The 57,671-nt window shown below is 35.3% G+C and carries 52 protein-coding genes (1 of these 52 only partly in view); 19 read left to right on the top strand and 33 right to left on the bottom strand.

Annotated elements, in window-relative coordinates:
• Window positions 1-309 precede the first annotated feature (309 nt).
• Together MYP_RS20445 and MYP_RS20440 are read left to right on the top strand one after the other, a co-directional pair.
• Window positions 310-834 carry an NADPH-dependent FMN reductase gene (locus tag MYP_RS20445; RefSeq protein WP_045467782.1) on the top strand — a complete coding sequence of 175 codons (525 nt, stop codon included), beginning with the start codon at window positions 310-312 and terminating at the stop codon, window positions 832-834.
• 211 nt (window positions 835-1,045) lie between these two features.
• The gene (locus MYP_RS20440; protein ID WP_045467615.1) at window positions 1,046-3,196 is read left to right on the top strand and encodes a SulP family inorganic anion transporter; all 2,151 of its coding nucleotides are present in this window, start codon (window positions 1,046-1,048) and stop codon (window positions 3,194-3,196) included.
• A gap of 182 nt (window positions 3,197-3,378) precedes the next feature.
• Here the strand turns inward: MYP_RS20440 and ftsZ are convergent, their stop codons facing one another.
• The 14 genes from ftsZ to mraZ form a co-directional block, all read right to left on the bottom strand.
• The gene (gene ftsZ, locus MYP_RS20435; RefSeq protein WP_045467613.1) at window positions 3,379-4,956 is read right to left on the bottom strand and encodes a cell division protein FtsZ; all 1,578 of its coding nucleotides are present in this window, start codon (window positions 4,954-4,956) and stop codon (window positions 3,379-3,381) included.
• Between the two features lie 96 nt (window positions 4,957-5,052).
• The gene (gene ftsA, locus MYP_RS20430; protein WP_045467611.1) at window positions 5,053-6,363 is read right to left on the bottom strand and encodes a cell division protein FtsA; all 1,311 of its coding nucleotides are present in this window, start codon (window positions 6,361-6,363) and stop codon (window positions 5,053-5,055) included.
• Window positions 6,364-6,384: 21 nt separating this feature from the next.
• Window positions 6,385-7,164, bottom strand: coding sequence for a cell division protein FtsQ/DivIB (locus tag MYP_RS20425; RefSeq protein WP_045467609.1), 780 nt, complete (start codon window positions 7,162-7,164; stop codon window positions 6,385-6,387).
• Window positions 7,142-8,518: a UDP-N-acetylmuramate--L-alanine ligase gene (gene murC, locus MYP_RS20420; RefSeq protein WP_370568890.1), complete on the bottom strand. Its 1,377-nt coding sequence runs from the start codon at window positions 8,516-8,518 to the stop codon at window positions 7,142-7,144. Before murC ends, MYP_RS20425 begins: the two co-directional genes overlap by 23 nt.
• Window positions 8,519-8,699: 181 nt before the next feature.
• Window positions 8,700-9,821 carry an undecaprenyldiphospho-muramoylpentapeptide beta-N-acetylglucosaminyltransferase gene (gene murG / locus MYP_RS20415; RefSeq protein WP_045467605.1) on the bottom strand — a complete coding sequence of 374 codons (1,122 nt, stop codon included), beginning with the start codon at window positions 9,819-9,821 and terminating at the stop codon, window positions 8,700-8,702.
• On the bottom strand, window positions 9,796-10,947 hold the full coding sequence (locus MYP_RS20410; protein WP_045467603.1) for an FtsW/RodA/SpoVE family cell cycle protein: 1,152 nt from the start codon (window positions 10,945-10,947) through the stop codon (window positions 9,796-9,798). Before MYP_RS20410 ends, murG begins: the two co-directional genes overlap by 26 nt.
• 6 nt (window positions 10,948-10,953) lie before the next feature.
• Window positions 10,954-12,312, bottom strand: coding sequence for a UDP-N-acetylmuramoyl-L-alanine--D-glutamate ligase (gene murD / locus MYP_RS20405; RefSeq protein ID WP_045467601.1), 1,359 nt, complete (start codon window positions 12,310-12,312; stop codon window positions 10,954-10,956).
• Window positions 12,313-12,317: 5 nt separating this feature from the next.
• Window positions 12,318-13,529, bottom strand: coding sequence for a phospho-N-acetylmuramoyl-pentapeptide-transferase (mraY, locus tag MYP_RS20400; protein ID WP_045467599.1), 1,212 nt, complete (start codon window positions 13,527-13,529; stop codon window positions 12,318-12,320).
• A 2-nt stretch (window positions 13,530-13,531) separates the two neighbouring features.
• A complete protein-coding gene (locus MYP_RS20395) occupies window positions 13,532-13,924 on the bottom strand; it encodes a four helix bundle protein (RefSeq protein ID WP_045467597.1) in 393 nt (130 codons plus the stop codon).
• A gap of 3 nt (window positions 13,925-13,927) precedes the next feature.
• Window positions 13,928-15,391, bottom strand: coding sequence for a UDP-N-acetylmuramoyl-L-alanyl-D-glutamate--2,6-diaminopimelate ligase (locus tag MYP_RS20390; RefSeq protein WP_045467595.1), 1,464 nt, complete (start codon window positions 15,389-15,391; stop codon window positions 13,928-13,930).
• Window positions 15,391-17,496, bottom strand: coding sequence for a penicillin-binding protein (locus MYP_RS20385; protein WP_045467593.1), 2,106 nt, complete (start codon window positions 17,494-17,496; stop codon window positions 15,391-15,393). Before MYP_RS20385 ends, MYP_RS20390 begins: the two co-directional genes overlap by 1 nt.
• Window positions 17,486-17,857, bottom strand: a complete 372-nt coding sequence (locus MYP_RS20380) for an FtsL-like putative cell division protein (protein WP_045467591.1) — start codon at window positions 17,855-17,857, stop codon at window positions 17,486-17,488. Before MYP_RS20380 ends, MYP_RS20385 begins: the two co-directional genes overlap by 11 nt.
• A gap of 1 nt (window position 17,858) precedes the next feature.
• The gene (rsmH, locus tag MYP_RS20375; protein ID WP_045467590.1) at window positions 17,859-18,761 is read right to left on the bottom strand and encodes a 16S rRNA (cytosine(1402)-N(4))-methyltransferase RsmH; all 903 of its coding nucleotides are present in this window, start codon (window positions 18,759-18,761) and stop codon (window positions 17,859-17,861) included.
• Window positions 18,762-18,770: 9 nt separating this feature from the next.
• A complete protein-coding gene (gene mraZ / locus MYP_RS20370; protein WP_028979615.1) occupies window positions 18,771-19,238 on the bottom strand; it encodes a division/cell wall cluster transcriptional repressor MraZ in 468 nt (155 codons plus the stop codon).
• Window positions 19,239-19,704: 466 nt separating this feature from the next.
• Between mraZ and MYP_RS20360 the strand changes: the two genes are divergently transcribed.
• From MYP_RS20360 to MYP_RS20325, 8 genes are all read left to right on the top strand, one after another.
• Window positions 19,705-20,226 (top strand): hypothetical protein, encoded by a 522-nt coding sequence (locus MYP_RS20360; protein WP_156140757.1) that lies wholly within the window; start codon window positions 19,705-19,707, stop codon window positions 20,224-20,226.
• Between the two features lie 53 nt (window positions 20,227-20,279).
• Window positions 20,280-20,915, top strand: a complete 636-nt coding sequence (locus tag MYP_RS20355; RefSeq protein WP_045467586.1) for a hypothetical protein — start codon at window positions 20,280-20,282, stop codon at window positions 20,913-20,915.
• Between the two features lie 73 nt (window positions 20,916-20,988).
• Window positions 20,989-21,633 carry a hypothetical protein gene (locus tag MYP_RS20350; RefSeq protein WP_045467585.1) on the top strand — a complete coding sequence of 215 codons (645 nt, stop codon included), beginning with the start codon at window positions 20,989-20,991 and terminating at the stop codon, window positions 21,631-21,633.
• Between the two features lie 32 nt (window positions 21,634-21,665).
• Window positions 21,666-22,631, top strand: coding sequence for an alpha/beta hydrolase (locus MYP_RS20345; RefSeq protein ID WP_045467584.1), 966 nt, complete (start codon window positions 21,666-21,668; stop codon window positions 22,629-22,631).
• A gap of 429 nt (window positions 22,632-23,060) precedes the next feature.
• Window positions 23,061-23,516 carry a DUF2750 domain-containing protein gene (locus MYP_RS20340; RefSeq protein WP_045467583.1) on the top strand — a complete coding sequence of 152 codons (456 nt, stop codon included), beginning with the start codon at window positions 23,061-23,063 and terminating at the stop codon, window positions 23,514-23,516.
• Window positions 23,517-23,715: 199 nt separating this feature from the next.
• A complete protein-coding gene (locus tag MYP_RS20335; RefSeq protein WP_045467582.1) occupies window positions 23,716-25,065 on the top strand; it encodes a glutamine synthetase family protein in 1,350 nt (449 codons plus the stop codon).
• Between the two features lie 35 nt (window positions 25,066-25,100).
• Window positions 25,101-26,144: a hypothetical protein gene (locus tag MYP_RS20330; protein ID WP_045467580.1), complete on the top strand. Its 1,044-nt coding sequence runs from the start codon at window positions 25,101-25,103 to the stop codon at window positions 26,142-26,144.
• 64 nt (window positions 26,145-26,208) lie between these two features.
• Entirely contained in the window at window positions 26,209-27,057 is an 849-nt protein-coding gene (locus tag MYP_RS20325; protein ID WP_045467779.1) for a TIGR01459 family HAD-type hydrolase, read from the top strand.
• Between the two features lie 60 nt (window positions 27,058-27,117).
• Here the strand turns inward: MYP_RS20325 and MYP_RS20320 are convergent, their stop codons facing one another.
• Window positions 27,118-28,446: a tetratricopeptide repeat protein gene (locus tag MYP_RS20320; protein WP_045467578.1), complete on the bottom strand. Its 1,329-nt coding sequence runs from the start codon at window positions 28,444-28,446 to the stop codon at window positions 27,118-27,120.
• 100 nt (window positions 28,447-28,546) lie between these two features.
• On the bottom strand, window positions 28,547-29,974 hold the full coding sequence (dnaA, locus tag MYP_RS20315) for a chromosomal replication initiator protein DnaA (protein ID WP_045467576.1): 1,428 nt from the start codon (window positions 29,972-29,974) through the stop codon (window positions 28,547-28,549).
• A 290-nt stretch (window positions 29,975-30,264) separates the two neighbouring features.
• On the opposite strand from dnaA, the gene MYP_RS20305 reads away from it, so the two are divergent.
• Together MYP_RS20305 and scpA are read left to right on the top strand one after the other, a co-directional pair.
• On the top strand, window positions 30,265-31,392 hold the full coding sequence (locus MYP_RS20305) for a methylmalonyl-CoA mutase family protein (protein WP_197060147.1): 1,128 nt from the start codon (window positions 30,265-30,267) through the stop codon (window positions 31,390-31,392).
• A 4-nt stretch (window positions 31,393-31,396) separates the two neighbouring features.
• Window positions 31,397-33,532: a methylmalonyl-CoA mutase gene (gene scpA, locus MYP_RS20300; protein WP_045467573.1), complete on the top strand. Its 2,136-nt coding sequence runs from the start codon at window positions 31,397-31,399 to the stop codon at window positions 33,530-33,532.
• Window positions 33,533-33,595: 63 nt separating this feature from the next.
• Here scpA and MYP_RS20295 read toward each other — a convergent pair whose 3' ends face one another.
• From MYP_RS20295 to MYP_RS20245, 11 genes are all read right to left on the bottom strand, one after another.
• Window positions 33,596-34,381, bottom strand: a complete 786-nt coding sequence (locus MYP_RS20295) for a sugar-binding protein (RefSeq protein WP_052430388.1) — start codon at window positions 34,379-34,381, stop codon at window positions 33,596-33,598.
• A gap of 334 nt (window positions 34,382-34,715) precedes the next feature.
• Window positions 34,716-35,369 (bottom strand): DNRLRE domain-containing protein, encoded by a 654-nt coding sequence (locus MYP_RS20290; RefSeq protein ID WP_045467572.1) that lies wholly within the window; start codon window positions 35,367-35,369, stop codon window positions 34,716-34,718.
• 224 nt (window positions 35,370-35,593) lie between these two features.
• Window positions 35,594-36,241, bottom strand: coding sequence for a DNRLRE domain-containing protein (locus MYP_RS20285; RefSeq protein ID WP_045467571.1), 648 nt, complete (start codon window positions 36,239-36,241; stop codon window positions 35,594-35,596).
• A 192-nt stretch (window positions 36,242-36,433) separates the two neighbouring features.
• Entirely contained in the window at window positions 36,434-37,249 is an 816-nt protein-coding gene (locus tag MYP_RS20280) for an enoyl-ACP reductase FabI (protein ID WP_045467570.1), read from the bottom strand.
• A gap of 94 nt (window positions 37,250-37,343) precedes the next feature.
• The gene (gene recN, locus MYP_RS20275; protein ID WP_045467569.1) at window positions 37,344-39,002 is read right to left on the bottom strand and encodes a DNA repair protein RecN; all 1,659 of its coding nucleotides are present in this window, start codon (window positions 39,000-39,002) and stop codon (window positions 37,344-37,346) included.
• 2 nt (window positions 39,003-39,004) lie between these two features.
• Window positions 39,005-39,232: a hypothetical protein gene (locus tag MYP_RS20270; RefSeq protein WP_045467568.1), complete on the bottom strand. Its 228-nt coding sequence runs from the start codon at window positions 39,230-39,232 to the stop codon at window positions 39,005-39,007.
• Between the two features lie 51 nt (window positions 39,233-39,283).
• The gene (locus MYP_RS20265; protein WP_045467567.1) at window positions 39,284-40,186 is read right to left on the bottom strand and encodes a DUF4835 family protein; all 903 of its coding nucleotides are present in this window, start codon (window positions 40,184-40,186) and stop codon (window positions 39,284-39,286) included.
• A gap of 72 nt (window positions 40,187-40,258) precedes the next feature.
• Window positions 40,259-41,473 carry a bifunctional phosphopantothenoylcysteine decarboxylase/phosphopantothenate--cysteine ligase CoaBC gene (coaBC, locus tag MYP_RS20260; RefSeq protein WP_370568889.1) on the bottom strand — a complete coding sequence of 405 codons (1,215 nt, stop codon included), beginning with the start codon at window positions 41,471-41,473 and terminating at the stop codon, window positions 40,259-40,261.
• Window positions 41,474-41,482: 9 nt separating this feature from the next.
• Window positions 41,483-41,812, bottom strand: a complete 330-nt coding sequence (locus MYP_RS20255) for a DNA-directed RNA polymerase subunit omega (protein ID WP_045467564.1) — start codon at window positions 41,810-41,812, stop codon at window positions 41,483-41,485.
• Complete coding sequence (locus MYP_RS20250) at window positions 41,812-42,615, bottom strand: outer membrane protein assembly factor BamD (protein WP_045467562.1); 804 nt, start codon at window positions 42,613-42,615, stop codon at window positions 41,812-41,814. The genes MYP_RS20255 and MYP_RS20250 overlap by 1 nt, the downstream gene beginning before the upstream one ends.
• Before the next feature lie 126 nt (window positions 42,616-42,741).
• Window positions 42,742-44,253, bottom strand: a complete 1,512-nt coding sequence (locus MYP_RS20245; RefSeq protein WP_045467770.1) for an OstA-like protein — start codon at window positions 44,251-44,253, stop codon at window positions 42,742-42,744.
• A 48-nt stretch (window positions 44,254-44,301) separates the two neighbouring features.
• Between MYP_RS20245 and tilS the strand changes: the two genes are divergently transcribed.
• Window positions 44,302-45,630 (top strand): tRNA lysidine(34) synthetase TilS, encoded by a 1,329-nt coding sequence (tilS, locus tag MYP_RS20240; RefSeq protein ID WP_045467560.1) that lies wholly within the window; start codon window positions 44,302-44,304, stop codon window positions 45,628-45,630.
• A gap of 95 nt (window positions 45,631-45,725) precedes the next feature.
• Complete coding sequence (gene mdh, locus MYP_RS20235) at window positions 45,726-46,664, top strand: malate dehydrogenase (protein ID WP_045467558.1); 939 nt, start codon at window positions 45,726-45,728, stop codon at window positions 46,662-46,664.
• Window positions 46,665-46,714: 50 nt separating this feature from the next.
• On the opposite strand, the gene MYP_RS20230 is transcribed toward mdh, so the two are convergent.
• Window positions 46,715-47,389: a class I SAM-dependent methyltransferase gene (locus MYP_RS20230; RefSeq protein ID WP_081990620.1), complete on the bottom strand. Its 675-nt coding sequence runs from the start codon at window positions 47,387-47,389 to the stop codon at window positions 46,715-46,717.
• Window positions 47,390-47,462: 73 nt separating this feature from the next.
• On the opposite strand from MYP_RS20230, the gene MYP_RS20225 reads away from it, so the two are divergent.
• The 3 genes from MYP_RS20225 (at window position 47,463) to MYP_RS25455 (ending at window position 52,518) form a co-directional block, all read left to right on the top strand.
• Window positions 47,463-49,460, top strand: a complete 1,998-nt coding sequence (locus tag MYP_RS20225) for a Na+/H+ antiporter NhaC family protein (RefSeq protein WP_052430386.1) — start codon at window positions 47,463-47,465, stop codon at window positions 49,458-49,460.
• Between the two features lie 33 nt (window positions 49,461-49,493).
• Window positions 49,494-50,072 carry a DUF4230 domain-containing protein gene (locus tag MYP_RS20220; protein ID WP_052430385.1) on the top strand — a complete coding sequence of 193 codons (579 nt, stop codon included), beginning with the start codon at window positions 49,494-49,496 and terminating at the stop codon, window positions 50,070-50,072.
• Between the two features lie 133 nt (window positions 50,073-50,205).
• Window positions 50,206-52,518 carry a PAS domain-containing sensor histidine kinase gene (locus MYP_RS25455; protein WP_052430384.1) on the top strand — a complete coding sequence of 771 codons (2,313 nt, stop codon included), beginning with the start codon at window positions 50,206-50,208 and terminating at the stop codon, window positions 52,516-52,518.
• A gap of 30 nt (window positions 52,519-52,548) precedes the next feature.
• Here the strand turns inward: MYP_RS25455 and MYP_RS20210 are convergent, their stop codons facing one another.
• The 4 genes from MYP_RS20210 to meaB are packed head-to-tail and all read right to left on the bottom strand — an operon-like array spanning window position 52,549 to window position 55,103.
• The gene (locus MYP_RS20210) at window positions 52,549-52,758 is read right to left on the bottom strand and encodes a TM2 domain-containing protein (protein WP_052430383.1); all 210 of its coding nucleotides are present in this window, start codon (window positions 52,756-52,758) and stop codon (window positions 52,549-52,551) included.
• Window positions 52,755-53,333 (bottom strand): acyl-CoA thioesterase, encoded by a 579-nt coding sequence (locus MYP_RS20205; protein WP_045467554.1) that lies wholly within the window; start codon window positions 53,331-53,333, stop codon window positions 52,755-52,757. The genes MYP_RS20210 and MYP_RS20205 overlap by 4 nt, the downstream gene beginning before the upstream one ends.
• Window positions 53,334-53,341: 8 nt before the next feature.
• The gene (locus MYP_RS20200; RefSeq protein ID WP_045467552.1) at window positions 53,342-54,058 is read right to left on the bottom strand and encodes a phenylalanine 4-monooxygenase; all 717 of its coding nucleotides are present in this window, start codon (window positions 54,056-54,058) and stop codon (window positions 53,342-53,344) included.
• Between the two features lie 55 nt (window positions 54,059-54,113).
• Window positions 54,114-55,103, bottom strand: a complete 990-nt coding sequence (gene meaB, locus MYP_RS20195) for a methylmalonyl Co-A mutase-associated GTPase MeaB (RefSeq protein WP_045467550.1) — start codon at window positions 55,101-55,103, stop codon at window positions 54,114-54,116.
• A gap of 96 nt (window positions 55,104-55,199) precedes the next feature.
• Here meaB and MYP_RS20190 point away from each other — a divergent pair, with 96 nt between their 5' ends.
• Window positions 55,200-56,501 (top strand): CHASE2 domain-containing protein, encoded by a 1,302-nt coding sequence (locus MYP_RS20190; RefSeq protein ID WP_052430382.1) that lies wholly within the window; start codon window positions 55,200-55,202, stop codon window positions 56,499-56,501.
• Window positions 56,491-57,414, top strand: coding sequence for a hypothetical protein (locus MYP_RS20185; RefSeq protein ID WP_045467548.1), 924 nt, complete (start codon window positions 56,491-56,493; stop codon window positions 57,412-57,414). The genes MYP_RS20190 and MYP_RS20185 overlap by 11 nt, the downstream gene beginning before the upstream one ends.
• Before the next feature lie 57 nt (window positions 57,415-57,471).
• Here MYP_RS20185 and MYP_RS20180 read toward each other — a convergent pair whose 3' ends face one another.
• Window positions 57,472-57,671, bottom strand: partial view of a PRC-barrel domain-containing protein gene (locus MYP_RS20180; RefSeq protein WP_045467546.1) — the 3' portion only. 304 nt of this gene lie beyond the right edge of the window; the window shows 200 of its 504 coding nt (coding positions 305-504); the start codon falls outside the window, past its right edge — the gene reads right to left on this strand; its stop codon occupies window positions 57,472-57,474.

The raw sequence follows: 57,671 nt of genomic DNA, 5'->3' as shown, positions 1-57,671 counted from the left end.
CTCTAAATAAACGCGCTGCAATATATTACCACATTTACGCAGGTAAATAAAAGCCTAAATAAGATTTACCAGTTCTTTATTTTCATATTTCCCATTATCCGAATAACATGATTAAGAATAGGCTATTCTAAAAATATAGTAAATTGTTTAGATGAAGCAAAAACACAATTCACTAGAAACGAACCTTTTATTTCAAATATTTAAATTTCTGAAAATTTTATACTTTCTTTAATATTAAAATAACAAAAGAGCCTTTCTGAAAACCAATTCAACAGGCCAATGGAGGAGAGGTATCGGCAAATTCATTATATGATTACAATAATATCAGGCACTAACAGGGTCCCATCCAATTCGATAAAAATCGCAGAATACTACCAGAAGCTTTTGAAGAAACACGGAGTCGAGAGTCAGATTCTTGATCTTAGTAAGCTACCTGAAAAGTTTATCTTCTCTGCTCTGTATGAAAATACTGGTAAAGATCCAGATTTCAATGTATTATCTGATTTTATTAAAAAGTCCGACAAATTTGTATTTATCGTTCCTGAATATAATAACTCATTTCCCGGAGTATTAAAGGGCTTCATAGATGGACTAAGTTATCCCAATACATTCAAAAACAAAAAAGGGGCGCTTGTGGGCATATCATCAGGAGTTATGGGAGGAGCCCTGGCCTTGAGCCATCTGACAGATATTTTAAACTACCTAGGCATGAATGTACTGGCAATAAAACCCAGAATTTCAAGGGTAGAAAATAACTTTAAGGAAGGTGTAATTCTTGACCCTTTTGTTTCAAGTCTGATAGAATCTCAGGTCAACGCGCTTATAGAATTTTAAAGCGTTTTTAAAAACTCTCATAAAATATAACTAAGCGCTCTAATATCCTTAATAGGCGTAATTAGTGGGCTTAAGAGACATTCTTATTCATTCGTTTTAGGACTTAAATTATTTAACTTATACATGTTGAAAGTTTAAAAGACAAAGATTATATAAAGACCTAGGATTTATTTTTATAAACTTTTTATTCAACAGAGGGATTTAAAATTTTATGATTAATTACAAATTATCGGATCTAAAGCATGATCTGCCATCCGGGCTAGTTGTCTTTTTTATAGCTCTGCCGCTATGTCTCGGGTTAAGTCTCGCTTCCAATGCTCCTTTATTCTCTGGTATTATTGCTGGGATAGTCGGTGGAATAGTAGTGTCACTATTCAGCAAATCACAACTAAGTGTAAGCGGTCCTGCAGCAGGGCTGTCTATAATTGTTGCAGGCGCAGTTAAAGACCTGGGAAGCTTTGAAGCCTTTACTGTAGCAATTGTTCTCGCAGGTGTATTACAAATATTATTCGGTATGATAAGGGCAGGTATTATTGCATACTTTTTTCCATCCTCTGTCATAAAGGGAATGCTTGCTGCAATAGGACTTATTCTTATCATAAAGCAGATTCCATATGCATTAGGATACCACTCTAAAATATTTGAAGTAGATGAATTTATGGACTCAGGAGAGAATGGTAAATTTTCAATGATTACTAATGCATTAGAACATATTAATCCTTATGTACTTTTGCTAACTCTTATAAGTTTAGGAGTGTATATCTTCTGGGACCTGGTTCTTAAAAGAAAATATTCATGGTTTCCATCCGCTCTTGTAGCAATGCTTACAGGTACATTGCTCTATGCCATTCTTGAGTTATACTTTAATATACAGCTACCAGATAGCGAACTTGTTTCTATTCCAGACACCAATCTGTTTAAAGGATTTAAGTTTCCTGATTTTTCATTACTTCTTAATGGAAAAATTATCTATTTGGCTTTTACCCTTGCTTTGCTTGCTTCTGTTGAAAGCCTTATAACCCTGGAAGCAATTGAAAAAATTGACCCGCACAAAAGACAACCTCATGTAAATCATGAACTGTTTGCTCAAGGGGCTGGCAATATTGTATCAGGATTACTGGGAGGCTTGCCATTAACTGCATTAATAGTAAGAAGTAAAGCTAATGCAGATTCAGGTGCCAAGACGAAAGTATCTGCTATTATCCATAGTATCTTTCTGATTTTAGCTGTTTTTCTCATACCTCAGTTCATGCATCATGTACCTCTGGCTGTGCTGGCTGCCGTACTTATAGGTGTTGGATTCAAACTTACAAGACCTGCGATTTTTATAGAAGAATTTTCCATTGGCTGGGCTTCGTTTATTCCATTTGCTATTACAATAATCGCAACTCTTGCAACTAATCTGCTTATCGGAATTTTAATCGGAAGTATTGCAGGTGTTATTTCCGTAGTCAGGACCAATTTCCATTCTGCTATTTCTGTTGAAGGTGATGGTACTGGAGACACTGTATATGTCAGATTAAATAAAGATGTGTCTTTTCTTAACAAGCCTCAGCTTATTACTAAATTAAACAATATTCCAAAAACCAAGAATGTAGTTATAGATGGGTCTAAAGCTTCATTTATTGATAATGATATAGCTGAGGTAATTGAAGATTTTAAAACCGCTTCTGATCATCTACAAAGAAAAACCGAACTGATCAAAACCCAATACAAACTCGATTCTGATGAAAACGCCTTTCATGCCTTGTTAGATAGAAATAAAGAATGGGTAAAACAAAGAACAGACCTTGATCCAGAATACTTTAAACGCATGGCCAAAGGCCAGGCTCCCAAATTCCTATGGATAGGTTGCTCTGACAGTCGTGTAGCTACAGATGAAATAACACAGACTGATCCGGGAGAAATATTTGTTCACAGAAATATAGCTAACCTTGTTATTAAAACAGACTTTAACCTGATGAGTGTATTACAATATGCAGTTAGTGTTTTAAAGGTAAAGCATGTTATTGTTTGCGGTCATTATGAATGTGGAGGAGTTAAAGCTGCGATGGGGAATCAGAAACTGGGTCTAATAGATAACTGGTTAAGCAATATCAAGGATATTTATGAAAAATATCAGACCGAACTGGATGCTATAGAAGATGAAAAACCTAAATTTAACAGGATGGTTGAGCTTGTTGTGATGGAACAGGTTTATAACCTTTCAAAAATGTCAGTAATTCAGGAAGAGTGGAAAAATGGTAAATTCCCCATTATACATGCCTGGGTTTATGATATTGCCAATGGATCATTAAAAGACCTGGATATTAATATTGAAGCAACTTCTGCAATACCTGAAATCTATAAGTTTAAAATTTAAATCATAAAATTCCTGGTTAAATTAATTTCTTATTTTAAAAAGAGACCTCATCCTGAATTTTCTTAAGATCACTTTTCCCAATTGTATCAATATTACTCATTAAATGAAAAAGCCTTGTCATATGACAAGGCTTTTCGGTTTTAGGGTTACTTTTTGACAAAAAATAAAACCTGAACAGACAATTAATCTACATTGTCATGAAGAAACTTATTGTTTCCAAGAATTTCATTATCATCATTCAAATTGAATCTTGAGATATTTCTTTCTGAAGAATGAGGGTAATCCTGAAGATTTACATTTTTTCTCATATATGCAGGAACATCCAGCTTTTCTTTGAACTCATCAGGGTTCATGGATGTATTCATACTGCTAAGTCCTTTCAGCTTCTTGATCCTTTCGTTAGCTTGCTGCATAAGTTGCCTCTTTTTTTCCTCCTCATAATACGAATCCTCATTAGTCTGAGACTTCTTCATATCGAATGAGTGATATTTTGGAGCATCTTCAATTTTCTTAGGTCCTTCAAAATATGATTCGTTATTTCTTTTTTCATCCTGAAAATCATAACTTCTTATTTCAGGAGATTGAGATTTTTGATTATCGAATTCAAAAGACAACATCTCTCCCGGATTCCTTCTTACATTGTTTTGATTAGCAGGCGGCTGCGGCTCCACTCTGTTAACAGGAGGATTTGAAAACTGCTGTGTAGGCAAAACATCACGCTTTGCAACGTTTATCTGACGCTCTGACTCAAGATCGATAACTGTTTTTTTTGCAGGCACAAATTCCTTTTCCTGAAAGCCGGTAGCAATTACTGTAACACGAATCTGATCTCCAAGAGCAGCATCGATACCTTCACCAAATATAACTTCGGCATCATCGCCAGCTCTTTCTTCAATATAGTCTGTGATTTCAGTAAGCTCATCCATAGTAAGCTGAGCCTGATCCCCTGACATAATCGAAAGAAGAATTTTCTTAGCACCATGAATATCAGTATTGTTAAGCAATGGTGAAGACAGTGATTCCTCAGCTGCACGTCTTGCTCTGTTTTCACCACCTGTAACTGCAGACCCCATTACTGCAGCACCAGAATTCGACATTACAGTTTTAACGTCTTCAAAATCTACGTTCACCTCACTTGTTACAGTAATGATCTCTGCTATACTTTTTGCAGCGTTAGTTAGGACATTATCTGCCTGTGCAAAAGCATCTCTGATCGCCAGGTTTCCATAAATTTCCCTTAATTTATCATTAAGAATAATAAGCACAGTATCACAGTATTGCTTTAATTCTGCAATACCATTATCTGCCTGAAGTCTTTTCTTTTTACCTTCAAATGAAAATGGAACCGTTACAATCGCAACAGTAAGTATATCCATTTCTTTGGCAAGCTTCGCAATTACAGGAGCAGCTCCTGTACCTGTACCACCACCCATTCCCGCAGTGATAAAAAGCATTTTAGTATTATTGCTTAAAAACTCACGAATCTCTTCTTTACTTTCAATAGCAGCATTCTTCCCTTTCTCAGGATTTGCTCCAGCTCCCAATCCGTCCGTCAGATTGACCCCGATCTGGATCTTAGTAGGGACAGGACTTGCCTTTAATGCCTGAACATCAGTATTGCAGACAACAAATTCGACGTCTTTGATGCCCATGCCATACATGTGATTGACAGCATTACTTCCCCCACCACCAACACCAATAACCTTGATGATGGACTTATGATGACTGGGTAAATCGAACTTATAAGAAAGCTGTGACATAATGCTTCTATTAAGAGTTATATTGATTACTTTGAATTTTACTTACTTAAACTTAAACAGTCCGGTATTATTACAAAATTAATAATTTTCTTTTGATTAATAATCACCTTTATCATCAAGATCATCGATCAAAAGACCTTTAGTTCTGTCAATGATTCTCTTCAAAAACTGTGTACTGTTATCTTCTTTTTTCTTCTGTTGATTCACCTGTTTTCCGCTTGAATCCATCTCCATGTATTTATTCTCTCTGTCATCGATAGCGCGGAAACCGGCTAATACAAGCCCTACAGAAGTTGCATACATCGGACTCTTTACTGCTTCAACCTTGCTCTTTCCAAGATGCTCATTAGGATAACCTATTCTTGCATCCATACCAGTCATGTATTCAAACAGCTGCTTTACATTCTGAAGCTGAGCTCCTCCACCTGTTATAACGATACCTCCGGCAAGCTTACCTTCATATCCTGAACATATTATTTCAGAATGCACCAACTCTATGATCTCTTCCATTCTCGCCTGAATGATGTGAGAAAGATTTTTTATAGAAATTTCTCTAGGCGGTCTGTTTCTTAAACCTGGTATTGAAACGATTTCATTGCCATTAGCTTCCTCAGCCATAGCCCTTCCAAACTTGATCTTCAGAAGCTCAGCCTGGTTCTGCATCACATTGCAACCTGACTTGATATCAGAAGTAATAATATTTCCACCGAAAGGAATTACTGCTGTATGGCGGATTATATTATCATGGAAAATTGCTATGTCGGTAGTACCTCCACCGATATCAACCAGAACTACTCCTGCTTCTTTTTCTTCATCACTTAAAACCGCAAGACTTGAAGCCAGAGGCTCAAGAATGAGGTTATCAATTTCCAGGTCAGATCTTAATACACACTTATTGATATTGCTGATAGCATTTGTCTGAGCAGTGATTACATGAAAATCAGCTTCCAGCCTTATGCCAGTCATACCAACAGGGTCTTTAATTCCTTCCTCATAATCAACGATGTAATCCTGAGGCATCACATGAATGATTTCACAACCAAATGGCATAACTGTTTTGTACATGTCATTTGTAAGCCTGTTGATATCCTCAACTGTTATTTCATCATCTGTAGTATGACGCGTAATGCTGCCATGGTGCATAGAACTTTTTATATGTTGTCCTGCAATCCCGACGTTAACCACTTTTATATCTATACCTGATGCTTCCTCTGCCTCTTTAATAGCTTTGGATATTGCATTTACTGTGGTATTAATATTAGTTACCATCCCACGTATCACACCTTCGGAAACTGCTTTTCCCATTCCGAGAATTTCCAGTTTTCCGTATTCATTCTTGCGGCCCACTATTACACAGATTTTGGTTGTACCAATATCCAGACCGACTACTATTTTATCTTTTTGCATAGGATGTAAAAAGTAATAATATTATTCACAAATAATTTGATCCTTGAATTTAAGATTTACTTTGTTGTAAGAGTTCCATCCTTTGGTCGGAAGAATTTCTTTGTAAAAAATCTTCAGCCTTTTGAATTTACTCTCAACCTCTTCCGGTTTACCAAACAAGATGAGTTGATCTCCGATTTGCGTGTACATTGAAATGTCACCATTCCTCTCCACTGTCAACTGAGCGATCTGCGCTTTCCAGAATTTATCCTGATCCAGAAAATTTATAAGATCCAGATATGGCTTACCTTCTTCAGATTCGAAAAATTCTTTCTTGGTTAATTTAGCAGAACCTGATCCATCTATCAGTAATACTCTTGCAGTAAACTCATCTGAAGTTGAAAGTGTATTGCCTGAACTTCCAATGTATGCATGCGGCCCGTCTGACTGCACTACTCTTGCTACCGGCCTGCACTGGCTTACTTCAACAGTTAGATTACCTTTAAGATCTTTATATACCTGCGCTTCTTCTACAAATTTATGACTTTTTATTCTCAATTCAAGCGTTTTAAGATCAATATCATTATAGGAAGCACCAATAATACGATCGCTTCCGTTCTTTGATATCAAGTCCAGTACTTTTTCTTCTGTCACAAAATAATTATCATATTCATAATCGATATGAACATTGATTGCTTTTATCTCTCTATCAGCCTGCTTTTTCTCAACAAAGCTGATAAGAGCGAAAAGCACTATGGATCCGAGGATATAATACACCTTCCTCTTTATCCTGAATCGATTAGCGACTGGCTTCTTTTTCAAGGAATTTCTTTATTGGTTCTATAAACTGATCTATATCTCCAGCTCCGATGGTAACAAGAATATCTGTGTCTGTTGACTCAAGTGTTTTCATCAGATCTGATTTTGCAACTACCTTTTTTTCTGTCAGATTTACTTTGTCAAGCAGAACTGAGGACGTTATTCCAGGTATCGGCAATTCTCTTGCAGGATATATTTCAAGAAGAATTAATGCATCTGGTATTGATAAACTTTCAGCAAATCCATCCATGAAATCTCTCGTCCTTGAATAAAGATGAGGCTGAAAAATTGCTGTAACCTTTTTATCTTTATAAACTTCCTTCACTGCACATAGAAAAGCTTTGATTTCTGTTGGATGATGTGCATAATCATCTATATACGTTATCTTTTCAGATCTGAAGATGTAATCAAAACGGCGCTTTACTCCTTTAAACTCCTTTAACGCATTTTTAATTGTTTCAGCCGGAATTCCCAACTGAAGACCAACTGCAAATGCGGCAATGGAGTTTTGAATATTATGATCTCCGGGAATACCTAATACAATATTGGTTATAGTTCCTGCAGGTGTTTTCAAGTCATAGACGTAATATCCTTTTTCAATTCTTTTATTGAAAGGAGAAAAATCAGAAGCAGCTTCCCCATAAAAATGTAGACTTCTGCTGTTATCAAGTTTTCTTACAGGACAATTACCTTGAGCAAAAACAACACCATTGCTCTTCACCTGTCCGGCAAATTGATTAAAGGTATCAACAAAATCCTCTTCGTCTTTATAAATATCAAGATGGTCAGGATCCATGGCAGTAATAATTGCAATAGCCGGACTTAATCTTAAAAAAGATCTGTCATATTCATCAGCTTCAACAACCATTATCTGCTCTCCAGCATCTTTATCTCCAATCAGAAGATTAGATTTATAATTTTGAGTAATTCCACCAACGAATGCAAATACATTTTTACCTGCATATTTAAGTATATGGGCCACCATTGAAGAAGTTGTTGTCTTGCCATGCGTCCCAGCAACAGCAACAGTAAATACTTCTTCAGTTATCTTTCCAAGAATTTCAGATCTCTTCCACAATTTTCTTCCCTGCGCTTTAAAATAATTAAGCTCTTTATGGTCAGCAGGAATTGCAGGTGTGTACACAATCAATGCATCATCTATAAAGTCTAAAGGAATAAGTTTAACGTCATCCTCATAATGAATGAGCATCCCTTCAGCTTCTAGCTGTTCGGTAAGAGCAGTTCTGGTACGGTCATAACCTGCTACGTGGTATCCGCTTCCACGAAACCATCTTGCCAAGGCACTCATACCAATACCGCCTATACCAATAAAATAGACGTTGTTAAACTTTTCCAATTTCAAACTATTATAAAAATATCTGCTTTAATTATTTTAAGAACCCAGATTCTTAAAACTTATAACTTAAAAGGACCTCATCCAAAATCCTTCTCCTGAAGGAGAAGGACTTCATTGACTTCCAGAGTCTAAATCCTCCTTTAATTGTAATTCTTTTAACTTTTAACTTTCAGCTAAACTTTTAGCTTTTCGCTTCAATAATCCTGATCACCTCATTCGCTATATGAACAGCAGCATCAGGTTTACCCAACGTTTTAATATTCATAGAAAGCTCTTTTTGCTTGTTAAGATCATACAGTAAACCCAATGCTGCAGGCACCATCTTCTCAGGGGCTTCAATGTCTTTTACCATGATAGCTGCATTCTTTTCTACCAGAGCCATTGCATTTTTGGTCTGATGATCTTCCGCAACATTTGGCGAAGGTACCAATACTGATGGTTTACCTACCAAACAGAGCTCAGAAATAGAAAGCGCTCCTGCTCTTGAGATCACTATATCTGCCGCTGCATAAGCCAGATCCATTCTGCTGATAAACTCACGCACTTTCACATCAGGATTATTTTTTCGCCCTGCTTCTTCTTTCATTTTCTGAAAGTAGAATTTACCTGTTTGCCAGATTACCTGAACTCCGCTCGCCTTTAATTCATCAATCTTGGCAAGTATGCTGTTGTTCAAGGTTCTAGCTCCAAGGCTTCCGCCTATTACTAATATTACAGGTTTCCCTTCCTGAAGATTGAAATATGAAAAGGCTTCCTGCTTCTTACTTTCAAAATCAAGAATATCCTTTCTTACCGGATTGCCTGTAAGCTCCAGCTTGTCACCTGGAAAGTATCTTTCCATTCTTTCATATGCTACACAAATCTTGCTTGCATTTTTTGCAAGTAACTTATTGGTAACACCTGCATAAGAATTCTGCTCCTGGATCATTGTAGGGATTTTTTTCCAGTTAGCAGCAAATAACAAAGGCCAGCTTGCATAGCCACCCACTCCTATTGCAATGTCAGGTTTAAATTCACTTATGATCTTTCCTGCATTCCAGATACTTGAAATTACTTTAACAGGAAACAATAAATTATCTACTGTTAATCTTCTCTGAATTCCGCTAATCCACAAACCTTCTATCTTGTAACCGGCAGCAGGAACCTTCTCCATTTCCATCCTGTCTTTTGCTCCTACAAAAAGGATTTCAGTAGAGCTGTCGATTGCTTTCAGTGCATTCGCAATAGCTATAGCAGGATAGATATGGCCACCGGTGCCACCGCCGCTTATGATTACTCTATACGGTTTGTTTTTTGAGGCCATTTTTTGATTCAAAATTAGTTTCTGAAATATCTCCTCTGCTTACACTTAATATAATTCCCAATGAAATTCCTGTAAATAATAATGAGGTTCCTCCCATGCTTAATAATGGCAATGGCTGACCTGTAATAGGACCTAACCCCACTGCAACCCCCATATTAATCATAGCTTGTATAACCAGACTAAAAGCAAGACCCGCTGAAAGCAAGCCGCCATAAGCTCTTTCACTGTTTGAAACAGTAAGCATTGCTCTGTACAATAATGCTAAATATAAAAACAGCACCACAAATGCTCCTATGAAACCATACTCTTCTATGATTATAGAGTAGATAAAGTCTGAGTAACTATGAGGAAGAAATTCTCCCTGAACACTTTGTCCCGGTCCTTTCCCGAAGATCATTCCGGTAGCTATTGCCTTATAAGATTGTTCCGCCTGAAAAGGAATTTCTTTTGAGACAAAGAAATACTCTAATCTGCTAATTGCTGTTTCAAGCCTTTGTCCCAACTTTAACGCTATAGTACCACAAACACCACCAACCAAAACTAACATTGCAAGAAACTTAAAGGGAACTCTTCCAATAAACATCAATAGTAAACATGTGCTGAATAAAAGAACCGCAGTTGATAAATTGGACAAAGCTATCAATCCACAAATTAATCCACTCCATAACACGATCGGGATAAATGATTCTTTAAAGTCTTCTATATTCGCCTGCCTTTTTGCAAGCATACTTGCTAGATTGGCTATTAATGCAAGTTTAGCAAAGTCAGAAGGCTGGAACGATTGATTGATAACGGGAATAATGAACCACCTGCTTGCACCATTGATATCACCTCCTTTGAAATAAGCAAACACTAGTAATGGGATACTCAGCCAAAGACCTAGCTTACTTAACTTTGAATAATACTTATAGTCGATCTTATGTGCAATCCACATACAAGCCAAACTCAAAAAAACCAGAAATGAATGCTTAAATAAATAATGCTCTGTATCACCTTTCATCATTTTATAAGCGAGACTCCCAATAGCACTGTACACTACAAGAATACTTATCAATGAAAAGCACAGTATTATTCCCCAGATCACAGGATCTCCTTTTAAGTTCTTTTGTAACCAGGCTTTTACCATATTCGATTAATTCTTTACTATTTCTTTTTTTAACTCAAGTACCTGCGTCTTAAACTTTTCGCCCCTATCCTCATAGTTTTTAAATAAATCAAAACTAGCGCAAGCAGGAGAAAGTAAAACAACATCTCCATTTGTTGCCAATTCAAATGCCTTCTGAACCGCGTCCTTTAAATTATTTGTATCTTCAAGCTTCTGCACTTTGCCTGAGAAAAACTCAACCAATTTTGAGTTATCCTTACCCATGCAAACCAAAGCTTTCACCTTATCTTTTACCAACTGCTCAATCTGGCTATAATCATTGCCTTTATCCAAGCCTCCAGCAATCCAGATCAATGGTTCTGTAAAGCTATCCAAAGCATAAAACACCGAATCGACATTTGTTGCTTTAGAGTCATTTACAAACTTCACTCCATTGATTTCTCCGGCATCTTCCAGTCGATGTGAAGCATTTTTGAAATCAGACATTGCTTCAACAAACATACTTTCATCAAGACCTATGGCTTTTGCTGCAAGGACAGCAGCCATCGTGTTAACTATATTGTGCTTACCATTTAACGGAAGCTTGTTTACTGGCAAACTGAAGCTTTGCCTGTTCAATGAAAACTTTAAATTCTCCCCTGACTGACATGCTCCTTCACTTTCCATTTCAGAAAGAGATACAGACAACAACTTTGGGGTTATTTTTCTTGTCTTTAATTGATCTGAAACAACAGGATCATTGGTAAATGTGATAAAATAATCTGAGCTTGTCTGATTTTGTAAAATCCTGAACTTGGAGTTTACATAGTTTTCAAACTTATACTCATATCTGTCCAGATGATCAGGAGTAATATTCAGAAGTATCGATATATGTGCTTTAAAGTCAAACATATCGTCAAGCTGAAAACTACTTAGTTCAAGTACATAGTACTCGAACTTATCTTCAATTACTTGTTTTGCAAGGCTATCTCCTATATTACCTGCAAGACCTGTGTTTACTCCAAGCTTTTTAAGCAGGTGATAAGTCAGGAGTGTGGTAGTTGTCTTTCCATTGCTTCCTGTAATGGCAATGAATTTTGCATTTGTATAATAGGATGCAAACTCAATCTCGGAAATGACTTTGATGCCTTTTTTTCTTATGGCTTTAATCAAATCATTTTTTTCAGGAATACCAGGACTTTTAATTATCAGATCAGCATTCAGTATTCTGGCTTCATCATGTTTCCCTTCTTCAAACTCAATTCCGTTACCAGTCAGAATAGATTTATATTTATCCGCCATCAATCCTTTATCAGACACAAAAACAGTATACCCTTTAGCTTTACCCAAAAGTGCTGCTCCTGTACCGCTTTCACCGGCTCCTATTATGACGAGATTTTTTGCCATTGAAACTATCTAAGCTTTAATGTAGCTAATGTTAATATTGCCAGAAGAATTCCAACAATCCAGAACCGCGTGACGATCTTTGCTTCATGCATTCCTTTCTTTTGATAATGATGATGAAGCGGGGACATTAGAAATATTCTTCTACCTTCTCCGTATTTTCTCTTGGTATATTTGAAGTAACTTACCTGAATTAATACAGATAAATTTTCCACAAGGAAAATTCCGCAAAGAACAGGTATTAATAGTTCCTTTCTGATTGCTATTGCCAGCACCCCTATTATACCTCCAAGAGTTAAGCTTCCTGTATCTCCCATAAATACCTGGGCAGGATAAGAGTTCACCCAAAGAAATCCTATACAAGCTCCAACAAACGCGGCAACGAAAATTACCATTTCACCGCTATTAGGAATATACATGATATTCAGATAGTCTGCAAAGATTGCATTACCAGATACATATGCAAAAACAGCCAGCGCAACACCGATGATGGCTGAAGACCCTGCTGCAAGGCCATCTATTCCATCTGTTATGTTTGCCCCATTAGATACAGCAGTGATAATAAAGATCACAAGTAATACATAAAACACCCAGATGAATTGCTCTCCGAAAATATCGAATAGCTGAGAATAATCCAGTTCATTATTTTTCAGAAATGGTATAGTGGTTACCATTGATTTATGATCCACGAACTTTGAAGAGATCAATCCGTCAGAGTTCCTGATAGCAGGATTCAAATAGGTTCTAACTACTACATTATCATTAAAAAAAAGTGTTAATCCTACTATAAGTCCCAGTCCTATCTGACCGATAATTTTAAATTTCCCCTGAAGACCTTCTTTATTCTTTTTAAATACTTTTATATAATCATCAAGAAATCCGATCAATCCCATCCATACTGTTGAGATCAAAAGTAGAATTACATAAACGTTGTCTACTTTAGCGAAGAGAAGTGCAGGAATCATAATGGCAGCGATGATGATCACACCTCCCATAGTTGGAGTTCCTTTTTTCTCCATTTGACCGTGAAGGCCAAGATCTCTGATCGTCTCTCCTATCTGCTGCCTTCTCAGAAAATTGATCATTTTGGGACCAAAAAACATGGCGATAAACAATGAACAAATCATTGCCATTCCAGCCCTAAACGAGATGTATCTGAAAACTCCGGCTCCGAAGAAGTCGAATTCCCTTTCTAAATAATTAAAAAGATAATAGAACATTTTTAGTTAAGGTTATGCATGTCCAGTTTTAAATTACTCTTAGTACCTTTCTGAGTCATATATGCAAGAATGCTGATGATCTCATTCAGTTGATCCACACACAGATCTCCGGACCAGGTAATGGTGTGTTTCATCTGAATAAGTTTCAGCCAGTATCTTGCTTCTACTGCTTCTTTAGTAGCTACTGCGATCTTTGCCATGTAATCCTGATTGTCAAGAGCTGCCAAGGATCCCTCTACATTACCTCTGATATTGGTTGTACTTCTAAGCAGTTTTTCCGAAATCTCAAATTCATTATTTCTGATTAGCTCTATATAAAGCTCGATAATGCTGAGAGAAAGCTTAAATGTTTTTTCAACCAATTGATCCTGTTTTTTGGCCCCAATCGTTCTCATAATTTATTTTCCTAGTAGTTGAAATAATTCCTTTACTGTTTCTTTATCATCAAAAGGATGCTTTACTCCTTTAATTTCCTGGTAATTTTCGTGACCTTTTCCTGCCACCAATAGGATGTCATTCCCTCCCGCAAGCATGATGGCTGTTTTGATAGCTTCTTTCCTGTCAGGGATTACCATCGTTTTTCTCTGATCAGTCAGACTTACTCCTTTTTGCATTTGCGCAATGATATCCATCGGATCTTCATTTCTAGGGTTATCAGAAGTAAGAATAACTTTATTGCTAAGCTTACATGCAATATCTGCCATTACAGGTCTCTTCGTTGCATCCCTGTTTCCTCCGCAACCCACCACTGTAATGATTTGCTCATTGCCTTGTCTCAAATCCTGAATTGTCTCCAATACATTTTTTAAAGCATCCGGCGTATGTGCATAGTCTACTATAGCAGTTATTTTCTCCTTGGATATTATCTGCTCAAATCGTCCTTTTGCAGATTCAAGGCTTGAAAGTTCCTTTAACACTTCTTCACTGTCCTCTCCCAACAGTACAGCAATGCCATATATACCAAGAAGGTTGTATGCATTAAAGCTTCCGATCAGTTTAAACCAGACATCCTTGCGATCTATTTCCAGTTCAATTCCATGAAAGGTATTGGAAATAAGCTTTCCTTTGAAATCAGCCATGGTTTTAAGACCATAGGTTTGTTTTTTAGCTTTTGTATTCTGAATCATCACCATTCCTCTTTTGTCATCCGCATTAACCAATGCAAATGCTGTAGAAGGTAGGCTATCAAAAAACATCTTTTTTGCTCTTATATACTCTTCAAAAGTTTGGTGATAATCAAGGTGGTCATGAGTAATATTGGTAAATGCTCCTCCTGCAAAAGTAAGTCCTGCAATACGATGCTGAACTACCGAATGTGAACTCACTTCCATGAAGCAATGAGAACATCCGGATTCTACCATTTTTTGCAGTAATTGATTTAATGTAACTGCATCGGGAGTTGTGTGTGTGCTTGGTATGATCTCATCGTTGATTTTATTTTCAACTGTAGAAAGCAGACCTGCATTGTACCCAAGACTTCTGAACAATTTATGTAAAAGTGTTACAGTAGTAGTCTTGCCATTTGTACCAGTAACACCTATCAGACTCAATTTCGAAGATGGATTCCCAAAGAAATTTGATGAAATAATACCCAGAGCTTCACTGCTATCCTTTACTTCTATGTAAGTAATACCCTCTCTCAAATATGCAGGCATTACTTCGCAAACAATGGCAGTTGCACCTTTGTCAATAGCCATTTCAATGAATTGATGTCCGTCTGCCTGAGTCCCTTTTACTGCAGTAAAAAGAGTTTTCTCTTTTACTGAACGGGAGTCCATGGTTATATTATGTATCTCTATATCCGTAATTCCGGAGATAGAGACAAGGGATACCTTATAAAGTATGTCTTTTAGAATAGCCATTATTCAAGTTCGATATAAATGGTATTACCTTTAACAATTCTGGCACCGGGAGGCATTGATTGTCTAGATACCCTTCCATGCCCTACATGTTTTACCCTTAGTCCGGCATTTTCAAAGACATAATATGCATCTCTCAATGTTAAACCTGTACCATCCGGAACAGCCCCCTGAACTACTTCTTTTTGCTGCCACATAACAGCATTATTGACAGCCTTAGCCATAACCCACTCATTGGCATCTTTAATAGAGTGGTTTGATATTCCCAATTCGTTACACAAATAATTCAGATCTTCATGATATCCTCCCCTTATAACAGGGAAAACTCCATGCTCAGGACTTACTTTTGTTCTTGCAATCGGAAGGTGAAGATCAAGGTCTGTTGCATAAATTTTATCAGCAATCTCTTTAAAAACTGGAGCTGCTACATCGCTTCCATATTTTCTATATCCCTTAGGACTATCGATTACAACAATGCAGCTGTATTTAGGTTTATCTGCAGGGAAATAACCTGCAAAAGAGCAATAGTAATCTTTTATGTACTGACCGTTTTTAATTTTCTGAGCAGTACCAGTTTTTCCCGCAATTTTATAGATTGTATTGTTAATATTATTTGCAGTTCCTCTTTCTACCACCCCTTCAAGCATTTTCCTGACTTTAGCCAAGGTATTGTCCGAACATATTTTTTCCCTTACAACCTCTGTATTGTAAGCCTTCAAAGTCTTGTCTGCCAACTTTGTTTCCTTAACGATTATCGGCTTTATCATCTTACCATTGTTTGCTACTGCATTGTACAACATAAGAGTCTGCAAAGGAGATATTTTTAATTCATACCCAATGGACATCCATGGAAGCGAAATTCCGCTCCAGCTTCTGTCTGTAGGTTTTTTAATAAAAGGTTTAGCTTCTCCGTGCATTTGAAAACCTATTGGATCTGCCAATCCTAATGAATGGATATAATCAATATATTTTTGAGGACTAAGACCAAAATGTTCGTTTACCTTTCTGCTTATCCCTATGTTTGAAGATTTTTCGAAAGCTTCCTGAAAAGTTATTGTTCCATAACCTTCAGGTTTAGAATCGGTCATCAACCTATCATAGAACTCGTAAGTACCTGTTCCTGTTTCGACGCTATCTTCCAGCTCAATATTAGAGTCTTCGAACAAAGCAATAACAGATGCTAATTTGAATGTTGAACCCGGATCTGTCAACCCCTGATTTCCAACAGCATAATTATAATTCTCTGTATAAATTCCAGGTGATTGTTTCCCAAGATTAGCGATAGCTTTAATTTCACCGGTGGCTACTTCCATCAGCACTACGCAGCCATAATCAGCATCATGGGCAGTAAGATGTCTTAATAAGGAAGACTCGGCAACATCCTGCATATTGATATTGATCGTAGTTTGAATATCAATCCCTTGCTTAGGTCTTACTTCAGATTCATCATGCATTGGTTTCCATTCTCCACCGGCAATTTTCATGAATAAAGCTTCTCCGTCAGTTCCACCCAAGTCCCTATGGAATGAATATTCAAGACCAGCTCCCTTGTTATCCTCATTAATAAAACCAACAGTCCTCATAGCCAGGTAAGAAAAAGGTCTGAATCTTTTATCTACCTTTTCAAATATTACCCCGCCTTTAGATCTTCCTTCCCTGAAAATCGGCCATTGCATCATCTGCTTTTTTGCCTGGAAGTTGATCATCTTTCTATTGATCACCAGATATTGAACATCTTTCTTTGCTCTGGCATCTATAATTTTCCTTTTATACTCAAGACTAGATTTATCTTTGAAAAAAGCAGATAGAAGTCTGGACAGAGAATCTATGCCGCTTCTGAATACTCTTTCGTCTGCAATTCTTGGATCTATGGCTACTTTATAAAAAGGTAATGATGTAGCAAGCAAGCTTCCATTATCTGAATAGATATTTCCTCTTGTAGCTTTTACCTTTCTGAATTGAATTAGATTTTCAACGGCAAGCTTTCTCCACTTATCCCCGTCAACAAACTGGATATATAAAATTTTTCCGATGATAGCGAATGAGAAAACCAGAATGACAAGAAATGCCACTCTTACCCTCAACACTATGGATCTTTTAATATTCACCGTCTTTTAAAATAATTTTATATGGTGGTACTGAACTTTCTTCCAATCCTAACTGACTTACTTTTTTAGCCACTTCAGACTGCTTGCTGTAATACATCAAGTCAGCTTTAAGCGTAGTATAATCTGCTCTGAGATCATCTACTTCGGCTTTTAATTTTCCTATTCGTCTTACTGTCTTGTCAGAATAGTGTGTATTGCCGATGTAGAAAATTATTATACCTGTTATGTACAGCACATAAGGTAGATATTTTACAGGTAACCCTTCTTCAAAAATCTTATCTACCTTGATGGCATTACCCATCATAGAAAACAGATTTTTCCTTTCTTCTCTTTGCTGTTGCTTAACTGTATTTTCAGCCATCTTATATTTTTTCAGCAATTCTTAACTTAGCACTTCTTGCTCTTGGATTAGCTTTGATTTCTTCTTCTCCAGCTTCCAAAGGCTTTTTATTTACAGGCTCTAATGGCCTTTCAAAATTTCCGTAGATGTCCTTTTCAACCTCTCCGTAAAACTTGCCTTTAGCGATATAATTCTTTACCAGCCTGTCTTCCAAAGAATGATAAGACATGATTACCAGTCTGCCACCTTTGTTTAATACCTCCCCTGTCTGGGTAAGCATTTCTTCCAGCACTTTCAGTTCTTCATTGACTTCTATTCTCAATGCCTGAAATACCTGTGCTGCATATTTAAAATCAGCTCCACGAGGAGCTAATGGTTTTAAAATAGAAATCAGTTCTCCTGTCGTTTCGATCTTTCCTCTGTTTCTTGCCTGAATAATAGCGTTGGCAAGTGTCTTTGCATTCTTCACTTCTCCATACATTCCAAATATCTTGTGTAACTGATCTTCTGAATAAGTTCTCAAAATATCCTTTGCTGTTATTGGAGACTGCTGATCCATTCTCATATCAAGTTCTGCATCAAAACGAGTAGAAAATCCTCGGGTACCCTCGTCTATCTGATGAGAGGAAATACCAAGATCTCCCAGAATACCATCTACCTTAGTGACTCCGTGCAACTTTAAATACCTTTTCAGATATCTGAAGTTTGCATCTATAAATGTGAAAGAACTACTTGTTATTTCATCCGCATTATTTCTGGCATCGGGATCCTGATCAAATGAATACAAGTGACCGGTTGTCAAATGCTTCAAAATCTCTTTTGAATGCCCTCCTCCACCAAATGTCAGATCTACATAAATCCCATCAGGTTTTATATTCAATCCATCTACACACTCTTTCAGTAAAACCGGAACGTGGTATGCCATTCTAATACTTTATTTTTTGTCAGCCTGGTCTGGCTCGTTACCCAGGTATTTTTCTGCAAGCTTCGCAAACTCCTGTTGATCTTTAATCAGGAATTTCTCATACAAATCAGGATTCCATAATTCGATCCTGTTTCCCAAACCAACGACGATCACATCTTTGTCAATCTGGGCATGTCGCAACAAGGGCTTTGGAATAAGAAACCTCCCGTTGTTATCCAATTCCACTTCTGAGTTTCCTCTAAAAAAATTTCTCTGGAAATTTCTGTACTCCTCATTGAACTCATTGAGTCCGGATACTTTTGAGAATACTTTTTTCCATTCATTCATTGGGTAGACAACAAGACAAGGCTCGAATCCTCGGGTAATGACAATACTATTCTCTGAAGCCTCTGGCAGATTGGCTTTTATGCGTGCCGGAAGGACAAGGCGTCCTTTGGCGTCCATCTTACAGTCATACTCACTCGAGAAATAGGACATTTATTATTGGGATTAGTCTAGAATCACCCTATACAAATATAGAAAAGAAAATTCCAAAATCAACCACTTTCTACCACTTCAAACCACATTGTGGATAAATTACCCCATAATCCACCATTTTGTTACACTTTTACACAAAAATAGGCCTGTTTTTTTGAAACCTTTTTCTAAACAAAGACAATAACACTGGCACAAAAACAATATAAAATACTGAAAACCAAATATTTAATAGGTAAATTATTTAAAAAGGAAGAAAAAACAGAAAAAGTGGGAGAAAATGGGAGATTCTTCCACTTTCGGACCAGATTATAGTCAATGTATTTTTGTATTTTTGGAAGAAGTGCAGGAAAATGAATGCTTCTTCTTCATTATCTTAAAAAATTTAAAATTCTAAATGCTTTTAATGAGATTCGTTATTATCCTTTTCCTTTCAGGTATATCAAATTCCCTGTTTGCCCAACTACTAATGAAAAGAACTTACCGTTGGGGAGAAATGATCACTCAAAAGGATACGATTCAATGCTATTTGGAAGAAATGGAAAACAAATATTCAAATAAAGTAAGATACAAACTAAAATTGAATGATAAGAGACCTTTAAAAATCAAACCAGCAAACATGGTCCAAATTAAATTTAATGATGAGGAAATTTATGATAGAATAAATAATGCACAAAATGAATTCGTTCTTCTAAAAAGACTTGCAAATGGACCTGTAAGGCTATATAGAGAAAATTTGAGTATCGGTACTTCTTCAACGTTGACATTGGGAAATACCATGTTATATGAGAAGCCTATACCTGATTTTTACTATTTGGTCAAATATGATCAGATCTATATAATGTCAAAATTAACATTCAGAGAATCGCTGAAAAAAATATTTACTGATAACCCCGAATTTGAAAAACTCATCGATGAAATAAAATATAGAGAATTTATTAATAACATAGAAGAAATAGTAAAAGACTATAACGAAAGAACTTCCAATTAACTGCTTATATTTTTGTAAATCCAATTCTTTCAAATTGTATTCATTCAACTTAAATGAAACTCACAAAACTCTCCATATTCCTGCTGTCACTTATTTCTATTAATTTATATGCCCAAACTGGAGGTCTAGTAAGTGAAGAAATCCAATCTTCTGAATACAAGCCAGGGAAGATTGTTACCCTGAAAGATACAATTAAGTGCTTTATAATAGATAGAGGGTACGAATATTATTTTAATGGTAATATTAAATACAAACTACAACTCAGCGATTCTAAATCATTAAAGATTAAATCAAAAGATATTCTGCACCTTGAGCTTGATGGCAAGGCTCACTTTGACAGACTTCCATATGGACTTCAATCTTTCCTGATGGTTAAACATGTTGATGGATATGTAAAACTTTATGAGACGGCTATAGATGGTTTTGATGATTATGGAACGTATAGCAATGGAGGCATGAATACTACAAATAATCCTAATCTTGACAGATTTTTTCTTGTAAGAGAATCTTTAATAATCAAAGTTTCGAGAAGAATGTCCGGTTCTGATATAAAGAAAATTTTTCCCGATGACAATGAATTTCTGAAGCAATTTGAGAAGATGGATTATCAAAAGTTTCTGAAGAATATTAAGCAATTAGTTATAGACTATAACAACTCTATTAAAAAGAAAGCCGAAGAAAATCAGTAATAACAACAGCAACGGTGACCTGATTGAACTTAGCTATACAATTAAACTCACCTAATTTTACTTTTCTATAAACATGCATTTAAAAATAAAAATCATATTGTTGGCATTTTTATTCAGTACTAATGCACTATATGCTCAAACTCCAAATCATATAGATGATGAACTTCCGCCAATTAGCTATATCTATAAACCAGGAAAGATTATTACAATTAAGGATACCATTCCTTGCTTTATACTGGATAGAGATATCGACTACTATAACAAAGGATATATTAAATATAAATTGTCCCCTGAAGCTTCAAAGGCATTAAAAGTAAAATCAAAAGATGTTATGCATCTCGAGCTTGATGGCTGTCCCCCTTTAGACCGATTTCCATATGGCACAAGTTCCTACCTTATGGTTCGGTTAATTGACGGAGAAGTAAAAATTTATAAAGTTCAAATTGAAAGTATGGATTATACCACTGCAACTGCCTATAATGGAATGCCTATTTATACAAAAGACAAATCATACAAACGCTTCCTTGTCAGAGGAAATATGTTTTATGAAATAGATCGTATAAATAAATATCAGGCAAAGAGAATTTTTTTCGATAACGTGGAATTGAATAACGAAATTGAAAACTTAACTGATCAGCAAATTCTGCAAAATATTGAGCTATTCGTTCAAAGGTATAACAGCTCAGTTAAACCGAGTACAAATGAAAGTAAACAATAAAAATTCTCATCAAAACAATCGCTACAGGTTTTATGAAAAAAATAGCCAGAATACTCCTCATTGTTTTCATAACATTTTTCATTGTCACCAACGTTGTCGCCATCTTTCACAGTTATAAATTCACGCATTTTTCTTCAGAAAAGATTGCAAAACCGAAGAAACCCGAAGACCTTACCTCAGCCGAAAAACTAAAGTTGATGATATTTGGAGTAAAAATGCCCAAGCCATCAAATAATATAAAACCCAATCAGAATTTCCAAACAATAATACTTCAAAGCAATAAGAAAATAGAGTGCTGGAGCATCAATAAACACTCATCCAAAGGCACTATTATTCTTTTTCATGGATATGGAGGAAAGAAATCTTCTCTGATGGATAAAGCAGATGTGTTTCTTGACCTAGGTTACAATGTTTTTATGGTTGATTTTATGGGTTCCGGAGGATCAGAAGGTTTACAAACAACTATAGGATATAAAGAAGCTGAAAATGTAAAAAGTGCCTATGATTACATAAAAGAAAATGGTGAGAAGAATATATTTCTTTTCGGAACATCAATGGGAGCTGCAGCAATTATGAAAGCTTTGGCAGACTATCCATTGAAGCCTAATGGAATTATTATAGAATGCCCCTTTGCAACAATGTATGAAGCCACAAGCGCCAGGTTTAAAGCTGTTGGAGCGCCTGTCTTTCCAATGGCGGGACTAGTTGTCTTTTGGGGAGGACTTACAAACGGATTCTGGGCATTTGATCATAATCCTGTTGAATATGCCAGGAAAATTAAATGTAATACACTCTTACTATATGGTGAACAAGACAAAAGAGTTAGCAGAAAAGAAATCGATGCTATATATTCCAACCTGGATTGCTCAAAAAAACTAAAAACTTATCCTTTAGCTGGCCATGTAAATTTCCTTATAAAATATAAAACCGAATGGATTAGAGACATTGGTACATTTCTCGAGCAAACTAACAACTCAAATTTTTCTAATCTTAAGTAAGATCCAGATTTACTCAAAGAAAATAATCTCCTATTAGTTTAATTATTGGTAAGGTAAAATTGCTAAAGCACCTGAAATGGGACATCATCAAATACTCCAAATCCCAAATAAACGTGCTTACTATTTTATTATTTTTCACATGTAAATTTCATTTAAAGCTAAACAAACTACTTTTCTAAACCATCATTTGCCTGTATCCACTTCCCTTCCAAATTTAAATAGTAAGTTCAAACATTTATGTGGACAATTTTTTAACTTAAAACAGAAAAAATTATATTCTCCCTACAAAGTAGGTAATCCGATATAACCATTCTGAAAATCAGTAAACAAAATTGAATTTTCAGGTTAATTATGAGTAATTTGATACTTTATTCTTTTTGCTGAAAAAAGAATAAATTACTAAAATTGTCGGTTTAAACAATTAAAACAATGGCACAGGATCAGGCTACAATTGACCAAAATCACAAAAAATTTATTCAACAGGTTGTTGAAACAGAACTGGTATGGGGACTTGAAACAGAAGATGGATTTGCGACCTCTTCTTCTATGGAATATGAAGATGCAGATGTTATTGCATTCTGGTCAGATGAAGCGTCTGCTGCTGCCTGCGCAGGTGAAGACTGGGCTGAATATACTCCTGCTTCTATCTCTTTAGGCGAATTTCTTGAAAACTGGTGCATAGGAATGCAAGAAGATGGTTTGCTTGCAGGTACCAATTGGGATACGGACCTTACCGGCACAGAACTTGAACCACTTGATTTAGCTCTTGAAATTCTGGATGCATTAAAAGCTAAAGGCAAAAAAATTCAACTACAAGGATTTGCATCTCAGGAAATATTTGCTGAGGAACTGAAAAAAGCCTGGGAAGAAACCGAGGGCGAATAGTTATTACTCAGAAATATCAAGTCACTTTTAAGATTGTTGACATTCTACATGTTTTTCGCCAAATTGAAAAACATGTAGAAGGGTCATCATTTGTAGATTTTTATATCTCTGTAATAATAATTATTTACAGAGCTTTTATCATCTTGCTCGATTCCCCTTATTGTAAAGGTTTCAACTTCATTACTCATTTTAGTTGCAAATGGATCAGAATCAAATCATTGATTTTATAGAGAAGAATTCTATTCAGAAAATAAAATTCGCTTTTACGGACATAGATGGCGTGCTACGCGGGAAAATTATCCATCATGATAAATTCCTTAAGGGCCTTAAGGAAAATATAGGCTTTTGCGATGTCGTGTTTGGCTGGGACAGCGGGGATGTTTGTTATGATAATGTACAGCTGACAGGATGGCATTCAGGGTACCCCGATGCTCCCTGCACTATAGACCTTTCTACTTTCAGAAAAATCCCTTGGGAAGATGACCTCCCTTTCTTTATTGCTGATTTTGGTTGCAAGCCTTTAGCTGCTTGTCCGAGAAGCTTATTAAAATCTTTAGAAAAGCAATGTATTGAAATGGGCTTTCATGCTGAATTTGCACAGGAATTTGAATGGTTCAATTTTAGAGAAACTCCACAAACACTGAAAGAGAAAGAGTTTACGAAACTTAATCCTCTCACTCCTGGAATGTTTGGATATTCCATTTTAAGACCCTCTTATGAAACTGCCTACTATCACAATCTCTTTGATTTACTTTTAAAATTTGATGTACCTCTAGAAGGGCTTCATACCGAGACCGGTCCCGGAGTCTATGAAGCTGCTCTTCTACGTGACAGCATTTTAAAAGCAGCAGACAAAGCTTCTTTATTCAAAACAAGTGTAAAAGAAATTGCATATAAAAATGGTATCATGGCTACATTCATGGCTAAATGGAATGAAGAATTACCAGGGTGTAGCGGGCATATCCACCAAAGCCTTTGGAGTCTTGACAAATCAGAAAACCTTTTTTTTGATCCTTCCAAAAAAAATAAAATGAGCAATCTGTTTGAACATTATCTGGCTGGTCAACTTTATTGTCTTCCATATATTCTGCCGATGTACGCTCCTACCATCAACAGCTATAAAAGACTTGTTGAAGGCGCCTGGGCACCTACAACCATTACTTGGGGAATTGACAATAGAACGACGGCTTTGCGTGTATTAAATAATTCAAAAGACCTGACAAGACTGGAAACCAGAGTTCCTGGATCTGATAGCAACCCTTATCTGGCAATGGCTGCAGCTCTTGCCTCCGGATTATACGGAATAAAACATAAACTTAAGCTTGAAATCTTGCCAACAGAGGGTAATGGATATAAAAATCTAGAAAACGGAAAACTACCTTCTAACCTTCTAGAGGCCAGTCAGGCAATGAAAAACAGTATTGTTGCGGCAGAACTGTTTGGTTCTCCATTTGTGGATCACTTTGTGAATACCAGAGAATGGGAATGGAAACAATTCTCTAAACACGTTACTGATTGGGAATTAAAAAGGTATTTTGAAATCATTTAATCAAATCCTTTAAACAGGAATTAATAACTCTGAAAATGAAAATCATAGATTACTCTTTAATTATAAAAGAAGCTTGGGAAAACTTTGATGCATCCAAGTCCATTGCTAAAATTGAAGACATCAGTGCAAAGGTTTCTACCAATCACGTTTTCAGAGTAACCTTTGACGATGAAGATATTATTATCGCCAAACTTTCTTATTTTGGAAAGTATGAACATTTCAAAGAAGACCACAGACTTATTCATGCTTTAACAAACAATCTGCTCTTTCCCTTTGAAAATGTACTGGCCAAATCGCTGGTAAAAAACAACAAAGTATACACTTACAGATATCAGGAAGGCCTAACGGATGCCTGGGTTGTATTTTATAATCCCATACGCGTTATGGAAAAACTTCCCCGACGATTGGAAGAGGGACATATAATCAAACTCGGAAGAGAGATTGCCAAATTTCATAAAGCCTGTGCTAAAGTTAAAAACGTACTCCCCAAATCATCGAAAACACTCGTATCGGATATCGAACATCTCCTTGAGATCCTTGATACTGAAGATGGCCAATATGAGCACAGAATGCATGTGGATTATCTTAGAAGTCAATGTGAGACTTTTCTACAGAATATTGAACTGTTGGACTATAAAACTTTTGAAAGCATTCCTGTATTTGTGGACTGGAACATTGGTAATTTTTCTGTTACAGATAAACTTGAACTATTCTCCCGTTGGGACTATGACTGGTTCAGAATGAGTTCAAGGGTATTAGACTTTTATTTCTTCAGCAGAGTAGTTTCAGATATCGGAGACAGAACAGTATTCAGTTACGTGGTTGGACCGTTGATGGAAGATAGATTTATACTTTTCTTAAAAGAGTATCATAAAGTATTTCCACTTACACGCAATGAAGTTCTGTTCATGAAAGAGGCCTATAGATTCTTTATTTTGAATTATGTAATAAAACATGGCAGGTATTTCTTTCATGAGATATATGCAACCAAACTTCAAAGGGAAGCTTATGAAAAATACCTTCCTTCAATAGAGGAAGAGTTCAATGCAGATAAGATCATAAAAGAGCTTCAATTATAGATACTATAACACAGATCTTTACTTTAAACTTTTACTTATTACTTAAAACTTATTACTCAAAATGTTGCAGTTACAAGATTTCAAATCTATCGTTACAAAATACAAGGTCATATTTTTTGATGCTTTTGGAGTTTTGAAAAATTACAAGGGTTTGATACCTGGTATAGAACACACATTTAATTATCTCCAAGAGCAAAATAAGGACTATTTTATACTTACCAATGATGCTTCCAGAAGTCCTGCACTGCTTGCTGAATCTTACCATAAATTAGGTCTTTATGCTATTACTCCGGACAGAATAATTTCTTCCGGAATGTTGGCTAAAGAATATCTTGACCTTAAAGTCAATCATGGAACAGTAGCCTATCTTGGAACAGAGGACTCTGCTCACTATATAGAAAGATCAGGACTTAAAACTTTACCAATAAGCCAGCTTGAATTAGATAACATTTCAGAAGTTAATGCTCTTGTATTGCTTGATGATGAAGGATTCGACTGGAACAAGGATTTGAATAAAGTAATAAACCTGCTTCGAAACAGGAATATTCCGGTGATAGTTGCCAACACTGATACAACCTATCCTGTCTCTCAATCACAGGTGGCCATTGCTATTGGTGGTGTTGCAGAATTAATTGAAAATGTTGTAGGAAAGAAATTCATAAGATTTGGTAAACCAGACTCACAGCTTTTCAATTTTGCATTTGAGCATGCTTGCAACAATTGTATTATAGATAAAAACGATATATTGATGGTTGGAGATACCCTGCATACTGATATCATGGGAGGGAACAAATTTGGCTTTGACACAGCATTAATACTCACCGGAATAACGCAGCCACACATGGCAGAACAATATATCAGAAGTACAGGCATTATTCCGACATATATTTGCGACTCTGCCGTTATCAGATAAAACCAGCTTTAATGATTAAAGGATTTTTTAGTATCTGCATTTTACTAATTTCACTTTTCCCTATAGAAAACAATCAATCGATTGCATTTTTTTAAAATGGTTAAACAGAGATTTATTAGGCGATTGCCATTGTGTCTTTTTTCCAAACTCTCTAAACGCCATTAGAACAGTAATTACAGCGACTAATAAGCTAAAATTAACACAGATAAAAAGAGTACTCTTAAATTCAGAATCAATACTTGCGTTGATAAAAATTGTATTATATATCAAAGACTGTACAAGCTGCAAAGAAACAAATAAAATAAGCTTTGATTTTTTAAACAATGTGATATAGGAAATTGACCAACCAAGGAATAGACCTATGCCAACAGCAATGGGTCTAAAATCAAACGTGTTATAAAATACCGTTTCCCAAATTACACTAATACCCCACATAGGAAAAATCAGTAAAACAACTCCAATATGAAGGATACATAAATTTAAGAAGGAGAACTCTCCACTTTTTTTAATTAGCTTGAATGCATATGAGATAAGAACTCCAGCAAGAATTAGTAAGAAAAATTCAGGAAAATAGTATTTCACTTTGCTATAAAACACAATAGAATTTATTTCTTCTAGCCTTCGATCTACGCGTCTGCTCAGACCATCATCATAACTCTTGGCGAGCTCATAGACTTCTTTTGCATCATCTAAGGACTCTGAAACTGCAGTAATTTCAGCAAGATCAAAACATAATTGCCCAATACATTGATCAGGAGCCTTTATAAATGAAATTCTTTCTTTAAGCTGAAATCGCAGAGCACTATGTATAGTATCTAAACCTTGCTTATTATTATTTGACCAATATTCATAAAATGTTTTTAAATCCGCGAACTCCTTAAGATTTATTATTCTTGAATAATCGGGAGTTTCTTTCAATTTCTCTTTTAATATAGCTATATGTATCCATTCAGATCCCCGATGAGATTTAGGATTAATGGCATATGCTTTTTGCAATAAATCAAGAGCTGTCCGATTTTCTCCCTGAAGTTCATAGGCTGTTCCTAAATTAGATAAAATGGAATATTCCGAAGGATAAAAATTAACTAAACTATCCAAAATTTTTATTGCCAAATTCCTATCTCCAATTTTCAATTCAATTACAGCCAGATCTGAATAATCTTTGAAATCGGCTTTTCCTTCTTTTATATAACCTTGAAGTTCCTTTTTCCTTGATTCTAAAAAATCCTTGTCAAATCCGTCCTTTAGATATGCTAGACTTCCTTCATAATTGCGTTCGTCTGTAACAATACCGGATAATTTCGTAACCACCCTGTATTCATTCAGGCAGCTCAAAGCATCTATATTGTAGGAAAATAAGGCAAACAAGATTAGTAAAAGCTTCTTCATTATATAATAATTCTATTGTAAACTTTGAATGACATAAAAAAATGCCTGATGTTTCCATCAGGCATCTCAGTATATTAAAAAGTAACCCTAAAAATTCAGATTAAGCAGCTTTCAGCTTCAGTTTTTTAATCAACTCCTGCATGGTTGCATTGAACTTTCTGTCCGTGTCCATTAAGTCGTTTACTGAAGTTAAAGCATGAATAACGGTACTGTGGTCTCTGTTTCCAAAATGGAAACCTATTGATTTCAAAGATAAGTTCGTGTATTCTTTTGCAAAATACATTGCAACTTGTCTTGCGATCACTATTTCTCTCTTTCTTGTTTTTGCTTTAAGAGAATCCACTGTCACGTTAAAGAATTCGGCAACAAATTTCTGGATATAATCTATACCCACTTCCGATTCTATATTTTGAACTATGCTCTGCAAAGTCTGCTTTGCAAGTTCAAGATCAATTTCTTTCTGAGTTAAAGAAGATTGTGCAATCAAAGATATTAATACACCTTCTAACTCTCTTACGTTGGTGTCTATGCTATAAGCAAGATACTCAACAACACTGTCAGAGATTTCAACACCTTCTGACTGCATCTTTTTGCGAATGATCGCAATTCTTGTTTCAAAATCAGGTTGCTGCAGATCTGCAGTCAAACCCCATTTGAATCTGGACAATAATCTTTCCTGTAATCCTTTCAAATCTTTTGGCGGGCAGTCGCTCGTCATTATGATTTGTTTACCTGATTGGTGCAGGTGATTAAAGATATGGAAGAATATCTCCTGAGTTTTTTCTTTGCCGGACAGGAATTGTACATCGTCTATGACCAGTACATCTACCTGAAGGTAAAAATTAGCAAACTCCTGGGTATTGTTGTTTTTAATGGCATCAAGAAATTGATTCGTAAATTTCTCTGATGATACATAAAGAACAAACTTGTCAGGACTGTTTTGCTTAATTCTGTTTCCTATTGCCTGTACAAGGTGGGTTTTACCTAAACCTACACCTCCGTAGATCATCAATGGGTTGAAAGATGTTACTCCCGGTTTGTTAGCAACTGCATACCCGGCCGAACGCGCAAGTCTGTTACAATCTCCTTCAATAAACGTGTCAAAAGTATAGTTTACATTTAACTGTGAGCTGAAAGAAAATTTATCCAGCCCTTTTAAATCAAATGGACTCTTAACAGTTTGAGGAGCGTTATAATTTACATTTTTTGCATTACCATTCGGTTTACTCTGAACCTGGTTCACAAAAGATTTAGATTGCTCTGATTCTTTTTCCATCATCAGAGAATACTCCAGCCTTCCGTCAGCGCCCAGTTCAGTATCAATCGCTCTTCTTAAAACCTGAACATAATGCTCTTCAAGCCATTCATAAAAAAACTGACTAGGAACCTGAATTGTCAAAACGTCATTCTGTAACATTATTGGGACTATAGGTTCGAACCAAGTTTTAAAACTCTGCTCGCCTACACTCTCTTTAATGATACGTAGACAGTTGTTCCACACTGCTTTACAGTCTTTTACAATTAGCATAATTAAAGGGTTTTTGAAAAAATCGTCCTCCTTGATTTTGGAGGGGAGACAAATTTGTAAAAAAAATAATTAACAAAAAAATGAAACGAGGGCTTGACTTTTTCATATCCTTCAGGGCTTGTAAATTACGAAAGAAGCCCTTGAATATTCTTAAAATAAACCAATACATTCTTCTAAATGTACAACATATAAAATGTTATTACATGTAAAATTAGGCGTAAAAAAAGAATCATTTTGTAATCTTTTTCCCCCTTAGTTGATTTTTTTAATAGCTTTAAAAAAAAGTGCCTGTGGAACGTTTATCATCTCTCAATAGACCATTTGAAAAAACAGATAAAAATCTGTGGATCAATAAAATAAAAGAAGAATTAAAGCTTCAGGATATAAATTCTTTAGCCTGGAATGCAGGGCAAAAAATAAATATCGAACCATTTTATACTAAAGCAGATTTAAGCCGTACAAAGGTGTCATTTTTTGACAAAAATTTTGGCAATTGGAAAGCAGTCTATAAAATAAATTTTTCAGACATCAATTCTTTAAAAAAAGAAATTGAAAAATCAAAAAAATTCAATGCAGATCATATAGAAATTCTAATTAGGGATAGTCAAAGTTTTAGTTTGACTCCAACCAAAGATTTATTACAAGACATTTCTTTCACCCTTGAAATTTCAGAGGGCGATAAAAATGAGATTTTGGAGAATATCCCATTAGCTGGCTTTTTAAAACTCTATTCCGATTCTTATTTAAAAGAAAAGGAGTATATCATTCTCATATTGTCTACCATTCTCTCTAAAAAAACTTCAACAGGTTTTATTTTAGGAATATCTGAACCAAATGAGGACCCAGGCACTGAATTGGCTTATTCGTTAGCTAAAGCTGTTGAATATTTTGATCTTCTTACCGAAAAAGGAATTTCAGAGGAAGTAATATTATCAAATATTCATTTTCACACATCAATAGGTGAAAATTTTATTATTGAAATTGCTAAAATGAGGGCTTTCAGATCACTTTGGAATAAGTTAAAAGCACTTCTTCTTCCGGAAAATTCAGTTTATACAACTTTTCATTCTGAACTGATCCCTTCTATGTCGGCTGTTAAAAATGAAAATGATGAAATGATTGCCAATACAGTTCAATTTATGGCTGCTATTCTTGGAAATTCAGATTTTATCAAAATAAATAACAAAACCTCAGCTCCGGATCCCCTTGCAGAGGACTTCTATCAAAGAATACGTTTAAATATTGCACATATTTTAAGAGAAGAATCTTTTATGAATAAAGTAATGGATCCTCTGGCCGGCTCTTACCTTATAGAAACAGTTACCTCAAAAATAAGCGAAATAGCCTGGGAGAAATTTAAAGCTATTGAAGAAGCAGGTGGTTATTCGGAAGCAAAACGTAAAAGTGCAGTCAATTAAAATTATGAAACCAGACTTTTCAAAAATACAATTCCATCAACTCCCTGATCCATCTTCTAAAGGAAATAGTGAAAAGGAAGTTTGGTTGACTTCAGAACAAATACCTGTAAAAAATCTCTTCACTCGTGATGATAGTGAAAGCTTTATCTATGATGATTTTCCTGCAGGAAGCCCTCCTTTCCTGAGAGGCCCTTATGCAAGCATGTATCTTGGTAAACCTTGGACTATCCGCCAGTATGCAGGCTTCTCCACAGCTGAAGAGTCAAATGCTTTCTATAGAAGAAACCTTGCAGGAGGCCAAAAAGGTTTATCCGTAGCATTTGATCTTCCGACACATAGAGGGTATGATTCCGATCATCCGAGAGTTACCGGAGATGTTGGGAAGGCTGGAGTAGCAGTTGATTCCGTTGAAGACATGAAAATACTCTTCGAAGGAATTCCCTTGGATCAGATGTCAGTTTCTATGACAATGAATGGAGCCGTCATTCCGGTTTTGGCATTTTATATAGTTGCTGCAGAAGAACAAGGTGTGTCTCCATCAAAGCTTAGCGGAACTATTCAAAATGATATATTAAAGGAGTTCATGGTAAGGAACACCTATATTTATCCTCCGCTGCCATCCATGAAAATCATAGGAGATATATTTGAATTTACTTCCCGTCATATGCCTAAGTTTAACTCCATCAGTATCAGCGGATATCATATGCAAGAAGCCGGAGCCACTGCAGATATTGAGCTTGCTTATACACTGGCAGATGGATTGGAATATGTTCGTACTGGCCTTAAAGCAGGTATAGACATTGATGACTTTGCTCCGAGGCTTTCATTCTTCTGGGGAATAGGAATGAATTTCTTTATGGAGATCGCAAAAATGCGCGCTGGCCGCTATCTCTGGGCTAAGATGCTGAAAGAATTTAACCCGAAAAATGAAAAGTCACTAGCATTAAGAACGCATTGTCAGACTTCCGGGTGGAGCCTGACAAGACAAGATCCTTTTAATAATATAACGAGAACCTGTATTGAAGCTATGGCTGCTGTGCTTGGTCATACACAATCCTTGCATACCAATGCTCTCGATGAAGCGCTTGCGCTGCCGACTGACTTTTCAGCTAAAATAGCGCGTGATACTCAGCTATATCTTCAAAAGCATACCGATCTTTGTAAATACATAGATCCATTCGGAGGCTCTTACTACCTGGAATATCTAACAAATGAACTTATAGTTAAAGCTGAAAAACTCATCAGTGAAATTGAGGCTCATGGAGGAATGGCCAAATCGATAGAGTCTGGAATTCCACAAAGCAGAATAGATCAGGCTGCAGCAAGAAAACAGGCACGTATTGATTCCGGTCAGGATATCATAGTTGGAGTTAATAAATTTGGTGTTGAAGAAGAAGGTAAACTTGAGCTTCTTGAAGTAGACAACTCTCAGGTAAGAGAAAAACAAATTGAACGCCTTGCCAGAATCAAAGCCCAGCGAAACGAAAAAGAGGTACTTCTTGCTTTGAATTCCATTACAAATTGTGCTCAAACAGGAAAAGGCAATCTTCTGGAACTGGCTATGGAAGCGGCAAGAAAAAGGGCCACTTTGGGAGAAATATCAATGGCAATGGAAAAAGTTTTTGGAAGGCATAAAGCAATGACTAGAACTACTTCAGGAATTTATGGAAGAGAATCTTCCGATAAAGGTAATATAGAAAAGGCACGCGCTCTTTCTGATCAATTTGCAGCATTGGATGGAAGAAGACCAAGGATTATAATTGGAAAACTTGGACAAGATGGTCACGACCGTGGAGCAAAAGTAATAGCAACAGCCTTTGCTGATCTCGGCTTTGACGTTGATCTTGCTCCTTTATTTCAGACTCCTGAAGAGCTTGCACGCATGGGAGCTGAAAGCGATGTACATATAATAGGTGTGTCAAGTCTTGCAGGCGGACATAAAACACTCATTCCCGAATTAATCGAAGCACTGAAAAAAATAGGAAGAGAAGATATAATGGTTGTTGCGGGAGGAATCATTCCTCCAAAGGATTATGATTTTCTTTATGAGAAAGGAGTATCCGGAATCTTTGGACCAGGGACTGTTATTGCGATTGCAGCGCAGGATATACTTAAAAAATTAATTAAGAATGTAGAATGATTAAAGGTTAATATATTTTCCCTGAATAATATTCAGGGAAAATATATGTTAAAGAACTTTTGCTTATTTCACAAGCTCCAGAGTTCCAAACAACCCAGCATCAATCCAGCCTCTGTTTTTATCTTCTCCTGGTATTTCCATTGATCCAACAAAATTCTCTCTTCCACCTGTTGTATCGTTGTCATTATAAGAAACCGCAAATCCTAATTTCTTTCCCTCTGTAAGTTTTACAGGTGGGTTGTCTTCTCCATCTTTGTAGGTATCTTTAAATACTTTCATTCCGACTTCCCAAGTATAAACGTTTCCATTCTTAGTTCTCTTGGTTTCCACATCCTTATTATATAAATGTGGCTTCTGATCCGGACCAATATCGACTGCATCATAATCCAGTGTAATATGGTATGCAAAAGCATTATGATTAAACTGATGGTTTCCTCCGGATTTGTCTTCATCAATAAATAACTCAAGACAATCATCTTCCCACCAATCATTAAATGGATCTGGTCTTTGATCATTAAGAATATCGTCTGTTATTTCAACCAGGTAATATATTTTATCTTCATTCCAAAGAATTTTATATCTGCCTGAAAAATCTTCCGGAGTGTAATCTTCTCCAAGCCATTTATATTTTAAAGGAGCCCAAGTTGCTTTATCCCAGCTTTTTTCATCTCCTTTACCATCTATTACAATTTCTTCTGAAGCTTTATGGGCATTGTAATTCCCATCACCTATCCTGTCAGCAGTGTCTGAACCATTCTTTTCTTCTGAAGTAGCATTTGATTCAGGCTTTGTGCAAGAGAATAAAAACACCAGCATCTGAACCCAACAAAATAATTTTAGTTTTTGCATGAATAAAATAAGATTATAGAGTATTTAATTTAATTTGATATTATCTAAATAAACAGCTTGTAAATTAATAGACTTGAATCGGTTTTCAAATCAAAAATTAAAAACAAATATTAATAGAGACTTTCAATTTAAAAATGAAAGACAAGATATTGTTTTTTTGAAAAGATGAACCGCTGTAAATGAATATTAAAAACATTACCTATACTACTCCCATGACAAAATTGGGAATCAATTAGGGCAGATAATTTTAAAAAATAGTTTTGAGATTCCTCTCAAAAAGGATTAAAAAATCCTGATTTACCTTTATAAATTTTAAATCAGATTTTTTCAACTATTATTTTTTGTATTCAAATTCAATTTTTGGACGCAACTGAGGATGTATTCCTTCTCTTGAATAGAATGCATATCGTTCATATGGAGCATAACTTGACAAAGAAATTTCAAATCCATTATTTCCCAAGTTAATCTGATCCTTAACTATTTCAGTTACATCAAAAGTATAGGATTGAGAATTTGATGCCGGAGCTAAACTTGACACCATATTTGCATTTACTGAAGTCGGTTTATTGCCATGAGCAATGGTCGATTCTGACCATGACTCGTTTACCCTTTTAATTTGGATTTTAATACTTTTGTTAGAGACATAATGTCCATATTGAGGAGCAGGACTTCCATCCCAGAAGCTAGTTGTGTCAGCAAATAAGGTTAACTTTGCCTTGCTTACTTTGGCATTTCTTAAACTCGAATAATCAAATTTAAGAAATCCTGTAACTCTCACGTTAGCTTGATTATAAGTCCATGCTTGAATATAAAGCTTGGGAGTATATCCTAAATTTAAATCAGGATAGTAGGAGATTACCATAGCATCCTCCATAAGGTCAGCTGATTGAATAAATGCTGGAGGAGTTGGTGCTGGATCACAAGCTATTTTTGCACAACCAAACAATAAAGTAATTGTAACCAATGCAAAAGGAAATATTTTTGACATAAATATTAATTTGTATTGTTTAAGTGTTTATTGGTGAAACATTCTATGAAAAAAATCACATTGAGGACACACTTGAATCGGTTTTCAAATCCAAAATTAAAACAAATATTACTTAAGTTTCATATTAGACAAGACGAAAAGAGTTGATTGTTTAAATAAAATCCTGATTTGTGTGTGTGTGTGTATGTGTGTTTAAAAACTCAAATCAGGATTTTATCTAACCATTATTTTTGGAATTCAAATTCAATTCTTGGACGCAAATGAGGATATATACCTTCTCTAGAATAGAATGCATATCGTTCATATGGAGTATAATTTGACAAGGAAATTTCAAATCCATTATTTCCCAGGTTAATTTGATCCTTAACTATTTCAGTTACATCAAAAGTATAAGATTGAGAATTTGATGTTGGAGCTAAACTTGACACCATATTATCAGTTTCTGAAGCGGGCTTGTTGTTATAAACAATCGAAGATTCTGACCATGATTCGCTTACTCTTCTAATCTGAATTAGATTACTTTTATTCATAACAAAATGTCCATATTGAGGAGCAGGACTTCCATCCCAAAAGCTAGTTGTGTCTGCAAATAAGGTTAACTTTGCACTGCTTATTTTTGCATTTTTTAAACTTGAATAATTAAATTTAAGGAATCCTGATATTTTCACACCTGTTTTACTATAACTCCAGGAAGAAGTATATAATTTGGTACTTGTACCATAATTTTCAGTTGGGGAATACGAGGAAACCATCGCATCCTCCATAAGATCAGATGATTGAATAACGGAAGGAGGTTTTGGATCTTCATTTTTTTTAGAGCATCCTGATAATAATATAATTGCAACCAAGGCAAACGTAAAAATTTTTGTCATAGAAATTTAACTGTTTTATTTTTTTATTAATGAATCATTGTACGAAAAGAATTCACCCAGATATTAAAAAGATCTTTAAAATAAAAGAGTATTTAAAAACGTGGAGATTATCAGAAAAAGATGACCCAATGTATTTAAAATTAAACTTTTGAAAAGTCTAGTTATAGGCCTTTCAAAAGCTATTTATAATAATTACTTTTTGCTGTAGAATGCCTGAATAAACTCATCACTGATGGCTGTGCATGAAAAACCCCCATCATGAAATAGGTTCTGCATTGTAACTTTCTTAGTAAGATCTGAGAAAAGCGTAATTACATAATCCGCACATTCTTCAGCAGAAGCGTTACCCAGAGGAGATAATTTTTCCGCAAAATCTACGAATACGTCAAAACCAGAAATTCCTTTACCGGCAGTTGTCATGGTAGGTGATTGAGAAACTGTATTTACCCTGATTTTTTTAGGACCTAATCTTAAACCGTAACTTCTTGCGATAGATTCCAAGGCAGCTTTTGCTTCGGCCATATCATTGTATCCTGGAACCGCCTTCTGTGCAGCAATATAGCTAAGTGCCACAATTGATGCCCCCTCATTTAAAGCATCTTTTTTCTCAGCAATCTGCATAATCTTATGAAACGAAAGAGCTGAAATATCAATAGTCTTCAGAAACCACTCATAGTTTAGATCTCCATAATCCTTTCCTTTACGGACGTTTGGGCTCATACCAATAGAGTGAAGGATGAAATCAACTTTACCTCCTAAAGCTTCAAGAGATTTAGTAAACAGGTTTTCTAGATCTTCCAGAGATGTAGCATCTGCCGGAATGACCACCGCGCCGCATTGCTCAGCCAGTTTATTGATCTCTCCCATTCGCATAGCGATGGGCGCATTGGTCAAAGTGAATGAAGCACCTTCTTCATGTGCCTTTTCAGCAACTTTCCATGCTATGGAATTACTATCGAGTGCTCCGAATATGATTCCCTTTTTACCTTTTAAGAGATTGTAAGCCATTTTTTCTTTGTTTTATTAAAAATCAACTCTCAAAAATATTATTCTCTAGGATTCATTCAAAAATTCCAGAATAAAATATCTTATACTCCAATCCTTATTCGTTGATTTCCAATAACTCTTTTGCATTTTTTATTGCAGTTTCAGATGGCTTCTCCCCTCCTATCATTTGGGCAATTTCCTTTACACGGTCCTCTTTAGTCAATTCTTTTATTCTACTTACAGATCTTTTACTTGAATGATCTTTATATACAAAGTAATGTGCAGAACCTTGTGCAGCAATTTGGGGCAAATGGGTAATGGCTAACACCTGGTGGTTTTTAGACATTTGTTTCATCATTTTTCCAACTTTAAATGCTACCTCTCCGGAAATACCGGTATCAATTTCGTCAAATACGATAGTCGGCAAAGAAGATTTATCAGCAAGCATATATTTAATACACAGCATGAGTCTCGAAAACTCTCCTCCTGATGCAGCATTTTTAAGTTCTTCAGGTGAGATACCTTTATTCGCGCTGAAGAGGAAATTGATTTTATCAATTCCTAAAGGACCAAGTTCAGTAGGTTCCGAATGAATATGCATAGTAGCATTCGGCATTCCCACTTCTTTTAGTAATGATTCCAGTTCTTTCTTAATTCCTGGTATTACCTTAGTTCTCTGATTGCTCAATTTAACTGCTTTTTCGCGCAAACTCTTTTCCAGTTTTACCAATCCGGTTTTTAATATTTCGATCTTCTCAAAAAGATCCGAATTGGCCCCTGCTTTGTTTTCAAGGTCTTCCTGAATTGCTATAAGTTCCTCAATAGTATTGACATGGTGCTTTTTTTCAAGTTTATAAATTAAACTGAGGCGTTCTCTTTTCTCTTCAATTTTTCCAGGAGAATAATCTATCTGTTGTTCTGCCTCTTCGAGCTCTCCATTGATATCTTTTAACTCGATTACTATGCTTTGAAAACGTTCGCGCAATTTTTCGTAGGATGGAGAATATTTAACAATTCCATCAAATAATTTATTAACAGACTGTAACACAGCTATACTTGCCTGATCAGATTCCGAAAGAATACTCACCATTTGATTTAACTTACTTTTGATTTCTTCTGAATTTTCAAGCAGCTTAAGGTCTTCTTCCAGTTTTTCCTGCTCCCCGCTTTGTAAATCAGCGTCCTCCAATTCACTCAAAAGAAAAGTATTAAAATCCTGTTGCTTTGAAGATTCTTCTGCTTGTCTAGTAACTTCAACAAGTTCTGCTTCTTTATCTTTAAATTCTTTATAAAGCTTTTTATACTCTCCCAACAAAATTTTATTTCCTGCAAAAGCATCAACAATTCCAATCTGAAATGAAGATGCGCCAAGCATGAGGGTTTCGTGCTGGCTATGCACATCCATGAGTCTTTGTCCCAACTTTTTGAGAAAATCAAGATTTACAGGAGTATCATTGACGAATGCTCTGGATTTACCGCTTGGGGCTATTTCACGCCTTACAAGACACTGTGTCTCATAATCAAGATCCTCCCCTTCAAAAAGATCTTCTATATCATACCCTGAAATATCAAAAGCACCTTCAATGATACATTTTTCTTCTTCATTGAAAAGTACTTTTACATCTGCCCTGTTACCAAGCAACAAACCAAGAGCGCCTAGCATGATAGATTTTCCAGCTCCTGTTTCACCTGTTACAATATTTAGCTCGGATGATGGTTGCAGTTCCAGCTCGCTGATCAGGACATAGTTCCTGATTAAAAGATTTTTAAGCATAATTAAAAGGAGGCTGTATAATCGTAAATTATTTCACGAATGTTCTTAAGATCAATGGGGTGAAGGTCCAATCTGGAATCTTTGAGTAAAAGCTTTTGATCATCTGCCGAGACAAGACTTCCAAAAAGAGTAGTCTGGTCGCGCATGACGATATTAATTTCTTTTGAAACAATAGTTGATATCTTGGAAGGAATGTCCTTAGCAGGTATTCGGATAAGCCTTTTTCCCATTTTTATTAAATTATATGCTAATTTAATAAAAATAGATAGAGTGAAGAATGATCAGAGCTTAAGAAGCCTATTATATTTATCCGCATTTAATGGATCCATCTGTCTCAGAGTACTGACGACCTGCTGACGCATTTCCGGAGTCGCCTGAGAATAAATATTTATTATTTCCTCCACTTTGGCATTAAAAAAATTCTTAATCACAACTGAAGTCGGATTGATATTATAAACCGTTTTTATTTTGTCAAAAACTGTGATGATATCTTTTCTACTTTGATCTGCATTTATCAAAAATTTATCCATTGCCTGACGATGATAAATGTATAATCCTTCTCTGAATGGAGCAAATTGTGTATTGGTAAGGTTTTGAATTAACGAAAATCTCCCATTTGTCTCCAGCTGATCCCACCCAATACCTTGAGATGATTGTGCTATATTTGCAATATCTCTGGCCTTTTCATAATATTTAGTTCCCCCCATTTTACCAAAAGTATCGTAATCAAGTGCCAGAATCAAGTACGCATAATAGGACAACATTGCAGTAAGATTACCATTAAAAGTATTTTCTGTATAATAGATTGCACTTCCCTCTACATATTCAAAATTAAACTTTCTGTCAAGAAACTTAAGAATAGTAGTTTCCTTATTGGTATTATAAAGAGGCCTTGTTGAAGTAATCATGGCTGTAGCCTGATATGAACTCTGACCGGAGACACTTGTAAGTGTAATAATGATATTACAGTTAACCCTCTCTTCCGGTTTATACTCGTCAGTTGTCCACTTTCTGTTATTCATAAATTCCAGCATCGCAGCTTTCAACTGATTCATTACATCCTTTTTATCACTATTTTCTATACTTTCAGCATCAATAGTAACGGTACAATTCAACTCCCCCTGCTGGGAAAAAGCAGTAAAATTTGTTAGTATAAAAATCAAAGCTATAAAATACTTTCTCATATTTTTAAGATGGAGCGAAACAGCCAAAAAACTATCAACAAATTGAAATTCAAATATATAAAACTGATAAAATTATTTCTTTTTAAGATCCAAATGCTTTAAGAGTTCATTAATAATATCAGACGCAACTTCTTTCTTACTTTTTAACTCAAAAGTCTGCACCATATTGTATCTGTCAATAAATGTTACCTTGTTAGTATCAAATCCAAAACCTGCCCCATTATCTCTAAGAGAATTAAGCACAATAAAATCTAGGTTTTTATTTGCCAGCTTGGCTGATGCATTTTCAACTTCATTTTCAGTTTCTAAGGCAAATCCAACCAATATTTGTTCAGGTTTTTTATTTGCCCCCACAGCAGCTGCAATATCTTTGGTTTTTATCAGATCTATATTAAGTTCTCCTTCTTTCTTTTTGATTTTCTGCTTTGCAACTTCTTTTGGGGTATAATCTGCAACTGCTGCTGAAAGTATAATAGCATCTGCTTTTCCAGCATTTGTCATCACCTCATTATACATTTCCTCTGCCTTTTGCACTTTGATTAATTTAACTGAATCGGAAGGAGATTTTAATTCAGTAGGGCCTGATACCAGAGTGACGGTAGCTCCCAGGTGATCAAGCTGACGAGCAATTTCATAGCCCATTTTTCCAGTTGAATGATTACCAATAAACCTTACAGGATCAAGAGGTTCATAAGTCGGTCCGGCTGTAACCAATATTTTTTTGCCTGCGAGTCTTGCATTGGACTGAAAATATTGTTTTATAAATTCTGTAATATGTTCAGGTTCGGCTAAACGTCCCTCTCCTTCAAGACCACTTGCTAAAAAGCCAAATTCAGCATCTATAATGATATTGCCGTATGATTTCAGTTTTTCAATATTAGCTTTAGTTGCTGGGTGCCTGTACATGTCCAGATCCATTGCTGGGGCAAACATTACAGGACATTTAGCACTAAGATAAATTGCAGTCAAAAGATTGTCACATGCACCATGAGCCAGTTTAAAAATTGTATTAGCTGTAGCTGGTGCTATTAGAATCAGATCTGCCCATAAAGCAAGATCAACGTGATTATTCCACTCTCCTGCATCATTCCTGATTAAAGAATCATAAACAGGTTTTCCCGTAAGTGTTGAAAATGTAAGAGGTCCAATAAAGGAAGAAGCAGAAGGTGTCAGTACTACCTGAACCTCTGCTCCTTCTTTTATCAATAGTCTTGTTAATATTGCTGATTTATATGCTGCAATGCTTCCACAAACACCAAGTATAACTTTTTTCCCGTGAAGCATCATTCATATAAATTATTTTTCTTCGTTAGGCTTTCTGAAATGAATTTTCCCTTCGAAAAATTCTTCAACAGCCATATTTGTTGGTTTTGGCATTCTTTCGTAGAACTTGGAAATCTCTATCTGCTCTCTGTTTTCAAAGATTTCTTCAAGGTTATCAACTGTAGAAGCAAAATCAGCCAGTTTGTTATTCAATTCTTCTTTTACTTTTGAAGAAATTTGTCTTGATCTTTTTGCCACAACAACAAGGGATTCATAAATATTTCCTGTTGGTGCAGATAACTTTTCAAGATCTCTCGTCACTATTGACGAAGGAATTGTAGTAACTTTTGCTTTATTATTCATTAGCTTTGAAAATTCTTTAAACGTTCAGTAATCCGATCATATAACTCTTCAGCATCTTTTTTGAACTTACTATCGGGATATTTGTCAATAAACCCGTAATAATACTCAAGTGCTGTATTATATCTTTCTTTTTGCAATCTTAATACACTATTTTTTGCCAGATAATATTGGGCTTGAAACTGGATAAACGTAGCTTCTTCCGAGAACTTTCCAGATGGATACCTGTCCAGAAATGTTCCAAGACTTACGACAGCAGACTTATAAATACCAATTTTATAATATAGTCTTGCATTTTCAAATGCTTTATACTCCGTTTTGGCATTCAATTCATCTGTCATTCTGTTTATCTCCTCCATATGACTGCTTTGAGGATATCTCACTCCAAACATTTGAATTGCCTGTAATGCCTCATCTGTATTTCCCTGATCAAGCTTATGGCTGGGGCTATCCATATACAGGGACTTCACATGCATATACATGCTTTGTTCTGCATATTCACTTCTTGGATAGGTTTCATACAAATCCTTGAAGTAATAGCTGCTCATGATATATTGCTTATCATTAAAATAGGTATTGGCAAATATAAATTGTGCCTTTTCAGCTTCAGGCCTTCCTTTTAACAAAGGCATTATTTCTTCCAAAAGGACATTAGCTTTGTAATTATCCTTTTTCTCATAATATTTCATCGCAGCCTCAAGCTTTTTGTTGACGTCTGAACTTTTCTGAACTCTCTGAAATTCACCGCATGAAGACAGTAAAATCAGAAATCCCAACAAAAGACTTTTAGCAAAACCTAACTTCATAAGACCGTAAAAGTAAACAAAATATGCTTTTTCTTCTAATTATTTTACTTCAAATTAATTTTCCAGACAGTTCAATGCTGTAAATATTGGAATTCTAAATACTGGGGATATAACGAATCCTTTCAACTAATTAACATATCGCACTCCTAAAACATCCTTTTTGGTCGGTCTTTCTTTACCCCTCCAAACAAACCCTTTAAGCCTGGTTTCAGGTTCTAAAATTTCATGAGGAGGAATAAATTTAGCATCGGGACTTTTAATAAAAGAGATGGTATTTACTTTAGCTTCTTTAAATCTGACGATCAGATCACTGCAAACTACTTTATTCATTCCTATTAGCACGGAGTCTCCTTCCAAAGCAAAATACAAGCTTTCTCCATTCCCATTTACATCAACTTTTTGAATTTTGTTTTCCATAAAGTGGGCTACCATTTTCTTACCTTTTACCTGATTATAATTTTCAAGGCTATCAATGGACGCCATAAATGCATTTACCCTCATATTCATCTTTGAAACTTTATTATTAACAAGGAGAATATTTATAGAATCTGCTACTATCTGATTTTTTTCACTCCACAAAACCGGATCACCAAAAAAATAGATCGTAGAATCTGCAAAATCATATACCAGCGAATCGCATATTCCCTGAAGATCGTAGCGGAATATTTTGGTATTTTTATATGCAATCAGTTTCTTAATTTTTTTCTCAGGATAATCCAGAGATATTAAAGTATCCGCTGAAAGAAACAGGGTATCACCTCCTGAATAATTTTTCATAACAGGGTTTCCAAAAACTTTAGAGGTTCCTCTCTTACTCCAGTAATTTGCCCTTTCACCAAGTATGAGTACGCTGTCTTTCGGACTTCTTAAAATTACATTACCTCTGGCAATTCCATTCCCTTGTCTTTCATCATAATCCAGATTATCTGCCTCTATGTCAAAATTACCGGACTGTACATGAGATCGTTCCTTAGTAGCAGTCACTTTGCTCATGATATTATATTCACCTTCTGTTGTAACAACAACACCGTCAGGTGAAATGATTTTAGTGGGACCTTTAAAATAAGCTATATTGGTATAGGAGTTATAATCAAGACTATCAGTAGTAAGGACGAAATTCTGTGATGGGTTTACGACTCTTACATCCTTCCTAAAATTGAACACCTTTTCTCCTAAATTATAATAGCCTTCTCGGCTTGTAAGAGTACTTTTCTCATCTTTAATAGTTCCACCGTTTGGATAAAAAGCTCTTTTTGCTAAAAGATCATAGTGAAGAATATCAGTAAAAAGTGTCATTGTTTTATCTTTCAGCACTACATTCCTTTTGGCAATAGTCTTTTTGGTATTTCCTTCATAAAGAAGATTTCGGCAGGTAAGATTGACTGTGTCTCCCTGATTCATTCGGACATTTCCGAAAGCCTCAATAGAATTATTTTTGGGATTCTGGTAAGCAGAATCGCAGTAGAGATATGTTCCTTGCTGTTTAAAAATCACATCTCCTTTTAATCTCCTTATGTTAACCCCATTAACAACAATACCTTCCAGCTCTTTTGCCTGGACAAGGTCTATTTTTCCCTGCGCATTTGCCAGATCGGAAATAAAAACCAGCAGAAAAAACAGATATAAGCAATATCTCATTTGTATATTTATCTCAACAAAATTAATCAAAAAAGCAATTTTTCTCATATGTTACAAAGATTCCGCCATTTTATCTCAGCAAATCAGCTCATCACCAAATCATCAAATATTTTGGCTGCTGTAAGCGGAGGTAAAGACAGTGTGACCATGTGTGAACTTTTTCATTTGGCCGGAATAAAATTTGGAATTGCACACTGCAACTTTCAGCTAAGAGGAATTGACTCTGAGCTGGATGAAGAGTTTGTCAGAAAACTTGCAACACACTATAAGGTTCCGTTTTTCTCCCGACGATTTGAAACGGAAACATTTGCCAAAGATAACAGAATTAGCATTCAAATGGCTGCAAGAGACTTGAGATATACATGGTTCAGAAAAATCGCCTATGAAAATGGTTATGAATCTATTGCTACTGCACATCATTTAAATGATGTTTTTGAAACAATACTACTGAACCTTACTAGAGGAACTGGCTATGCTGGATTGCAAGGAATTCAACCTCGCAATGGAGAGATAATCAGACCCCTCATTTTTTGTGAGAGAGAAGAAATTGACCGATTTGTTCAGGAAAATAATCTTCAATGGAGAGAAGATATTTCAAATGCTTCTACAAAATATTACAGAAATCTAATCAGACATAAAGTAATACCTGTTCTAAAAGAAATTAATCCTCGCTTGGAACAGACATCATTTGAAAGCACCGAGAAAATCCGTGCTGTTGCAAACTTCTTCAAATCTAAAGTTAATGAAACTAAATCCAAGGCTCTTTCCTACAGCGGCTCTGATATCAGAATTGACCTGAACGTTATTCTCTCGGAACCAGAACCAGCAATTGTTTTAAGTGAACTACTTTCCGAATTTGGTTTTACCTATAAAGATTCAGTGAATATTTTAAATACAAGGACTATCGGGAGCATATTTTATTCTAAATCTTATATTTTAAATGTAGATCGCCAATCATTGTTAATCAAGCACCTGGATTATGCAAGTTCGGCAGAGGAATTTAAAATAAGCGAATACCTGGATAATTTTACTTTCAGGAATTATTCATTTTCACTGAACAAAATTAGTAATGAAGAGTTTGGAGTCCATTCAGATAATTTTACAGCTTACCTGGATTGGGCTGCTCTAAAATTCCCACTTATAATTAGAAATTGGTTGCCCGGAGACAGATTTATTCCTCTGGGAATGAAAAACTTTAAAAAAGTGAGTGATTTTTTGATTGACAAGAAAATTCCTTTGTTATTAAAGAAGAATACTTTAGTAATAATCAGTGATGAAAAAATTGTCTGGATTGTAGGAATGAGAATTGACGATAGGTTCAAAATAACAACAAACTCTAAGAACGCTTTAAAAGTTGTCGTTAATCCTCTTTCCTGAGGTCAATTTTGGCAAAAAACATTTTAATTTTGACATACTTTGGATAAATTTACACGCCTAGTTTATAATCATTAACTAAAAAATCATATTTTACTATGAAAGTAACAGTAGTAGGAGCAGGTAACGTTGGAGCAACCTGTGCCGATGTTTTAGCATATCGTGAGATTGCAAATGAAATCGTTCTTCTTGATATCAAAGAAGGTTTTGCAGAAGGTAAAGCGCTTGATATTTGGCAGAAAGCGCCGATCAATGTTTACGATTCGAAAACAGTAGGTGTAACTAACGACTACTCCAGAACTGCTGGTTCGGAAGTAGTAGTAATTACTTCAGGTCTTCCAAGAAAACCAGGGATGACAAGAGATGATCTTATCTCTACAAATGCTTCCATTGTTCAGTCAGTTACTGAAAATGTGGTAAAATACTCTCCTAATGCAATAATCATTGTTGTTTCCAATCCTTTGGACGTTATGACGTATTGTGCTCACCTTGCTTCAAAACTTCCAAGAAACAAAGTGATCGGTATGGCTGGTATTCTTGATACTGCTAGATACAGAGCTTTCCTTGCTGACGAGATCGGATGTTCTCCAAAAGAAATTCAGGGAATGTTGCTTGGTGGTCATGGCGATACAATGGTTCCGCTTCCGAGATATACTACTGTAGGTGGTATTCCTGTTACTGAACTTGTTGCTAAAGACAAACTTGATGCTATCATCGAAAGAACTAAAAACGGTGGTGGTGAGCTTGTGAAACTGATGGGTACTTCTGCATGGTACGCACCAGGTTCTGCAGCTGCCCAAATGGTTGAGGCTATTGTAAAAGATCAGAAGAGAATCCTTCCTGTATGTATTAAACTTGAAGGTGAATATGGCATTAATGACTGCTACCTTGGTGTTCCGGCGGTTTTAGGTAAAAACGGAATCGAGAAAGTAATCGAGCTTAAATTAAACAGCGAAGAAATGGAATTACTTCAGACTTCCAGAAAACACGTAAAAGAAGTAATGAACGTTTTGGATAACATGGCTGCAAAAGCATAATATTTCTTTCATAAAAGAAAAATAAAAAACCCGGCAAAACCGGGTTTTTTTTATTTTGTAAGAATATAAATTGTTCGTTCTTTTAATGTTGTCGTTTTGTAATGAATTTCTTCCGCGGTGCTGAAACCAGCTTCTTTCCCTATTTTTTCAATTTCGGAGAATGAAGGAATGTAACAGTCCAAAGTACCATATTCATTAGAAATATGAAGCCTTTGTTTATCCAAATGCTGAGCAAAAGTCTGAAAACCTATTTTAGGTACATCAATTACCAACTTTCCGCCTTTATTAAGAAAACCTTCTATCTTCTGTATGCAACTCTTTTGTTCTTCTAAAGAAAAGTCTATGATACCAGACCACATCCACAAAGCTACATCAACCTTTCCTTCCATTGAATAGGTTTTAATGTCACCAAATACAACTTCAACATTTTTGTATGTTTCAGTTAGGTAGTCAAATAGAACCGGACTTTTTTCAAGAGCAATAATTTGGCCCTGAAATTTATTTTTCATCAGAAAATCGATACATCTGCCATATCCTGCACCAATTTCAAGGATCGCTTTTGCATTTTCAAGATTTGAATTTACCATCAAAAGATCTGGATAATCTGCAAATCCTCCTTTTACTGCAAGTTCTTTAAGGGTATTTACTCCCAACCTATTGTAATAATTGATATTTCTATCATTCATTATTTCTTCTGACAAAAAAGACATATTGTTGCTAACCATTGTGATCTAAAACGGTTTATTAAAAAAATAGGATACTTTGAGGGACTATTATTTTAATAAAAACCTGATAATTATGAGAGGCGTACTTTTTCTTATAGTTTCTTTTTTATCCTCTCTTATAACACCCCAATTGTACGCAAAAACGGATTATAAGTTTTCTGCACCCAATTATATAATAGGAGATGAATTTGCTGAAATTCAAATTGTCCGGTTAAACAATAAAGGAACGCCTGATTCTACCTATAATGGAAAAACTGGCTTCTATATCAATCAAGATCTTAAAGTATTGGAATTTATCCAAGGTAAAGCTTTATATACCACGACTTTATTAAAATCCAGTGAAATTACCTTTAAACCTCAGAATCAAACAACTCTTTATAATATTAAGATCAGACATTTGCCCGATTGGCTTAGTATTATCCCTCCCTTATTGGCTATTGCCTTATCACTAATTTTTCACGAGGTTATTACATCTTTATTTCTCAGTGTATTTGTTGGTGTTTTATTACTAATAGGTTTTGAATTTTCAAATGTTATTCCTGCTTTTTTAAGAGTAATAGACTCTTACATTTTGGAGGTTTTACGAGACAGTAAACACCTTTCACTCATTTCCTTTGCTTTTATGGTTGGAGGGATGATTGCTCTCATTGCCAAAAATGGCGGTCTTACTGGTCTAGTAAATAAAATTTCGGCAATTGCTCACTCTTCAAGAAGTGCGCAATTAACTACCTTGTTTTTAAGCTTATCCATTTTTTTCGACAACTATGTCAACATTCTAATTGTGGGAAATACAATGAGGCCAATTACAGACAAATACAAAGTATCAAGAGAAAAGCTGGCGTTTATAGTAAGTACAACTGCTGCTTCAGCTGCATCCCTAGGATTCTTTACAACTTGGACTGGAGCTGAAATGGTGTATGTCCATGATGCAACCTCATACCTCAGACTGGGAAACTCTGCATTTTCCATCTTTTTTAAATCATTGCAATATGCCTATTATCCAATCTTTATGCTGATTCTCACTTTTGCTTTAATAGTTTCTCGGAAAGATTTCAATAAAATGGCAGATGCTGAAGTAAATGCTCGAAGCGCCGGTATTAAGAATGAACAAAATGATAAATCAATTGAAAAAAATATAGAACGAGATATTGTTGAAATTTTACATCCTGAATCCCAAAATGGAGGCAAGTGGATCAATGCAGCATTTCCCTTAATAGTACTTTTCATTACAGCAATTGCAGGCTTAATTGTGACAGGGACGGAAAACCTATATCAAAAAATGCTGGGAAAAGGTATTCCAATAACCAGTCAAAATCTATCATCTGTTTGGAAATTTCTGTATGACTTTGATAATAAGAATATCAGCTTTTTTCAAAAACTTGGGGAATTATTTGGTAACGGAGACTTTTATATCGCACTGCTTTGGTCTTCATTTTCAAGTCTTTTGACTGCATTTCTGTTAACTTTATTACATAAAAATTTAACCTTAAAAAGAACCACTGAAATCATGATTCACGGTTTCCGAGTGATGTTATCAGCTATAATTATTCTGATTTTTTCATGGTCACTTGCAGAAATCACAGAAGACCTCCATGCAACTGAATATCTTTCCTCCGTGATTACAGGTTATATTAAACCCAGTCTTCTTCCAATTGTAAGTTTTCTACTTGCTGCAACTTTTGCATTTTCTACTGGTTCAGTTTGGGGTGCTATGGCAATCTTATACCCATTGCTGGTACCCGTAAGCTGGATGATCTCTGCATCTTCAGGACTCTCAATTTCTGATACAGAAAGTATTACTTATAATGTTATTGCAACAATTTTAAGCGGATCTGTATTTGGTATTCATTGTTCACCTGTTTCAGACTCTACCATCATGAGTTCCATAGCATCGGACTGCAACCATATTCAGCATATTAAGACTCAATTACCATATGCCGCAACAATAGCTTTAATTAGTGTCCTGGTCTTTTTTTTCAGTTTGATAAATTTCCACTGGATATTTAATCTGGGACTTGGTACCATCCTTATTATATTAATTGTAAAATTTTCAGGTAAAAGAGTAGAATAAATTACTATCTTTAGTAAAGCTGGATTTATTTGTATGAAAAAGATATTAATCTATATACTTCCCTGGTTTTTAACCATTTTATTTGGTTTTATCCTTTATAAAACTAATTTTAATTCTGAAGAAAAAAGTGGTGAGATAAAGACTGTTTCTTATCACCATCTTATACAGGAAAGAATTATCAATTTAGGAAAACTGGAAGTAGTTAAATACTATTTAAAGGATATTGTTGAACACGAGGTCAAAAACCCGTGGTACCTTCCTGATCCTAAAGCAGTACTGATCGCAAGTGGAGAGGTTGTCGGTTGCATAGATCTGACCAAAATAGATTCTGCTGATATAAAGTTCTCCAATAACAAGATTTCCATCCAATTGCCACAGCCCGAACTTTGTTATTTTAAAATCAATCATGCTGATTCCAAAATATACAGTGTTGAAAAAGGACTTTTTCAGGAATCAGATCTAATTGATGCTGCTTATAAAGAAGCTGAAATGCATTTACAAAAAACTGCGCTTCAGATGAAAATTATGGACCAAACCAAAGAAAATGCAAAATTGATTCTTAAACCTTTATTGGAAAAAATTTCTGATAAAGAAGTAGAGTTAAGTTTTTAAACCAATTAGTTTTTATTCAAACCGTCAAAACTTTTCCACAAAATGGGTTAAAATAGTCCACATTTATAACAATTTACTGAGATAATTGTTTTTCCCTGAATAAAATAAAATTTTGACTTAGCTAACAGTTGAAATGAAAGAAGAACTTGTCCAACCAATTACATTCAGCTATTTTTTAAACTTTATCAAAAGTCAGTTTTTGGAAAAAGGGAATAATGAAATTAAGGATTATTTTTTAAACAAATCCTATGACCAGAAAAGACTTCTAACGCAGTTGATACTTTTATTTAAAGCTATTAAATGCCAGGGAGACGATCTCCTAATTAAAAATATAATTGATTTACTAATAAGATCGGGGCAAACTGTATGCGAGACAGAGGAATTTGTACATAGGTACAAGAAGCTGTTAATCAAATTTATTTGTCAATACACCTCTGATTCAGAAGTCATATCCACATTGCTCATTTATCTTCAGGATGCCTTTTATCTTATTGAAAATGAAATATTCCAAAGAAAGTTTCCCCAACAAAATAAATCGGAGGAAGATAATGATGCTTGTTTATCAATAAACAAAGATGGAAAAATAACACATTGGAATAAGCAGGCAGAAAGGCTTTTTGGCTACAAGGAACAGGAAGTAATAGGAAATTCTCTGATTCTTCTTATTCCCGAACGAATGCAGAAGGAATTAGTGGAGAATGTCATTGCATCCAAAAGCAAAAAAATCAAGAAGAAAGATATCAAAGATGAAATCAAAGTTCTGAATGGTATTTTCCCCATTAAGGACCTATCCGGGAATCATATTGCAAGTGGCATCCTGCACAACGACGATGTTACGCTTCAAAAAGCTGAAGATAAATTAAAGGAAACAAGAGAACTTATTAACCAGATCGCAGATTCAACTCCAAATGTTCTCTATGTTTTTGATACCAGGTATAAAAAAATTGTATATGTTAACAAGGCTATTACCGAAGTATTAGGTTACACACCTGAAGAAGTCCGTCACATGTCTCCACTTCAGATTAAGTCACTAATACATTCTAAAAATCGGATTAATACTGAAAATTGGATAGACTTATTTTCTGAACAGGCAAAAGACCAAATTCTTGAATCGGAATGTCGTTTTCTCAATAAAAATGGAGATTGGAGATGGATGAATAAAAGAGAGACAGTATTCCGAAGGGATGAGGAAGGTTTGCCAATTCTTATTTTAGGGATTGTTCAAGACATTACAGAACAGAAAAAAGCACAGGAGAAAGTAAGAAAAAGTAAATCTCTTTTACTTGAAGCACAAGAACTAGCTTGTCTAGGAAATTGGGAATGGGATCTAGTTACTAATGAAATTACATTTTCTGACGAATTATACAAAATGCTGGGCTTTGACCCCATGCAAATATCTATAAGCTTTAATGATGTTAAAAATAAAGTAGCATTAGACGACTGGACCATTTTTGATGAATACGCAAAAAATCTTTTAAAAACAGGTATTCCAGTTACTTTTGAGCAAAAAGTAATGAAAAACGGACAAGACCGCTACATTTATATTAAAGCGAAGCCGGTATTTAATGAGAAACGGGAGGTCCTTCGTATTCATGGGATTGCACAGGATATAACCGATCGGAAAAAAGCTGAGGAAGAAATTCAGAAAGCAAACGATGATCTGAAAAAAGCTCAGGAAGAACTGATAGATAATAATAATCTTCTTGAAGCGAGAGTGAGGGAAAGAACTGAAGAACTTATCAAAAAAAATGAAGCGTTAGAAAAAATCAATACTGATCTTGACAATTTTGTGTACACTGCATCTCACGATCTGAAAGCTCCAATTTCAAATATAGAAGGTCTTATTGCCTCTCTTGATCTTCAGATTGATGCTGAAAACGATGATATCAAATTTATCATCGGATTAATGAAGGTTAGTATTTTAAGATTTAAAGAAACTATTAAAGACTTAACAGAAATTTCAAAAATTCAGAAAAACTTTAATGAAGACGAAACCATTGTTGAATTTGAAGATTTCCTTGAAGATATAAAATTTACTCTTTTAGAAATGATAGTTGGATCTGAAGCAATTATAGATGCAGACTTCAGTCAGTGTAGAAGAATTTCGTTCAGCAGAAAAAACTTTAAAAGCATTTTATTCAATCTTATCAGTAATGCTATTAAGTATCAATCGTCTGAGAGGAAACCTGAGATTTTTATTAAATCGTGGATTGAAGGAAATTATGCGGTGATTTCTATTAAGGACAACGGACTTGGTTTTGAAGAAAAAGATAAAGGTAAAATCTTTGGCATGTTTAAGCGCCTGCATGACCATGTAGATGGGTCAGGAGTCGGATTGTATATTGTGAAAAGAATAATAGAAAATGCAGGGGGGAAAATTGAAGCATTCAGCGAAAAAGGAAAAGGAACTGAATTTAAAATTTACTTCCCTTATAAAGTCATTTAAGTCTTCTATAACAAACCAATATTCATGAAATTACACTTCCCTTTTGGTTGGTTTTAATATAGAAAAGGTAATCATCACTAGATCTGCAAACCACCATATGCCAAAACCTGCAAAAGTCAGGAGCTTCACCCACCAGTATTTATAGCCTAATATGAATCGGTCAATTCCAAACCAGCCAAAAAAGAAAGAAATGAGGATAAGAATAATTTTCTTAGGAGATTCTTTGTTTACTGTATTCATGTAGTCGGATTTGTGTCATTATTAAGGTTCAGGACACACCTTTCTTTTTCCAGCTTATACAATTCTTCATCAATAGCCAGATTTGACTTCTCATTATTAAGCTGTTCCTTGTACTGAAACTTAAGTTCTTTTCTTTTAATTGCTTCAAGATATCTCCTGACCTCTTCTCTTGTTTCAAGCACAAGACCTGGAATTTCCTGCAACTTTCCTTCAAGGTTTTTAGCAACCATTGTAAAGTATGAAGTATTAGTATGCTTTACACTTCCTATTGTGACATTTTCTGCTATCACTTTTATGCCAATAATCAGAGAAGTATTACCGACATAATTAACAGATGCATGCAAAGATACCAGATCCCCAACTTCAACCGGTTGTAAGAATTCTACATTATCAACAGCAACTGTTACGCAATATGCACCAGAATGCTTGGCTGCACATGCGTATGCAACTTTATCCATGAGGGAAAGAAGTATTCCCCCATGTATTTTACCTCCGAAATTTGCATAGGAGGGTATCATTAATTCTGTAATTGTAGTCTGTGAAAAACGCACGGACTTAAACAAAGAGGTATCCATTCAACAACTTATATTCTATTCTTCAATTCCTTTTTCACAAGGTCCAAACTATTGAATAGCTCTTCATAATTATTAATTACAAAATATCTTTCTTGAAATCTGTTCTTGATATAGGGGGTTTCCATCATCTTGGCTACATTGAAATCATATTTTGGAACCCCTGCACTCAAAGAATAAGCCGTTTCGCTTCTTGAAGACAACAGGTGAGCGCCATATATTTTTAGAGTTTGTTTCGAAGCTTTTATGCCAAACTGAATCGAATGCCAGTATACTCTTTTAAGCAAAGAAATGGCATTATCATTTTCAAGATATTCAAGTGCGAGTTTTCCAAGCCCTGTCAGATACTCGCAATATGATGGTATGGTTAATAGAGGCGTATGCCCAATCACATCATGAAAAATGTCATAGACATCCTCTTCTTGTTCTGTTTGCTCAAGACTTCTTATCCAAGTTCTGCAAGGATATTTTTTGCTTGCAAGCATACCGATAAATTCTTTATCCTCAACCATATTTTCCAATGGTACAATTTCCCAGTCCGAAAAGGTTTTTATTTTTTTATTCAGATCTTCAAAATCGGGAATTTGATCAGCCGGAAAGCCTATTCTTTTGATGCCTTGCAAAACCATATCATCGGCAGTTTCAGGCAAGAATTGAATAATTCTGCTATAAAGAGTTGTCCAGATTACTTGTTCCTGATCTGTGTAGCTGTAAGATTGTTTAATCATCCTTTTTCAATTTAAATTAACATCCTGGTGTTGTAAAAATATCAAAATATATTCTTTAATGTCCTTTTCCCTTAAAAATATTAAATAACTGTTTAGCCGCTTCCTGAGCTGAAATTTCTCCCTTCATTACGGAATCTTTCATGATTATGAAGTTATTTTGAACTTCTTCATTTTTATAAAACTCATTGTGAAGCATCTGATCGATTATTCCAACTAACCAGAAGTAATTTTGTTGCATTCTTCTTTGATTCAGGCTTCCATCATGCCTGCTGTTACTTTCAGCTTTTTTGATGTAATCCCAAATTTCTTCAAGTCCATATTGAGTTTCTGAAGAACAATTGAACACTTGTACGGAATCCTTCGATAAATAACTAAGACTTTGCTTTATTCCTTTGGCATATTCTAAGGCTCTTTCCATATTTTCACCATCAGTTTTTGACACGATAAATATATCTGCCACTTCCATAATTCCTTTTTTAAGTGTCTGAAGTTCGTCTCCAGTACCAGCCACCAACAAAAGCAATACGAGGTCCGTCAAATCAGAGATCTTTACCTCTGACTGTCCAACGCCAACAGTCTCAATAAATATTAAATTAAACCCTGCTGCTTCGCAAAGGAGAATAGCCTCCTGCGTTCTGGATGTCACTCCCCCAAGCATACCCCCAGATGCAGAAGGTCGGATAAAAGCATTTGGATGAGAAGAAAGTTTTTCCATCCTTGTTTTATCACCTAAAATACTTCCTTTGCTATATCTGCTTGAAGGGTCGATCGGAAGAACAGCGATTTTCATGCCTGTATTTACAAGCATACTGCCAAAGCTTTCTATAAAAGCACTTTTACCTGCTCCAGGCACACCTGTTATTCCCAATCTCAGGGATTTTCCAGAATGAGGTAATATTTTCTGAATAAGGAGATCTGCCAGTTCCTGGTCTTCCGGTAAAGAACTTTCTATTAAAGTAATAGCTTTTGAAAGAATTAATCTATCCCCGTTTAAAATTCCATCGTAATACGACTTAAGGTCCAGTCGGTTTTTTCTTTGAGACATGCCTGCAAATAAATTACTGACTAAAAATATTCCAATTTAAAATCAGGAAAAAAGTTATTTTTACTAAATGTATCCATTGAAATTCCCCTTCGCTTTATGAAAAGGAAGATTTTACGAGACTCTGTAGGTGCCACCATTTTTACAATGATAGTCCTTTGGATCCTATCCCAAATTGAAATTAATTCAGATGTATTAAATCCGGTATCTAAAACACTTGGAGACTTTCAGATTACGGACCTTTACTTTTCCCAATTTAAAGAAGGTGAAAAAGCTGACACTAATATTGTTTTAGTTAATATTGGTGAACTTGACAGAGCAGGGATTGCAGAAATGCTTAATAAAATCAATGCATTTAATCCAAGAGTTATTGGTATCGATGCTTTTTTCAGAAAGCCCAAAGACAAAGAAGGAGATTCATTGCTTGCAAATGCTTTTTCAAAAGTAAAAAATTTAGTTCTGGTCAGTAAAGTGAGCAAATGTGATGGTAACATTTGTGACAGCCTTGAAACAAGTCATCCTATGTTCTGCCAATATGCAGAAACAGGCATGTCCAATATGATCTCAGAGGGGTATGATAAATTCAAAACATCAAGGGAGTTCAGTAAATATGAGGTTTACAGAAAGAAAGTAAGACAGTATGGACCTGACAACAATATCTATTTTGAAAGGCAGATTGATACTATAGAGCTTGATTTTGCTGCAAAACTAGCAGGATATATTAATCCTGCAGCTGTAAATGACTTGTTGAAAAGGAAAGATACAGTTGAGGTTATCAACTATGCAGGAAATATTGAAATCCATGGAGATGTTAATCCTAACGCATCTATAAAATATTTTGCTCTTGATGTAGGTCAGATTTTTGAAATGGAAGATTTATCTTTTATGAAAGATAAAATTGTACTTATGGGATATCTTGGACCTAATTTCGAGAAAATTACGTGGGAAGATCGATTTTTTACCCCATTAAATATTAACTATATAGGAAAAGCAAACCCGGATATGTATGGGGTAGTTATACATGCCAATAAAATATCTATGATTTTAAATGGCAATTATGTCAATAATGCAGGATGGCTTTTCACTCTAATTGTCAACTTTATAATCATCTTTCTAAACATTGCCTTATTTTCATACCTTTTTTTGAAACTAGGTCATTGGTATGACGGGGCAAGTTTGTTCCTTACTTTACTCGAGGCTATACTTATGATTTTCCTGGTAATTATGATATTTCATCGATATAACTATAAAATCGATTTTACCCTCGCTACAGTGGCATTATTCTTGACTGGAAACATGACTGAATTATATTACAGCGTTTTTATCCCTTTAATAAAAAAATACAAGAAACATTTGCTAATTTTACACATATTCAAAAAAGGACAAGCTTATGAAAACTAAAGCTTTACAAATTATTTCCTTATTATTTTTCATTTCGACAACTGTTTTTTCACAGGATAATCTCTTTACCGTCTTAGCTACCAAAGGGGCAAACAAATATGCATCGTCCGGTTCAAGTGAATGGAAGGCAATTACTCCAGGTAAAAAACTATTAAAAGATGATAAACTTTCAATAGACGAAAACGGATATATAGGGCTGGTTCATAAAAGTGGCAAAACCATTGAAATAAAAAAGGCCGGTGTATACGAAGTAGCAAAACTGAATGGTGAAGTTGCAGCACAGAATAGCTCTATAACCAAAAAATATGTGGATTATGTTACGAGCGAAATCTCGAACGGTGGTTCTGAAAATATGGCTTCTAACAGACATAAGTATATGGATGTTACCGGATCAGTGGAAAGGGATGTTCCTGCTATTAAAGTACTTGCTCCAAAAGAATCTTTCGTAATCGGATTACCAGTACTATTAAAATGGAAGCCTGTTGCTGGAGCCAAAAGCTACGCAGTAACTGTTAAAAATCTCTTTGATGAACCAGTATATAGCATAGAGGTTGAAAATAATTTTGTAATACTTGATTTCAGCAAACTAAATATACAAAAAGACAAAGTATACGGATATCAGATTGAAACAAAGGGGGCTGAGCGTTTTGCAAAATTCGAAGGATATTCTTTTAAGTATCTTCCGGAAGATAAAGCTGCCAAAGTAAGTAAAGAAGCAGATGAATTAAAAGCTAATCTGAATGAAGAAACTGCTTTAAATAAAATAATTCTGGCAACCTTTTATGAAGATCAAAACCTACTATTAAACGCTCTTGAATGTTATGAAACAGCTTTAAAACTTTCTCCTGATATTGAAGAATACAAGATCGCATACGGCAAGTTTCTTAATCGAAATAAACTTGCAGAAAAATAGTATTAAAAGAAGAGGTTGATGTAAAAATCTACCTCTTCTTTTTTCAGTCTATTCCTACTAAGGATTAGGGCTACTAAAATAATGGTCGGGATTTGGCGCAAGAAGTGATGGATCAAACAGGCCTGGTTCATCTGTTATTTCTTTATAATACCCCCTCTTAATTGATTCCAATGGGCTTTCCGGACTGAGAACCTCTCTGAGCGTATGTTCATAATCCAAAGTTATTATACCTCCTTTTACTATTGGGAACTTTAATA

Origin of the sequence: Sporocytophaga myxococcoides (assembly GCF_000775915.1) — a bacterium.
Lineage (GTDB): Bacteria > Bacteroidota > Bacteroidia > Cytophagales > Cytophagaceae > Sporocytophaga > Sporocytophaga myxococcoides_A.
Note: the sequence above shows the minus strand (reverse complement) of the source record. Positions and strands in the feature narration are given on the sequence as shown.

Excerpts from the sequence above, each read along its gene's own strand:
- MYP_RS20205 (WP_045467554.1), bottom strand. The coding sequence starts at position 53,333 with ATGGATACCTCTTTGTTTAAGTCCGTGCGTTTTTCACAGACTACAATT.
- mdh (WP_045467558.1), top strand. The coding sequence starts at position 45,726 with ATGAAAGTAACAGTAGTAGGAGCAGGTAACGTTGGAGCAACCTGTGCC.
- MYP_RS20360 (WP_156140757.1), top strand. The coding sequence starts at position 19,705 with ATGAAAAGAACTTACCGTTGGGGAGAAATGATCACTCAAAAGGATACG.
- MYP_RS20340 (WP_045467583.1), top strand. The coding sequence starts at position 23,061 with ATGGCACAGGATCAGGCTACAATTGACCAAAATCACAAAAAATTTATT.
- MYP_RS20185 (WP_045467548.1), top strand. The coding sequence starts at position 56,491 with ATGAAAACTAAAGCTTTACAAATTATTTCCTTATTATTTTTCATTTCG.
- MYP_RS20350 (WP_045467585.1), top strand. The coding sequence starts at position 20,989 with ATGCATTTAAAAATAAAAATCATATTGTTGGCATTTTTATTCAGTACT.
- MYP_RS20255 (WP_045467564.1), bottom strand. The coding sequence starts at position 41,812 with ATGAATAATAAAGCAAAAGTTACTACAATTCCTTCGTCAATAGTGACG.
- MYP_RS20230 (WP_081990620.1), bottom strand. The coding sequence starts at position 47,389 with ATGGTTAGCAACAATATGTCTTTTTTGTCAGAAGAAATAATGAATGAT.
- MYP_RS20270 (WP_045467568.1), bottom strand. The coding sequence starts at position 39,232 with ATGGGAAAAAGGCTTATCCGAATACCTGCTAAGGACATTCCTTCCAAG.
- meaB (WP_045467550.1), bottom strand. The coding sequence starts at position 55,103 with ATGTCTCAAAGAAAAAACCGACTGGACCTTAAGTCGTATTACGATGGA.
- MYP_RS20220 (WP_052430385.1), top strand. The coding sequence starts at position 49,494 with ATGAAAAAGATATTAATCTATATACTTCCCTGGTTTTTAACCATTTTA.
- mraY (WP_045467599.1), bottom strand. The coding sequence starts at position 13,529 with ATGTTCTATTATCTTTTTAATTATTTAGAAAGGGAATTCGACTTCTTC.
- MYP_RS20380 (WP_045467591.1), bottom strand. The coding sequence starts at position 17,857 with ATGGCTGAAAATACAGTTAAGCAACAGCAAAGAGAAGAAAGGAAAAAT.
- MYP_RS20440 (WP_045467615.1), top strand. The coding sequence starts at position 1,046 with ATGATTAATTACAAATTATCGGATCTAAAGCATGATCTGCCATCCGGG.
- murG (WP_045467605.1), bottom strand. The coding sequence starts at position 9,821 with ATGGCCTCAAAAAACAAACCGTATAGAGTAATCATAAGCGGCGGTGGC.
- recN (WP_045467569.1), bottom strand. The coding sequence starts at position 39,002 with ATGCTTAAAAATCTTTTAATCAGGAACTATGTCCTGATCAGCGAGCTG.
- rsmH (WP_045467590.1), bottom strand. The coding sequence starts at position 18,761 with ATGGCATACCACGTTCCGGTTTTACTGAAAGAGTGTGTAGATGGATTG.
- MYP_RS20335 (WP_045467582.1), top strand. The coding sequence starts at position 23,716 with ATGGATCAGAATCAAATCATTGATTTTATAGAGAAGAATTCTATTCAG.
- MYP_RS20395 (WP_045467597.1), bottom strand. The coding sequence starts at position 13,924 with ATGAGAACGATTGGGGCCAAAAAACAGGATCAATTGGTTGAAAAAACA.
- MYP_RS20265 (WP_045467567.1), bottom strand. The coding sequence starts at position 40,186 with ATGAGAAAGTATTTTATAGCTTTGATTTTTATACTAACAAATTTTACT.
- coaBC (WP_370568889.1), bottom strand. The coding sequence starts at position 41,473 with ATGATGCTTCACGGGAAAAAAGTTATACTTGGTGTTTGTGGAAGCATT.
- MYP_RS20290 (WP_045467572.1), bottom strand. The coding sequence starts at position 35,369 with ATGTCAAAAATATTTCCTTTTGCATTGGTTACAATTACTTTATTGTTT.
- MYP_RS20190 (WP_052430382.1), top strand. The coding sequence starts at position 55,200 with ATGAAAAGGAAGATTTTACGAGACTCTGTAGGTGCCACCATTTTTACA.
- MYP_RS20390 (WP_045467595.1), bottom strand. The coding sequence starts at position 15,391 with ATGGCTATTCTAAAAGACATACTTTATAAGGTATCCCTTGTCTCTATC.
- MYP_RS20345 (WP_045467584.1), top strand. The coding sequence starts at position 21,666 with ATGAAAAAAATAGCCAGAATACTCCTCATTGTTTTCATAACATTTTTC.
- MYP_RS20330 (WP_045467580.1), top strand. The coding sequence starts at position 25,101 with ATGAAAATCATAGATTACTCTTTAATTATAAAAGAAGCTTGGGAAAAC.
- ftsA (WP_045467611.1), bottom strand. The coding sequence starts at position 6,363 with ATGCAAAAAGATAAAATAGTAGTCGGTCTGGATATTGGTACAACCAAA.
- MYP_RS20225 (WP_052430386.1), top strand. The coding sequence starts at position 47,463 with ATGAGAGGCGTACTTTTTCTTATAGTTTCTTTTTTATCCTCTCTTATA.
- MYP_RS20285 (WP_045467571.1), bottom strand. The coding sequence starts at position 36,241 with ATGACAAAAATTTTTACGTTTGCCTTGGTTGCAATTATATTATTATCA.
- murD (WP_045467601.1), bottom strand. The coding sequence starts at position 12,312 with ATGGCAAAAAATCTCGTCATAATAGGAGCCGGTGAAAGCGGTACAGGA.
- MYP_RS20410 (WP_045467603.1), bottom strand. The coding sequence starts at position 10,947 with ATGGTAAAAGCCTGGTTACAAAAGAACTTAAAAGGAGATCCTGTGATC.
- MYP_RS20250 (WP_045467562.1), bottom strand. The coding sequence starts at position 42,615 with ATGAAGTTAGGTTTTGCTAAAAGTCTTTTGTTGGGATTTCTGATTTTA.
- MYP_RS20320 (WP_045467578.1), bottom strand. The coding sequence starts at position 28,446 with ATGAAGAAGCTTTTACTAATCTTGTTTGCCTTATTTTCCTACAATATA.
- scpA (WP_045467573.1), top strand. The coding sequence starts at position 31,397 with ATGAAACCAGACTTTTCAAAAATACAATTCCATCAACTCCCTGATCCA.
- dnaA (WP_045467576.1), bottom strand. The coding sequence starts at position 29,974 with ATGCTAATTGTAAAAGACTGTAAAGCAGTGTGGAACAACTGTCTACGT.
- ftsZ (WP_045467613.1), bottom strand. The coding sequence starts at position 4,956 with ATGTCACAGCTTTCTTATAAGTTCGATTTACCCAGTCATCATAAGTCC.
- mraZ (WP_028979615.1), bottom strand. The coding sequence starts at position 19,238 with ATGTCCTATTTCTCGAGTGAGTATGACTGTAAGATGGACGCCAAAGGA.
- MYP_RS20355 (WP_045467586.1), top strand. The coding sequence starts at position 20,280 with ATGAAACTCACAAAACTCTCCATATTCCTGCTGTCACTTATTTCTATT.
- MYP_RS20445 (WP_045467782.1), top strand. The coding sequence starts at position 310 with ATGATTACAATAATATCAGGCACTAACAGGGTCCCATCCAATTCGATA.
- MYP_RS20200 (WP_045467552.1), bottom strand. The coding sequence starts at position 54,058 with ATGATTAAACAATCTTACAGCTACACAGATCAGGAACAAGTAATCTGG.
- MYP_RS20210 (WP_052430383.1), bottom strand. The coding sequence starts at position 52,758 with ATGAATACAGTAAACAAAGAATCTCCTAAGAAAATTATTCTTATCCTC.
- MYP_RS25455 (WP_052430384.1), top strand. The coding sequence starts at position 50,206 with ATGAAAGAAGAACTTGTCCAACCAATTACATTCAGCTATTTTTTAAAC.
- MYP_RS20295 (WP_052430388.1), bottom strand. The coding sequence starts at position 34,381 with ATGCAAAAACTAAAATTATTTTGTTGGGTTCAGATGCTGGTGTTTTTA.
- MYP_RS20245 (WP_045467770.1), bottom strand. The coding sequence starts at position 44,253 with ATGAGATATTGCTTATATCTGTTTTTTCTGCTGGTTTTTATTTCCGAT.
- tilS (WP_045467560.1), top strand. The coding sequence starts at position 44,302 with ATGTTACAAAGATTCCGCCATTTTATCTCAGCAAATCAGCTCATCACC.
- MYP_RS20280 (WP_045467570.1), bottom strand. The coding sequence starts at position 37,249 with ATGGCTTACAATCTCTTAAAAGGTAAAAAGGGAATCATATTCGGAGCA.